This window comes from Thauera sp. 28 (assembly GCF_000310145.2).
Taxonomy (GTDB): Bacteria; Pseudomonadota; Gammaproteobacteria; order Burkholderiales; family Rhodocyclaceae; genus Thauera; species Thauera mechernichensis.
Genome location: NZ_AMXA01000002.1, coordinates 1 through 55773 on the forward strand (window position 1 = coordinate 1; position 55773 = coordinate 55773).

Consider the following 55773-nt stretch of genomic DNA (forward strand, 5'->3'; position numbering starts at 1 on the left):
TGAACAGCTCGGACAGGAACTGCTCGCTGCCGGCGTCACCGTGCAGCACGCAGTTCTCGCCGCCTTCCTCGTAGTTGAGCACGAACTGAACGGCGATGCGGGCGCGGCCCGGCCAGTCGGCATGCGGCGGGTTGCGGCCGTAGCCGACGAGGTCGCGGGGGTAGGCAGGATTCGAGGTCATGACTGACTCAGTTCTGCAGGAAACGCTTGCAGGCGCCCCAGTGATTCATCAGCAGCCAGTAGGTGAGGCCGGCCGGGATCAGGCTGGCGTACCAGGACACCGCGGAGAAGCTGAGCGCGACCGCCGCCCCCACCAGCGAGGCAACGATGCCCGCCCAGTTGACGCCGCGATAGGGGCCGTTCTCGTCATAAAGCTTGCCGAGATCGAGGTTGCGGCGGCGGATCAGGTAGTAATCGACCACCAGCACGGCAAAGATCGGGCCGAGGAAGGCGGAGTAGGTTTGCACGAAGACCTGCAAGCCGGCGGCGGACTCGTCCTTAACCAATTCCCAGGGGAAGGTGCCGAAGGCGAGCAGGCCGACGATGACGGCCGCGCTGCGGAACGAGAGCTTGAACACATCCATCAGCACGTAGGTCGGTGGTACGACGTTGTTGAGTACGTTGGTCGTAACCTGGGCGAAGGCGATGAAGAGCAGCGTGATGATGAGCAGCGGCTTGTTGTCCACCGCGCTCGAGAACACCTGGATCGGGTCGGCCACACCGGTGGCGCCCGACACCATCAGCCCGATCAGACCCATGAACAGCGTGCACGGCAGGATGGACATCGCATAGAGCGTGGTCAGCGGCCCGCGCCGGATGCCTTTCTCGAGTTCGCGCGAGTAATCACTGACGTTGAGCATCATGGTGCTGTAGATGCCCAGGAAGAGCATGGTCGCCCCCCAGAACGGCAGGCCCCAGGTGCCTTCGATGTTCACCAGGTTGGCACTGATCTCCTCGCCATACTTGTCGATGACGCTGAAGAACATGTAGGTGAGCGATACCAGGATGAAGCCGCTGCCGATGTTCTCCAGCCACTTGATACCCTGGAAGCCGAGCACCGACAGGCCGATCTGCAGGATCTGGAAGATGATGAACCAGGCCACCAGGTTGTCGAAGCCGAACAGCGAGGCCGACACCAGGTTGAGCGCACCCGCCCCGACCCAGCTCTGGAAACCGTACCAGACGATGGCCGGCACTGCCCGTACCAGCCCGGGGAAGCGCGTGCCGGCGAAACCGAAGGCCGTGCGGGCCTGGACCATGAAGGGGATGCCGTACTTGAGGCCGGCCGCGCCATTGAGGGTGAGTGCGATGCCGATCACGAAGCAGCCGATGGCGATCGCCATCGTCGCCTGCAACAGGTTGAGCGTACCGACTACGCTCGAGCCCATGGCAAAGGTGCCGATCGACACGCAGCCGCCGAACCAGGCGAGCAGATACGACCACTTGCCCATGATTCGAGTCTGCTGGGGCGCGAGCGACTCCTCGCCAAGGGCTTTTGAGTGAGTCTCGTGATGGGGCTGCGCGCCGGTACGTCCTGTACCGGCAGTGCCAGCCAGGGTGACGTCATGTGCCTTGCTTGTCATTTCGTTTGCTCCTCCAGGGGTGCTGGACCGGCGGTTCGGCGACCGCTCGATGGTTTGGGCTCCGGGCACTGCCGCCCGGCGGGGAAATGAAGCGCTTGTCCTGCTTGGGGTGGGAGGTTGGGGTTGGGGGGGGTTGGTGGCGGCCAGTAAGTCCGGGGTGGTGGACGCTCAGCTGCCGAGGTAGTCGAAGCGGCCGGTGAAGGTCTTCGCGCGCGGGAAGGCGAGATCGCCATGCTTGCTGGTCCCCAGGCGCAGGCTCACCAGCGACTCGGCCAGTTTCACGGCAGCAGTCACGCCTTCGACGATCGGCAGGCCGACGGCCTCGCGAATCTCGTCGGTGAGGTCTGCCATGCCGCCACACCCGAGCACGATCGCGCCGATGCCATCCTCGGTCTTGGCACGACGGCATTCGTCAATGATTCGGCCGAGCGCGCAGGCGCCGTCGTCCTCCAGGTCGAGCACGGGGATCTCGGCCGCACGCACCTTGCGGCAGTGGTGAGCAAAGCCGTAGTTCTGCAGCAGGTGCTCGGCGATGATGCAGGTGCGTCCGAGCGTGGTGACCACCGAGAAGCGCGTACTGATGAGCGTGGCGAGATGAAAGGCGGCCTCGGCAATGCCGATCACCGGCGCGGTGGTGAGCTCGCGTGCGGCAAGCAGGCCCGGGTCGCCGAAACAGGCGATCACATAGGCGTCTACACGCTCGCCCCCATCCGCGCCCTCCCGTTCACCGCGACGGATCTCGTCCAGCACGCCCAGCGCACTGACGGCCTCGTCGAAGTGACTCTCGATCGAGACGGGACCGGCATCCGGATTGGTGGCCGAGACCTGGGTACCCGCTGCGGCGACGCGCGCCCCAGCCACGCCGATCTTGGCGGTCATCGACGCAGTGGTGTTGGGGTTGATGAGCCTGATGTGCATGGTGTCCTCTCGATTCTTCATGCTGTGATGCGTACCGACATCCTGAACGCTGCCGTTACAAAAACATTAATCGTCTTTTGTACACAAAACAAATAGTTTTTTGTGTTCATTTAAACATTTGATGAAGCCATCGCAACGACACCGGCAGACGCCCCCCTATGGCTGCAGCCGCGCCTCAGGAAAGGTCTTGCTCGCTGCGACACGGAAACGGCGATATCGCGAGGGATTCCGCCCGCCCCTCGGCATCATTCTTGAGCGCTTATTGGGCGGATCAGCGCGCTGATATGAGGCAGAACCACTCAAAAGTCGATTCAAAATGTTTTGTATACGATTATTTTTGTCTTCGCATACAATTTTTGAGAACCTCTCTCCTCACACTCAACCAGGAGCTCCCCCATGGCCAGCCACACTCCCGGCGCCCCCGTCTTCGCCCCCCCTGCCGAGTTGCCCGACTGGGCGCTGCGCTCGGTCGACCTCGCCAACCCGCGCCTGGGCGCCAAGGCAATCGCCGCCTCCGACGACTTCTTCGCCGAGGTCGCACGCATGCTCAACCCCGAGCCCGCACAGTTCGTCCCCGGCAAGTTCGACACCAACGGCAAGTGGATGGATGGCTGGGAGTCGCGCCGCAAGCGCGTCGCCGGGCACGACTGGGCTCTCGTCAAACTCGGCGTCAAGGGCGTCATCCGCGGCTTCGACGTCGACACCTCTCACTTCACCGGCAACTACCCGCCCGCCGTCTCGATCGAGGCCTGCGTCTCCGACGCCGATGACGTGGCCGCGCTCCAGGCCGCGACCTGGACCGAGATCCTTCCGGCCACCCCGATGGGACCCAACAGCCATCACCTCCTCGAGTGCGCCAGCACCGCGGCCTGGTCCCACCTGCGCGTGAACATGTATCCGGACGGCGGCATCGCGCGCCTGCGCGTCTATGGCCGCCCGGTGGGCTCGCTCGCGGCCAAGGCCGCCGCGGGCGAACTCGTCGATCTGGTGGCGATGGAAAATGGCGGCCGCGCCGTGTCGTGGAACGACGCCAGCTTCGGCTCTTCGGCCGCCGCGCTGTTGCTGCCGGGCCGTGGCATGAACATGGGCGATGGCTGGGAGACCCGCCGCCGCCGCGAACCGGGCAACGACTGGTGCGTGCTCGAGCTCGGCGCCCCCGGCACGGTCGAGCGCATCGAGGTCGACACCGCCTTCTTCAAGGGCAACTACCCCGATCGCTGCTCGATCCAGGCCGCCTATGTCACCGGCGGCACCGACCGCTCGATCACCACCCAGTCGATGTTCTGGCACACCCTGCTGCCCGAGCAGAAACTGGAGATGGATGCGATCCATACCTTCACGGAGCAGGTTGCCAAACTCGGGCCGATCACCCACGTGCGCTTGAACATCTTCCCCGACGGCGGCGTCTCGCGACTGCGCCTGTGGGGCAAGGTCGAGGCCAAATAAGAAGACCGGCGCTGCGCGGGCGCAGCCCTGCGCCCGGGCGCCCGACCGCCGTGTCGCCCCCTTCCTCACCCGAGAGCACACCATGACCGCGCACCCCGCCCTCCCCCTCGCCGTCGAGCCCCTCACCCACGAGGCCTTCGCACCCTTCGGCCAGCTCATCGAGGCCCGCGACGCCGCACCGCACTTCACCATCAACGCCGGCAACACCGAGCGCTACCACGACCTCGCTCGCATCGAGCCCGGGCCCGAGGGCCGCGTCATCGTCTCCATCTTCCGCGGACAGCCCCGCGCCCTGCCCTTCACCGTGAACATGATGGAGCGCCACCCGCTCGCCTCACAGGCCTTCATCCCCATGTCGGGCAAGCCCTATCTGGTCGTCGTCGCCCCCGCGGGCGCACCGCCCACCGCACAAGACCTGACAGTCTTCCTCGCCCGCGGCGACCAGGGCGTCAACTACGCCCCCGGCGTCTGGCACCACCCCCTGCTCGCACTCGACGAAATCTGCGACTTCATCGTCATCGACCGCAGCGGGCCAGGGCACAACTGCGACGAGATCCAGCTCGAGACCCCGGGCAGGATCGCAGCGCCGGGCTGAAGTCACACCCCGGGGCTGCCATGCGCCAGGACAGTGCGCAAGCCCCAGACCGCACACGAATGCGGTGCATGCACGCCACAGACAGGGCCGTGAGCACACCTATCAGCAAACCATCAAACAATCCCAACAAACTGTTTTTACTGATTATTTTTTGTATTCTTAAATCGATACAGCGATTTTTACAATCTGGCACGAGAGATGCTTAGAGAAGATCACCTCACCCACAGGAGATCTTCATGAAGCCTCTCGCCGCCCTACGCGCCCCGCGCGCACTGCGCCACACGGTCCTTGGCGCAGGCCTGCTGTCTGCGCTCGCCATCGGCGCCACCCTACCTTCGACTGCACTCGCCCAGGGTACCGTGCGCATCGGCATGACCGCCTCCGACATTCCGCTCACCTCGGGCGCACCCAACTCCGGCTTCGAGGGCGTGCGCTTCACCGGCATGACGCTCTACGACGCACTGGTGAGCTGGGACCTGTCGAGCGCCGACCGCGCCGCGCCACTGGTGCCGCAGCTCGCCACCGAATGGAGCGTGTCGAAGGAGGATCCGCGCAAGTGGACCTTCAAGCTGCGCGAGGGCGTGCGCTTCCACGACGGCTCGACCTTCAACGCCGACGCGGTGGTGTTCAACTTCGCCAAGGTTTTCGACCAGACCGCACCGCAGTTCGATGCCAAGCAGGCCGCACAGGTCGTCGCTCGCCTGCCGGCCTACGAGAGCATCCGCAAGGTGGATGACTACACGGTGGAGATCACCACCAAGACGCCGAACGCGATGCTGCTCAACCAGCTGCCCTTCATGTTCTTCTCCAGCCCGGCGCAGTGGGAGAAGCTCGGCCGTGACTGGAATGCCTTCGAGACCCAGCCCTCGGGCACCGGCCCGTTCAAGCTCGAGAGCCTGACCCCGCGCGAACGTGCGGTGCTGGTCCCCAATACCGACTACTGGAACCCGGCGCGCCGCGCCAAGGCCGACCGCCTGGTGCTGATCCCCATCCCCGAGGGCAACACCCGTGCCAATGCCCTGCTGTCGCGTCAGGTGGATTGGGTGGAGAACCCGCCGGCCGACATGCTGCCGATGCTCGGCAGCCGCGGCTTCACCGTCACCAGCAACGGCTATCCGCACATCTGGCCGTGGCAGTTCAGCTTCGCCGAGGGCTCGCCCTGGCTCGACAAGCGCGTACGCCAGGCCGCCAACCTGGCGGTCGACCGCGAGGCGATTCGCCAGCTCCTCGGCGGCAACATGGTGCCGGCGCAGGGCCTGCTGCTGCCGGACGACCCGGCCTTCGGCAAGCCCACCTTCGAGATCCGCCACGACCCCGCGGCTGCCAGGGCCCTGCTCGCCGAAGCCGGCTACGGCCCGGACAAGCCGCTGCGCGCCAAGGTGCTGATCTCGGCCTCGGGCTCGGGGCAGATGCAGCCGCTGCCGATGAACGAGCTGATCCAGCAGCAGTTGAAGGCGGTAGGCATCGAGGTCGAGTTCGAGGTGCTGGTGTGGGAGACCCTGTTCAACAACTGGCGCCAGGGTGCCAAGGACCCGGCCTCGCTCGGCGCCCACGCCACCAACATCACCTTCGCCACCCACGACCCCTTCGCCGCGATCATCCGCTTCATGGACAGCCGCAACGTGGCGCCGGTGTCGCTGAACTGGGGCTACTACGCCAACCCGAAGGTCGACGCCCTGATCGGTGAGCTGCAGACCGCCTTCGACCCCGCGGAGAACCGCCGCGTCTATACCGCGCTGCACGAAACCCTGGTCGAGGATGCGCCCTTCCTGTTCGTCGGCCATGACGTCGGTCCGCGCGCGATGAGCAGCCGCGTGCAGGGCTTCGTGCAGGCCAAGAGCTGGTTCCAGGACCTCACCCCGGTCCACATGAAGCCGTGATCCGGCACCGGCGGCGGTGTGCGCTAGGCACGCCCCGCCGGCCATCCACCGGCCGCGCCTGAGCGCCCCTGCTCGAAAGGGGGGGCGTACGCCGGCCGCTTCCCGGACTGGAGGGCAAGCATGTTCGCATTCATCTTCAAGCGCATCCTGTATGCGATTCCGATTGCACTCGCGGTGGCCGCAGTGTGTTTCTCGCTGGTCCACCTCGCCCCTGGCGACCCGCTGACGGCGGTAATCCCCGCCGACGCGCCGGCCGAGGTGGTGGCCGCGATCAAGCAGGCCTACGGCATGGATCGCCCGCTGGTGGTGCAGTTCGGGGCCTGGGTGCAGCGCGCGCTGCAGGGCGACCTGGGCCTGTCGGTGGCCACCGGACGCCCGGTGATGGGTGACATCGCGCTCGCCCTCGGCAATACCCTGCTGCTGGCAGTCGCCGCGGCAGTGATCGGCTTTGGCGGCGGCATCGTGCTCGGCACGCTGGCCGCCTTCTTCAACGGGCGCTGGATCGACAAGCTCGCCACCGCAATCGCGATCACCGGCGTATCGGTGCCGCACTACTGGCTCGGCCTGGTGCTGGTGATCGTGTTCTCGGTGCAGCTCGACTGGCTGCCCTCGATGGGCGCGGGCGCGGATGGCTCGGGCGAATGGCGCTGGGACTGGGCCCACCTGCAGTACCTGGTGCTGCCGGCGGTGACGATGTGCTTCATCCCCATGGGCATCGTCACCCGCACCGTGCGCGCCACGGTGGCCGAGATCCTCAACGCCGAGTTCGTCAGCGCACTGCGCGCGCGCGGTCTGGGCGCGCTGGCCATCACCCGCCACGTGGCCAAGAACGCCGCCCCCACCGTGCTGTCGGTGATGGGCCTGCAGTTCGGCTACCTGCTGGGCGGCTCGATCCTGGTGGAGACGGTGTTCTCCTGGCCGGGCACCGGCTTTCTGCTCAACACCGCGATCTTCCAGCGCGACATCCCGCTGCTGCAGGGCATCATCCTGGTGCTGGCGATGTTCTTCGTCGCGCTCAACCTGCTGGTGGATGTCGTGCAGACCCTGCTCGACCCGCGCATCAAGAGGAGCTGAACGATGACGAACGCGTCTTCCACCACGGCCGCCGCCGCTGCGGCCCAGGCCACGGTCGTGGCGCCGCTGCGCTCGCGCGGCTACTGGGCCACGGTGTGGTTGCGCCTGCGCCGCGACAAGGTGTCGATGGGCTGCGCCGGGCTGCTGCTGGGCCTGATGCTGATGGCGCTGCTGGCACCCTGGCTGGCCCCGCACGACCCCGCGCAAGGGGTGATGAGCCAGCGCCTGGCGCCGATCGGCACCCCGGGCCACTGGCTGGGCACCGACGAGCTGGGCCGCGACATGCTGTCGCGCCTGATGCACGGCGGCCGCATGAGCCTGGTGATGGGCCTGCTGCCGGTGTTCATCGCCTTCGTCGTCGGCACCGGCCTGGGCGTGGTGGCCGGCTTCTTCGGCGGCTGGCTCAACAGCGTGATCATGCGCACGACCGACGTCTTCTTCGCCTTCCCGGCGGTGCTGCTGGCGATCGCGATCTCGGGCGCGCTCGGCGCCGGCTTCGCCAACGCGATCATCTCGCTGACCCTGGTGTTCATCCCACCGATCGCGCGCGTGGCCGAGAGCATCACCACCTCGGTGCGCAACCTCGACTTCGTCGACGCGGCACGCGCGACCGGCGCCGGCGCATTCACGCTGATCCGCGTGCATGTGCTGGGCAACGTGCTCGGCCCGGTGTTCATCTACGCCACCAGCCTGGTATCGGTATGCATGATTCTCGCCGCCGGCCTGAGCTTCCTCGGCCTGGGCGTGAAGCCACCGGTACCGGAGTGGGGCCTGATGCTCAACACCCTGCGCCAGTCCATCTACCTGCAGCCCTGGGTCTCGGTGCTGCCTGGCCTGATGATCTTCATCACCTCGCTGTGCTTCAACCTGCTCTCGGACGGGCTGCGCAGCGCCATGGACATCAAGCGGTGAACGTCATGAACACTCCAACCCCCTCCGCCCCCCTGCTCCAGGTCCTGGACCTGAAGAAGCACTTCCCCGCCGGGCGCGACTTCTTCGGCCGCCCGCGCCAGTGGGTGCGCGCCGTCGAGGGCGTCAGCTTCGACGTCCATCGCGGGCGCACGCTGGGCATCGTCGGCGAATCGGGCTGCGGCAAATCCACCACCGCGCGCCTGCTGATGCACCTCATCGAGCCCGACGAGGGCCGTATCCGCATCCGCGGCCAGGCGTTCGGCCACGGCGTCGGCCGCCACCCGCTGACGGCGCTGCGCAAGCACATGCAGATGGTGTTCCAGGACTCCTACGCCTCGCTCAATCCGCGCCTGACCATCGAGGACAGCATCGCCTTCGGGCCGCAGATCCACGGTGTCGCCGCCAATGCCGCACGGGCGCTGGCGCGCGACCTGCTCGACCGCGTCGGCCTCAAGCCGGACGTGTTCATCCGTCGCTACCCGCACGAGCTCTCGGGCGGCCAGCGCCAACGGGTGAACATCGCGCGCGCGCTGGCGATCCGGCCGGAGATCGTCATCCTCGACGAGGCCGTGTCGGCACTCGACAAATCGGTACAGGCCCAGGTGCTGAACTTGCTCGCCGAGCTCAAGCGCGAGTTCGACCTCACCTACCTGTTCATCTCGCACGACCTCAACGTGGTGCAGTACGTCAGCGACGAGGTGATGGTGATGTACCTCGGCCAGGTGGTCGAATCCGGCCCGGTGGCCGAGCTTTATTCGCGCCCGCTGCACCCCTATACGCGCGCCCTGCTCGAATCGGTGCCGGCGCAGACGCCGGGCGAGCGCCGCCAGCATGCGGTGCTCGAAGGCGATCCGCCCAACCCGATCGCGCCGCCCGCGGGCTGTCGCTTCCACCCGCGCTGTCCGCATGCCGAGCCGGTATGCGCGCAGCAGGTGCCCGCGCTGCGCCGTGTCACCGGTCAGCAGGTCGCCGCCTGCCATCGCCTGCAGCCGGACTCCGGCTACAGCCGCGTGATCACCTTCGAGGAGTTGCCCGCATGAGCCACCCCATGGTTGAAGTCCGCGACCTGCGTGTCACCTTCCGGAGCGAGGAAGGGCCGATCTACGCCGTCGACGGCGTGGATCTGGACCTGGCGCCCGGCGAGACGCTCGCCCTGCTCGGCGAGTCGGGCTGCGGCAAGAGCGTGACGATGAAGTCGCTGATGCGGCTGCACCCGGCGCACAAGACCCGCATCGAAGGCAGCATCCGCATAGCCGGCGAGGACGTGCTGGCGATGAACGCCGGCGCGCTGTCGCGCCTGCGCGGCAAGACGGTGGCGATGGTGTTCCAGGAGCCGATGCTCGCCTTCGACCCGGTGTTCACGATCGGCGAACAGATCTGCGAGGCAGTACGCCGTCACGAGGGCTGCAGCGGGGCCGATGCCCGCGCCCGCGCGCTGGAGATGCTCGAGCGCGTGCAGATCCCTTCGGCGCGCAAGCGCCTGGACGCCTATCCGCACGAGATGAGCGGGGGCATGCGCCAGCGCGCGATGATCGCGCTCGCGCTGTCGTGCCAGCCAAAGGTGCTGCTCGCCGACGAGCCGACCACCGCGCTCGACGCCACGGTACAGATCCAGGTACTCCTGCTGCTCAAGGAACTGCAGCGCGAGATGGGCATGAGCATGATCTTCGTCACCCACGACGTCGGCGTCGCCATCGAGGTCGCCGACCGCACGGCCGTGATGTACGCCGGACGCGTCATCGAGCAGGGGCCGATCGACTCCGTCATGCGCGCGCCCTGGCACCCCTACACCCAGGGCCTGCTGGCGGCGACGGTGCATCCGGGCATGGACCGCCGCCAGGCGCTGAACGCGATCCCCGGCTCACCCCCGCAGCTGACGCGGCGCATTCCCGAATGTGCATTCGCACCGCGCTGCACCCTCGCGAGTGCGAGCTGCCACGATCCGCTGCCCCCTGCACGTATGGACGGCGACCGCCTGCTGCGTTGCATACAGCCGGCAAGCGCTCGCTGAGAGGCGTGCACAAACTATTTGTGCGCAATCGGCATGAGATCCTCACCTTATCCGTTTACGTCGCGCGCAGAGCCCACGAAAATGAGGGTTGTGCGATAAACCCAGTGTTGCCACATGCCCACAACCCGCCCGGCCCGCCCCCGCAAGTCGCCCGAGACACCCGTCGTCCTTGCCGACGAGGCATCCGAACGCCGGCGCGCACCACGCGCCCGCGATGCCGGGGGCACTTCGGCTGCGCCAGCCCTCGACAACCAGCGCATCTACGACCTGATGTTCGAGGCCATCGCGCACCGCAAGCTGCCCCCCGCCACCAAGCTGTCGGAGGAGCGCCTTTGCCGGGTGTTCGGTGTCAGCCGCACGCGACTGCGCGAGATCTTCTTCCGTCTTGCGCAGGACCGCATCATCACCCTCAAGCCCAATCACGGCGCCTATGTCGCGAGTCCGAGCGCACGCGAAACCAGCGAGGTCTTCGCCGCGCGGCGCGCGATCGAGACTGCGGTGGTCGAGACCCTTGCCCAGGGAATCACGCCCGAGGCGCTCGAGCGCCTTGAGGCGCATCTCGCCCAGGAGGGTGCCGCACGCCTGGCGCATGACCACGCCGCCCTTACCCGGCTGACCGGGGATTTCCACCTGCTGCTGGCCGAGCTCACGGGCAACAGCCTGTTCATCGACATCACCCGTCGCCTGGTTGCGCTCAGCAGCCTGATCATCTCGCTGTACGACTCCCCGGACGCCAGCGCCTGCAAGGACCACGAGCACCTCGACATCGTCGAGCACATCCGCCGGGGCGACGGCGAGGGCGCGCGCGAACAGCTGCTGGTGCACCTCAAGCATGTGGAGCAGACGCTGAGACTGGACGACGATGATGAGCACTTCGATCTCGAGTCGGTATTCGAGGCCTTGCTGAAGGCCTGAACAAGGGCAGATACGCAGTCGCTGATGTGCCTTATAGGCACGCGCGCACCCTGCCCCGGGAGCTCGGGCCTAAACTTCGCGTCCAGCGTCGCCGCGCACCGGCGACAACGGCCTTCGAAACCAACGCCCAAGCCTCATGCTCCTCGGCCTCTCACTGTTCTATGTCGGCGCAGTACTGATCCTCAACGGCCTGTGGATGCTCGAACGGATCGGTGATCGCGAGATCTCGATCATCAACCTATTTACCGGCGGGCTGACGCTGCTGGTGTCCCTCAGGCTTGCCTTCGGCGCCGATGCCGACAGCGCTTCGATTCGGGCAGCTGCACTATCCCTGCTGTTTTCATTCACCTACCTGTGGGTCGCCTACAACCGCTTCACCGGTGCAGACGGGCGCGGCCTTGGATGGTTCAGCCTGTTCGTTGCGATCACAGCCGTACCGGTGGCGATCGATAGCCTGGGCCAGGCGGCGAGCGCCCGGGACTGGTGGCTCGGCCTGTCCTGGGCCGCGTGGGCGGTGTTGTGGCTGCTGTTCTTCCTGCTGCTCGCATTGCAGAAGCGGATCGTGCGCCTGACCGCCGCCGTCGCCATCGGCCAGGGGATATTCACGGGCTGGCTGCCAGGCTACCTGCTGCTGACCGGCACCCTGCACTAGGCGGCGCCCTTTCCGCTGCGCACGCCCCCTTCTGCTGCGCGCGGCGCCTCCCAGTAGCCCGGTGCGTTATAGATCGCCTTCAGGTGGTCGATGAATCGACGCACCTTCGCCGGCAAGTGGCGTTGCTGCGGATACACCGCCTGGATGTCGTAGCTGGGCACGGCAAACTCGTCGAGCACCGTGACCAGCTCACCGCGCTTGAGCTCGGCCTGGATCTCCCAGGTCGACCGCCAACCCACCCCGAGTCCCTGGCGAACCCAGTCGAACAGGAGCTCGCCGTCGTTGCAGGCCAGGTCGCCCTCGACCCGCACCGCAAACAGCTTGTCGTCGCGCTGGAAGGTCCACCCGCGCTGCTGGCCACCGGCAAGGTTGAAGGCCAGGCAGTTGTGACGGGCGAGATCCTCGGGTTGGCGCGGAATACCATGGCGTTCGAAGTAGTCCGGGGTGGCACATACCACCCGTCGGTTGGGGAACAGGCGTACCGCAACATAGTTGGGATCCGTGACCTCACCAATGCGGATCGCCATGTCGTAACCCTCCCGCACCAGGTCGACCAGGCTGTCGGTGAAGTTGAACGACATGCGCAGCTCCGGGTGCAAGGCCTTGAACGCCGTTGCATGCGGCGCCACGTGGCGACGGCCAAAGGCGGCAGGCGCTGAGACGACAAGGTGGCCCCGTACCACGTCGCGCCCCGCGCTGAGCGCACGCTCGATCTCGTCGAACTCGCGCAGCAGGCTGCGGCCCTGGTCGACGAGCTGCTCGCCGAGCTCGGTGAGCGTGAGACCCCGCGTCGATCGGTGCATGAGCTTGACGCCAAGACGGCGCTCGAGCGCATCCAGGCGGCGTCCCATGACGACCGGCGTGACGCCCTCGACCAGTGCAGCCGCTGCAAAGCTGCCCTTCTCCGCCACCAGCACGAAGCTGCGGATTTCGGTATAGCGATCCATGTCTCCTCCAGATACTCGGACGCGGGGTGCTCAAGCCCCTGGCGGAACATACATTCGAGTCATGTTCACTTCGAATACAGCCCATAAAGGCCCGTAGATAGTGCGCGCGAGAACCCGTCGAAGCCCTCGGTCGATACTTTACATATCGACAGAACCGACCGCCAGCCCAATTCAGGCAGCTGGCGAAGGCTCGTATGCTTCAGCCATCGATTTCAACGACATCCACCCCAGGAGACGAAAATGGCCCGCATGAGAGCAGTCGATGCCGCAGCCGCGGTGATGCGCAAGGAAGGCGTGAGCACGGTGTTCGGCGTGCCCGGCGCCGCGATCAACCCGCTTTACTCGGCGATGAAGAAGAATGGCGGCTTCCAGCACATCCTCGGTCGCCACGTCGAGGGCGCCTCGCACATGGCCGAAGGCTACACCCGCGCCAATCCGGGCAACATCGGCGTGTGCATCGGCACCTCGGGCCCGGCCGGCACCGACATGATCACCGGGCTGTACTCGGCCTCGGCAGACTCCATCCCCATCCTGTGCATCACCGGCCAGGCGCCGCGCGCCCGCCTGTACAAGGAAGACTTCCAGGCGGTCGATATCGAGTCGATCGCCAAGCCGGTGACCAAGTGGGCCGTGACGGTGCGCGAGCCGGCGCTGGTTCCGCGCGTGTTCCAGCAGGCCTTCCATATCATGCGCTCGGGCCGTCCCGGCCCGGTGCTGATCGATCTGCCCTTCGACGTGCAGATGGCCGAGATCGAGTTCGACATCGACACCTACGAGCCACTGCCCGCCTACAAGCCCGCCGCCACTCGCGCCCAGGCCGAGAAGGCGATGGCCATGCTCAACGCCGCCGCGCGTCCGCTGATCGTCGCCGGTGGCGGCGTGATCAACGCCAACGCCGCCGACAAGCTGCAGGCGTTCGCCGAGCTCACCGGCGTGCCGGTCATCCCGACCCTGATGGGCTGGGGCACGATCCCCGACGACCATCCGCTCATGGCCGGCATGGTGGGCCTGCAGACCGCACATCGCTACGGCAACGCCACCATGCTGGCGTCCGACTTCGTGTTTGGCATCGGCAACCGTTGGGCCAACCGCCACACCGGCTCGGTCGAGGTCTATACCGAGGGCCGCAAGTTCGTGCATGTGGACATCGAGCCGACCCAGATCGGTCGTGTCTTCGGGCCGGACTACGGCATCGTCTCGGACGCCGGCGCGGCACTCGACCGCCTGATCGAAGTGGCGCGCGAGATGAAGGCTGCTGGCCAGCTCCCCGACCGCAGCGCCTGGACCGCCGAATGTCAGCAGCGCAAGCGCACGATGCAGCGCAAGACGCATTTCGACAACACGCCGATGAAGCCGCAGCGCGTGTACGAGGAGATGAACCGCGTCTTCGGCCAGGACACCTGCTACGTCAGCACGATAGGCCTGTCGCAGATCGCCGCCGCACAGTTCCTTCATGTCTACAAGCCGCGTAATTGGATCAACTGCGGCCAGGCCGGCCCACTCGGCTGGACCATCCCGGCCGCGCTCGGGGTGTGCGCAGCCGACCCGCAGCGCAAGGTTGTGGCGATCTCCGGCGACTACGACTTTCAGTTCATGATCGAGGAGCTGGCGGTCGGCGCACAGTTCAAGCTGCCCTACATCCACGTGCTGGTGAACAATGCCTACCTCGGCCTGATCCGCCAGTCGCAGCGCGGCTTCGACATGGATTACTGTGTGCAGCTCGCGTTCGAGAACATCAACGCACCGGAGACCGAAGGCTACGGCGTCGATCACGTGGGCGTGGTCGAGGGTCTGGGCTGCAAGGCGATCCGCGTGCGCACGCCGGAGGAGATCCAGCCCGCCTTCGCCAAGGCGCAGCAGTGGATGGAGACGTACCGCGTGCCGGTGGTGGTCGAGATCATCCTCGAGCGCGTCACCAACATTTCGATGGGTACCGAGATCAACGCCATCAACGAGTTCGAGGAACTCGCCGAGAAGGGCGCGGATGCGCCGACCGCGATCTCGATGCTCGACTGACCCCCTGCCTCACCCCGCCCCGCCGCCGCGGGGCGCAAGCGAACCACGGAGAACACGACATGCCCAAGTTCAACGCCAACCTAACCATGCTCTTCAACGAGGTGCCCTTTCTCGACCGCTTCGAGGCGGCCGCGGAAGCGGGCTTCAAGGGCGTGGAGTACCTTTTCCCGTATGCGTTCGACAAGGACGCGCTTGCCGAGCGCCTGGACAAGCACCGCCTGGTGCAGGTCCTGCACAACCTGCCGGCCGGCAACTGGGAAGGCGGCGAACGTGGCATCGCCTGCCATCCGGACCGGGTCGGAGAGTTCCAGGACGGCGTCGGCCGTGCGCTCGACTACGCCACCACGCTCGGCTGCAGGCAACTGAACTGTCTCGCTGGCATTGCGCCGGCCGGCGTGGATAGCGGCAAGGTGCACGAGACCTTCGTCGCCAACCTGCGTTTTGCCGCTGGCAAGCTCGCAGAGGCCGGCATCCGCCTCCTGGTCGAGCCGATCAACACCTTCGACATCCCCGGCTTCTACCTTAACCGCACGGCGCAGGCGATCGCGCTGATCGATGAAGTCGGATCAAGCAACCTGTACCTGCAGCACGACATCTATCACATGCAGCGCATGGAGGGCGAACTCGCCAACACGATCGCCAAGCACCTGCCGCGGATCGCCCACATGCAGATCGCCGACAACCCTGGCCGCAACGAGCCCGGCAGCGGCGAGATCAACTATGCCTGGCTGTTCGGCTTCATCGACCGGCTCGGCTACGACGGCTGGATCGGCTGCGAATACAAGCCCGCCGCAGGCACCCGCGAGGGGCTGGGCTGGATCCAGGCACTCGCGGGTTGAGACAGGCTCGCGCCTTGCGGCGCTCCTGCAAAGAATGACCCAGCTTCAATCACATCCAGGAAACAAGATCATGGCAAACATTGGCTTCATCGGCCTCGGCATCATGGGCACCCCCATGGCGGGCAACCTCATCAAGGGCGGCCATACCGTCTTCACCCACACCCACGGCGACACCCCCGCCGTACTCCTCGAAGCCGGCGCCCAGCCCTGCACCAACGGCGCAGAGGTCGCACGCAAGGCCGACATCATCATCACCATGGTGCCCGACACCCCGCACGTCGAGGACGCGCTGTTCAACCCGGAAGGCGTCGCGGCCGGCTTGTCGGCGGGCAAGATCGTGGTCGACATGAGCTCGATCTCACCGGTTGCCACCAAGGACTTCGCCAAGCGCGTCAACGCCCTCGGCTGCGAATACCTCGACGCCCCGGTCTCCGGCGGCGAGGTCGGCGCCAAGGCAGCCAGCCTGACCATCATGGTCGGCGGCAGCGAGGCGGCATTCGACAAGGTCAGGCCGCTGTTCGAACTGATGGGCAAGAACATCACCCTGGTCGGCGGCAACGGCGACGGCCAGATCACCAAGGTCGCCAACCAGATCATCGTCGCACTCAACATCGAGGCGGTGGGCGAGGCCCTGCTGCTGGCCGCGAAGGCCGGTGCCGACCCGGCCAAGGTACGCCAGGCGCTGATGGGCGGCTTCGCCAATTCGCGCATCCTCGAAGTGCATGGCGAACGCATGGTCAAGCGCAGCTTCGACCCGGGCTTCCGCATCGAGCTGCACCAGAAAGACCTCAACCTGGCGCTCACCACCGCCCGCCAGCTCGGCGTGTCGCTGCCCAACACCGCCACCGCGCAGGAGCTGTTCAACGCCTGCAGCGCGCACGGCGGCGCGAAGTGGGACCACTCGGCGATGGTGCGCGCGCTCGAGAAGATGGCCAACTTCGAGATCGGGCAGTAAACGCTCGCCGGTCCGCCCCCAACCCCTTACAGCCCATAATCACAAAGCGCCGGCACGGATCGGCGTAACCCGGGTGGCACGTTCTCCCCGACGTGCCACCCACCCACCGAAGGAGATTCCGATGCGCCACCTCGCCATCGACGTCGGCTCGTTCCGCTTCGTCGCCCGCCTGGAAGAAGCTGCCGCGCCCAAGACCTGCGCCGCCTTCCTGGACCTGCTGCCGTTCTCGAACCAGGTGATCCACTCGCGCTGGAGCGGCGAGGCCGTATGGGTGCCGCTGGGCGAGTTCGATACTGGCCTGGGTTTCGAGAACCACACCAGCCATCCTTCGCGCGGCGACATCCTGCTCTATCCCGGCGGCTTCTCCGAGACCGAAATCCTGTTCGCGTACGGCAGCAGCTGCTTCGCCAGCAAGATGGGCCAGCTCGCGGGCAACCACTTCCTGACCGTGGTCGAGGGCATGGACCAGCTCTACGAGATGGGGCGGACGGTGCTGTGGAAGGGCGCGCAGTGGATCCGCTTCACCGACCTGGGAGAGCGCTGACGGAGCGCCTCGCCGGCATCCAGGCGCCGCCAAGGGCGCGGGCATGATCGCGCTCGACTGCAACGACCAAGAGACAACGACTATGAGATCAACCCACGCCCTCACCCTCGAGGATGCACGCTCCATCGCCACCGCGGCCGAGGCAGAGGCACGCGCCCACGGCTGGGCGGTGAGCATTGCCATCTGCGACGCCGGCGGGCATGCCCTTTGGCTTCAGCGCATGGATGGCGCGCCGCTGATGAGCGCAATGGTGGCACCCGAGAAGGCGCGCACCAGCGTGCTCAGCGGCAAGCCGAGCAAGGCCTTCGAAGAGATGGTCAATAACGGCCGCTACGCGGCGCTGGCAATGCCGGTGGTGCCGCTCGAAGGCGGCGAACCCATCCTGGTAGACGGCAGCGTGATCGGCGCAGTCGGTGTTTCCGGGGTCAAGGCCGGCGAGGACGCACAGGTCGCCCGTGCCGGCGTTGCTGCACTTGCAATCCGCACCGAGCCCGCCACCCTGGAGAAAACCGCATGAAACGCGAACGTAGTGCCCGCATCCTCGCCACGCTGGGCCCGGCCAGCGCCAGTCGCGAGCGCATCCGTGAACTGGCGCTGGCCGGCGCGGACGTGTTCCGCCTGAACTTCAGCCATGGCAGCCACGAGGACCATGCCGAGCGGATGAAGCAGATCCGCGAGGTCGAGCACGAGCTCGGCCGCCCGATCGGCGTGCTGATGGATCTGCAGGGGCCAAAGCTGCGTGTCGGTCGCTTCGCCGAAGGCCGGGTGACACTCGGCCCGGGCGAACGCTTCCGGCTTGACCTCGACCCGACGGCGGGCGACGCCGTACGCGTCAACCTGCCCCACCCCGAGATCTTCGCCGCGCTCGAGACGGGCACCGAACTGCTGCTGGACGACGGCAAGCTGCGCTTGCGGGTGGACGCCTTCGGTGCCGACTTCGCCGATACCACCGTGCTGGTGGGCGGCGTGTTGTCCGATCGCAAGGGCGTCAACGTGCCCGGCGTGGTGCTTCCGATCTCGCCACTCACTGCAAAGGATCGGGCCGACCTCGACTTCGGCCTGGCGCTCGGGGTGGACTGGGTGGCACTGTCCTTCGTGCAACGCCCGGAGGACATCCGCGAGGCGCGAGAAATCATCGGCGACCAGGCCTGGATCATGGCCAAGCTGGAGAAGCCGGCCGCCATCGAGCAACTCGAGCCCATCGTCGCCCTGGCCGACGGCATCATGGTCGCGCGCGGCGACCTTGGCGTCGAGATGCCACCGCAGCAGGTGCCGGTGCTGCAAAGGCGCATCGTACGTGCGGCACGTGCCGCTGGCCGCCCGGTTGTGGTCGCGACGCAGATGCTGGAGTCGATGATCGGTGCGCCGGTACCGACCCGCGCAGAAGCCTCGGACGTGGCAACGGCGATCTATGACGGCGCCGATGCGGTGATGCTGTCGGCCGAATCCGCATCCGGCCAGTATCCGGTCGAGGCGGTATCGATCATGCACCGCATCATCTGCGAGGTGGAGCACGACCCGGCCTGGCGCAGCGGGCTGGAGGCGAGCCACACGCCAGCTGCGGCCAACACCCCGGACGCGATCTGCTGCGCGCTGCGACGCGTGGCCGGACTGCTCGAGCCCGCTGCCACGGTGGCCTACACGACGACCGGCTTCAGCAGCCTGCGCGCCAGCCGCGAGCGCCCTGCCACCCCGATCCTGGCACTGACGCCGCATGTCGGTACGGCACGACGCCTGGCTCTGGTGTGGGGCGTGCACGCGGTGCCCTTCGAGGAAGTACACGACGTCGCCGAGATGGTGGACCATGCCGCCAGCGCCGCGGTGGCGCACGACTTCGCGGCCCCCGGCGACGTGGTGGTGGTGATTGCGGGTCTGCCGTTCGGGCGTAGCGGTAGCACCAACCTGCTGCATATCGCCCGCATTCCCGACTGAGCACCGCACGCAGCATGAAAAAAGCCGCGGGTCACCGCGGCTTTTTTCATCAGTACTGCGAGGTAGCTTACTTCTTGCCTGCGGCCAAGCCGTTGACGATCTCCTGCTTGGCTTCCTCGACCGTGCCCCAGCCCAGGATCTTGACCCACTTGCCGGGCTCGAGGTCCTTGTAGTGCTCGAAGAAGTGCACGGTCTGCTTCATCAGCAGCTCGGGCAGATCGTCGGTGCTCTGCACCTTGTCGTACAGCGGGGTCAGCTTGGACACCGGCACGGCGACGACCTTGGCATCGACGCCGCCATCGTCTTCCATCTTCAGCACGCCGACCGGGCGACAACGGATCACGACGCCGGGCGCGAGCGGGAACGGGGTGACGACCAGCACGTCCACCGGGTCACCGTCGCCAGCGATGGTGTGCGGCACATAGCCGTAGTTGAGCGGGTAACGCATCGAGGTACCCATGAAGCGATCGACGAAGACGGCGCCGCTGTCCTTGTCCACCTCGAACTTGATCGGATCACCCTGAGCGGAGATCTCGATGATGACGTTGATGTCGTTCGGCACGTCCTTGCCGGCGCTGACCAGATCGAAACCCATACATCCCTCCCGTGGAAAAATTGTGCGCGGATTATAGGGGGAAACCACAATGTCTTGCACTGCACCACGCCCACCGGCCACGCTCAGGCCGGCGCATCGAACCCGGCATCCTCCACCGCTGCACGCATGGCGTCGACCGAAACCTGCGCTGGATCGAAGCGCACGGTCGCACTGCCCTGTTCGAGGGACACCTGCACGTCCTCGACACCGGCAATGCCCTTGAGCACGCCGGTCACGTTCCTGACGCAGCCGCCGCAGCTCATGCCTTCGACCTTGATCGTCACTTCGCTCATGCAGCACTTCTCCTCATCATTGATTGACGGCCCGCCGCGCCAGGGCCTCAGGTAATGCACACCACGCCGCTCCACAGGTCGCCGCCGAGCGTGGGCGCGTGGTAGAGGCCGAACAGCCCGAAGCCAAGCACGAGCAGCCCCGAAGCGATGCGCACCTTGCGATTGCGGGTGAAGTCGCGGAAACGCTTGAACAGCATGCCGGCCAGCAGCAGGTTGGGGAGCGTCCCAAGACCGAAGGCGAGCATGAGCCCGGCGCCGCGCACACCCGAACCGGTGACGAGCGCAGTGGCCAGAATGGAGTATGTGAGTCCGCAGGGGATGAAGCCCCACAGCATGCCAAGCGGCAAGGCCTGCCTGGGCGACCGCGCTGGCAGGAAACGACGTGTCGCCGGCTGGATGCGCCGCCACAGCACGTGGCCGGCGCGCTCGAACGGCGCAAGCGGGCGGGTAAAACCGGTGAGGTAAAGGCCGAGTGCAACCAGCATCAGGTTGGCCAGCACATAGAGCGTCATCTGCACCGGCAGCATGCCGTCGTACAGCATGCCGACCGAACCGATAAAGCCCACAGCGGCGCCGAGCGCGGTATAGGTGCCGATCCGCCCCAGGTTATAGGCGAGGTGCAGCGGCCACTGCGGCTTCCCGCCGGGCACCTGAACCTGCATGGTGAGGGCGCCGACGATGCCGCCACACATCGACACGCAGTGAGTGCCGCCGAGCAGGCCGATCAGGAAGACGGCCAGGTAACCTGTTTCGGGCATGGGGGAAGAGCGATCCGGTGCGGCGCGAGGCAAAAGCGCATTTTACGCCTGCACGCCCGCAACCGCATGCGACAAATCGCTCCGCCCTCGCGATCGCGTGACTCAGATCACCCTGGAGTAGCGCGCGCGCTCACGGTCTGCGCGCAGATAGCGGTCGAACACCATGGCGACACCGCGCACCAACAGGCGACCAGCAGGCTCGACGCTGATCCAGTCGCCCTCGATCTTCACCAGCCCGGCCTTCTGCATCTCCTGCAGGTCGGCAAGTTCCTCGGCGAAATAGGAGCGGAAGTCGATCAGGTGGGCGATCTCGATCGACTGCATGGACAGCTCGAAGTGGCACATCAGCGCCTGGATGATCGAACGCCGCAACAGGTCGTCGGCGGTAAGTTCGATGCCACGCAGGACCGGCAGCTCGTCACGGTCGAGCGCATCGTAGTACTCGTCGAGCGTCTTGACGTTCTGCGCGTACACCGGACCGATCTTGCCGATTGCCGATACGCCGAAGGCAAGCAGATCGCACTCGGCCTGGGTGGAGTAGCCCTGGAAGTTGCGGTGCAGACGGCCCTGGCGCTGAGCAACGGTGAGTTCGTCATCCGGCTTGGCGAAGTGGTCCATGCCGATATAGACGTAGCCGGCCTCGGTAAGGCGGCGGATACCGAGCTGCAGCAACTGCAGCTTGGTGTCTGCAGTGGGCATGTCGCCGCTGTTGATGCGGCGCTGCGGCTTGAACAGGCCCGGCAGGTGGGCATAGCTGTAGAGAGAGATGCGATCGGGCGAGATCTCCAGCACCTGCTCGAGGGTACGGTTGAAGCTGATCACGTTCTGCTTGGGCAGACCGTAGATCAGGTCCATGCTCACGGACTTGAAGCCCGTGGCACGTGCCGCGTCGATGACGAGCTTGGTCTCGTCATAGCTCTGGATGCGGTTTACCGCCGCCTGCACATCTTCGGCGAAGTCCTGCACGCCAACGCTCATGCGGTTGAACCCAAGCTCGGCGAGCAGTTTCACGGTGTCGAAGTCGACCTTGCGCGGGTCGACCTCGATCGAGTATTCGCCATTGGGAACGAGCGTGAAGTGTTCGCGCACCGCGGCCATGAGCTCGCGCATCTCGTCATGCGACAGGAAGGTCGGCGTTCCCCCACCGAGGTGGAGCTGCGTGACCTGGCGGCTGCCCTCCAGGCATTCCGCCTGCATCGCGATCTCCTTGGCCAGGTATTTCAGATACTTGGCCGAGCGCCCATGATCCTTGGTGATGATCTTGTTGCAGGCGCAGTAATAGCAGATCGTGTTACAGAAGGGGATGTGGAAGTATAATGAGAGCGGTTTGCTGACGCCGCCGACCGCCCTTTTTGCGAGCCAGGCCTTGAGCGCATCGGCGTTGAAGGCCTCGACGAAGCGGTCCGCTGTCGGATAGGACGTGTAGCGCGGTCCGTTGATGTCGAATCGGCGGATGAGTTGCGGATCGAAGATGAGTTGGTTCTGGCTTGTCATGATCTTGCTGCGGCAGTGTGTGCCAAACAATGGCAGATCGCCGCGTTTTTTTGGTTGACGTGGGTCAACGGGCGTGATGTGTTGCCCGATCGAACCACTCCTGAGCCAGGTCTGGCGTCTTTTGTCGGGGAAGCAGGATTATCGTGCAGATGAGGGCGAGCGTGCCAATTACCGTGAACGGGCTCAAGTCTGCCTGTTCGCAGTGCAACCTGGTCGAGTTGTGCCTGCCCTTCGGGATGTCCGACAGCGAGTTGAACCGCCTGGACGAACTCGTTGGCGCGCGGCGCAAGGTCAAGCGCCAGCAAAGCCTGTATCGTGCGGGCGATCCGTTCGAGGCGATCTACGCCATCCGCGCCGGTTCGTTCAAGACCGACGTGCTGCTCGAAGACGGCCGCGATCAGGTGACCGGCTTCCAGATGACCGGAGAGATTCTCGGCCTCGACGGCATCAGTGCAGAGTCGCATACCTGCAATGCGATCGCCCTCGAGGACAGCGAGGTCTGCGTGATCGCCTATGACAAGCTCGAGCAGATGTCACACGAAGTGGAAGGCCTGCAACTGCAGTTCCACAAGGTGATGAGCCGCGAGATCGTGCGCGACCACGGCGTGATGATGCTCCTCGGTTCGATGCGCGCCGAGGAACGGCTGGCGGCGTTCCTTCTCAACATGTCGCAGCGCTTCAATGCGCGCGGCTTCTCGGCGCAGGAATTCCACCTGCGCATGACGCGCGAGGAGATCGGTTCCTACCTGGGGCTCAAGCTCGAGACGGTGTCTCGCGCTTTCTCCCGCTTCCAGGACGAAGGGCTGATCTCGGTACAACAGAAGCACGTGCAGTTGCTCGATCCCACCGGGCTCAAGCGCCTGATCCAGCACCAGCACGGCGCGCGCTGACGCTGGCCGCTCCGCCTCGACGGCCGCCATTGTTCAGGCAAGGAAGCCTGCGGGATTCTTGGTGAAGGCGACCGACACGATCCATACGTACACGAACAGGGCGGCCGCAAAGGCGCCCGCACGCACCGGCTTGGTCGGGCCGCGCTTGAGTGCAAGCGTGCCAAGCAGCACGTATGCAACCAGGCCACCGACCTTGGCGGTCACCCAGTCGGCGGCAAACGGGTACTGCGCGATCATGACCGCCAGCGTGATCGCTGACAGCAGCAGCAGGCTGTCGATGATGTGCGGCAACACACGGGTGAGCCGGTGCGAGAGCATCGGATTGCCCGTCAGCATCCACATGCCGCGCAGCAGGAAACCCGCTGCGCTGAGCACGACACAGACGACGTGAAGGTGTTTGATCGCGTAGTACATCCTTTCTCCTTGCAAGGGCTGGCAAGCTGCCGGTCTCGGGCAACGGGTATTGTCGCCCGTCTCGGGTAAGATTACGAATCGTTCCGGAGTCAAAGCAATGTCCCAGCACCCCCATGTCGACATCCCTGCCCTGCTGCATCGCATCCCGCTGTTCAGTGAGTTGTCGGAGTCGGATATCCAGCGTGTGTCGCGCTACACCCGCGATCGGCATGTCGGCAGGGGCGAAGTGCTGTTCCAGCGCGGCGACCAGCCCCACGGCTTCTATTTCGTCGTATCGGGCCAGATCAAGCTGGCCTTCTCGTCGCCACAGGGCACCGAGAAGGTGGTCGAGATCGTGGGTGCGATGCAGAGCTTCGGCGAGGCGGTGATGTTCATGAACCACCCCTACCCGGTCTTTGCGGAGGCCTTGTGCGACACGGTGCTGATCCATGTCGGCCAGGCGGTCGTGACCGAACTCATCGACCAGGATTCGACCTTCGCTCACAAACTGCTGGCCGGCATGGCGATTCGTCTGCACAGCCTGATCCAGGACGTCGAAACCTACTCGCTGCGCTCGAGCATGCAGCGCGTCATCGGCTACCTGCTGCAGGTGGCGGACAGCGACACGCCATGCGAGATTGCGCTTCCCACCAGCAAGCAGGTGATCGCCTCGCGCCTCAACCTGACCCCCGAGACGCTGTCGCGAATCTTCCATGACCTCAGCGAAGCAGGCCTGATCAGCGTGCAGGGCAAGCGCATCACCCTGCACGACCCTGCACGCCTGGCACGGCACAACGCCTGAGGCCGTTGCAGCACGGTAGCCGTTCAGGGCTCGAGCACGTACTGCCCTGGCGCATCGGCAAGCGCGGGAAAAGCCTCGGTCGACACCGGGCGCGCCGCCACGAGCGCGCCGCAGCGTGGCTTGAGCCAGCGCATCCAATCTTCCCACCAGCTCCCCTCGCAACGCTTGGCGCGCTGACGCCAGGTTTCCGGCGTATCGTCGCGTGTGCTGGCTTCGACCCAGTAGTGGCGCTTGGGCGGATCGACGACGGGATTGACGATGCCCAGGATATGCCCGGAACTCGACAATACCTGCCGCACCGGTCCGCCAACGTGATGCACCACTTTGAAGGTTTGCAGCCACGGCGCGATGTGATCGTCCTCGGCCGCAACCGCATAGAGCGGCTGCGAAACGGCCGCGAGGTCGAGCGCCTCACCGGCGACCTGCAAGGCCCCTGGCTGGATCAACTTGTTGTGCAGGTAGAGTTCGCGCAAATACCAGGCATGCATGCGGTACGGCATGCGGGTGGTATCCATGTTCCAGAACAGCACGTCGAATGGCGGCGGTGACTCTCCGTACAGCCAGCCATGCACGACGTAATGCCAGATCAGGCTGTTGGAGCGCAGCAGCCTGAACGAGGCGGCCATCTCCTTGCCGTCCAGGTAGCCCTTGCGAGCCATCTGCTCGGTCAGGTAGCGGATGCTGCTCTCATCGATGAAGACCTCGATGTCGCCTGGTTTGTGGAAGTCGACCAGCGTCGTAAACAAGGTCCAGTCGGCGACCGGCATCTCGGCCTCACCATAGCGCCGGTTCGCCCACGCCATGTACATCGCCAGTGCGGTGCCGCCAATGCAATAGCCGGCGGCATGCACTTTTGCGGCGCCCGTGAAGGCGCGCGCCTGACGGACGATCTCGTCGATGCCCTCGATCAGGTAGTCATCGAAGCCCACCTCGCTCATGCTGGCATCAGGGTTCTTCCAGCTGGTGATGAACACGTCGAGCCCCTGATCGAGCAGGAAGCGGATCATGCTCTTTCGCGGCACCAGATCGAGCACGTAGAACTTGTTGATCCAGGGCGTGATGATCACCACGGGCTCGGCACGCACGCGCTTCTGGGTCGGGGCATAGTGGATCACCTCGAGCAACCTGTTGCGGTAGATCACGGCACCAGGCGTGGTGGCGAGATTCTCGCCCACACGGAAGTCATCCGGGCTCGTCATGCGAACGTTGCCGGCCTGCAGGTCGGCGAGCCAGTTCTCGAAGCCACGCCTCAGGCTGTCGCCATTGGTCTCGATCGCGCGCCTGAGCGCAACAGGGTTGGTCCAGAAGAAGTTGGTCGGCGCAACCGCATTGAGCCATTTCCGCCACCAGAAGGCTGCGCGCCTGCGCTCCTTGTTCGACAGCCCCGGCGTCTCGTAGAGCATGTCCTGCGTATGGCGGGTGAAGGCGAGGTACCACTCCTTGATCAGGTCCCAGGTCGGGCGCTCGGTCCAGGCAGGATCTGAGAAGCGCGCATCATCGGCATTCGGGCTGATCGGATCCTCGCTCGGAATGCCGCGCATGCGATCCCACGTGTGCATCTGCAGCCGGAAAAGGTCGCGCGAGAGACTCAGCAGGTGCTCGCTCAGCTCCTGTGGATGCGCCATCCAGGCAAGCTGCGCGTGGACTATGGGCGCGGTCATGCCGAGCGGATCGACCGACCCCTCCACCTTGTCGTGCAGTCGACGCAGCAATTCATTGGCACGCCCGCGCGTCGCCCTCGGGTGCGACGATGGACGACTCCTGCGGTCCGGTGTAGTCATGTGCTTCGCTCTCCTCGCAACGATTCATCGGAGCTGGTACGGATGTCGGGCGACAGCCACCTCGACACCGCTCCAGCCTAGCTCACCCTCCACTGCCGAAGCCAGGCCGGCAGCGGCAAGCACCTCGCCATGGACGACGAAAGTCCTCGTTGGCGGCGGCGTGAAGCCGCGCAGCCAGTCGAGCAAGGCCGGGCGGTCGGCATGCGCGGACAGGCCACCGATGGTGTGCACGCGCGCGCGAACGGGTACTCGCTCCCCGAACAGCGTGACTTGCCTGGCACCATCGACCAACCGGCGACCGAGCGTGCCGGCAGCCTGGAAACCGACGATCACGATCGCACATTCCGTACGCGCCAGGTTATGACGTAGATGGTGCTTGATTCGCCCGGCGTCGCACATGCCGCTCGCCGAGATGATCACGCGCCCGCCACGCACGGCGTTCAACGCGATCGATTCCTCGACATCCTGGACGAAGCGCAAGCGAAAACGTTCGCCATTGGCCTGCACCCAGTCGTACAGCTCCCGCGTCTCGTCATCCCAGAGCTCGCGGTGGCGAACGGTGAGCTCGGTCGCCGCTGTGGCCATCGGCGAATCAACCGCAACGTCGAGCCGGCTCACCCGCCCGGAACGGACAAGATCGGCGAGCACGAACAGCATCTCCTGGGTTCGCCCCACTGCGAAGGCCGGAATGATCACGTTGCCCGTATCATGTGCGAGCGTGGTGTTGAGCACATCGGCAAGCTCCTCGTAGGTGTCACCCACCGAGCGATGAGCGCGATCACCGTAGGTCGACTCCACGCAAACGATGTCGGCGCGCGTAACCCGCACGGGATCCTGCAGGACAGGCCGCAAGGGCTGTCCCAGATCGCCCGAGACGACCATGCGGCGCCCGCTCCCGACGAACTCGATCTCGATGATCGCCGAGCCCAGGATATGACCGGCATTGCGAAACCGGCAGCGTACACTAGGCGCGGGCGCAAACCAGACATCATATGCGATCGCACGCAGGCGCCCCAGGCTCGCCCGCGCCTGCTCGACCGTATACAACGGCGCAAGCTCCCTGTACCGCTGCGCCTTCCTCGAGCGCGCATTGCGCAAGGCCCACTCGGACTCCTTCTCCTGTATGAAGGCCGAGTCCATCAGCATGACGCCCAGGAGGTCGACAGTGGCAGCGGTAGCGTAGATCGGCCCCCGGTAACCCAAGGCAACGAGCCGTGGGACGAGGCCGCTATGATCTAGATGCGCATGGGTAAGGAGCGCAAACTGGATCTCGCGCAGATCGAATTCGAGCGCCTCCCGGTTCTTGCGATCGGCCTGCCTGCCACCCTGAAACAAGCCACAATCGACGATGAATGCACCGTCAGGATGATCCACCTTGAGGCAGGACCCCGTCACCTCTCCAGCGGCGCCGTAGAAAGTCAGTTGCATCGTCAACAAGCCTCCCTATGCGTACTGCTTGCAACGCCCCGCATGCACCTTACACGCACGCCACAAGAATCACGGAGCAATCCGCAGGCTGTTTGATCGCGATCAAGCGCCCTCAGCACGTGGCGCTGGCTATAATCGGATCGTGACACACAACAGGGAGTCTCCGTCATGTTCAAGCACATCCTGGTCCCGACCGATGGGTCGGCCTTGTCCGAAAGCACGGTGGCCCGCGCCGTCTCCTTCGCCAAGGACGCCGGAGCGCGCATCACCTTCTTCTACGCCCAGCCCGACTTTCCCATGCCCATTTATGGCGAAGGCGCACTGATCGACCCCACAACGCCGGAACAGTTCGCAAAATCGGCCGCGTCCGAGGCAAGCGCCATCCTGGCCAAGGCCAAGGCCAGCGCAGATGAGGCTGGCGTGGCGTCGGACACGGACACTGCCGTCAACGAAGTCCCCTACGAGGCAATCATCGATGCAGCCGATCGCCATGGCTGCGACTTGATCTTCATGGCCTCCCATGGCCGGCGTGGCATCGCAGGTCTGCTTCTGGGCAGCGAAACACAGAAGGTGCTCACCCACAGCAAGACGCCCGTCCTGGTCTATCGCTGAAAGGGACAGGAACCCGCGCTTATGCAAAACGGCCCTCACGGGCCGTTTTTTTGTTTACCGGTGTGCTGATCAGCGCCCGGCGCTCGCCCTGCGTTCGTCTTCGGCCATGTGCCGACGCGCGAAGCGATACAGATAGATCGCCATCACGACCACGAACAGGATGGTGAACAGACTCAGCAAGCCGATATCACTGGTGAACAACAACTCCCAGGCCATGACATACCTCCTTAGCAGAAAAATCAGGCATTCGGATCAATGGTGATCTCCATCTCTGCAGGGAGGAACGCGGCCCCGTTCATGCGCCAGCTGCGGGACTCATCTTCTATCAGGAACAACCAGCGCCCGGTACCAAGGGGCGCAATTGCACTTTCATACAACCCTTCGCCCTTGCGGGTGAGAACCAACTCCTGGTCCAGACCACCCCGTGTGGGGTGCGAGATCGTGAGCCGGATCCGCTCTGGCACATCGACCGCGTTGGTCGCGCCCAGCTCGATCCTGATCTCCTGACTACGAATCCGGAGGTCGGCCTTCAGACCAAGGTCGCGGGCGTGCTCGGCCCTGCCCATGGTCTGAACGATCGCCCGGCCTTCCTTGTAGTAGTCGTCAACAACCATGCCATCGAAAGTCTTCACGGCAATGACGAAGGTTGCGATGCCGGCAATCACTGCAATTGCCGGAAACGTGATCAGAAACCAGGGCCAGCCCTGCCGATACCACGGCGGAGGGGGGGACTTGTCGGACGCAGCAGTACTCATGTCACCTCGGGATCAGGAAAGTGGTTTCTTCATTCACGCTCAGCGCCGGGTTGTCCTCGGCCGTGATGCGGAAAGCAATCGTGTTGGCACCGGGAGCACCCGCGTCGTAGGGCACCAGGACCTGAAGCGTCACCGCCTGGGTAGACGCCGCCGGCACCTCGACGCGCTCGACACCACCGATACGCACCCCGGGCATGCCGGACACCGCGAGCTGGAACGCGCGCGGCGCCTCGGTCATGTTCATGACCTGAAGCTGGTAGACGTTCTCGATGAAGCCGCCTTCGATCTCACGACCAAGCGACGAGCGGTCACGAATGATGTCGACACGCAGAGGATCGCGCGCCGCGAGCCCCCAGACGAAGGCAAGAGAGACCAGTACCAGCACGGCGCCATAGATCAATGTCCGCGGCCGCAGTACATGCAGCAGGATCTCCTTGCGCCCCCAATGCTTCTTGAGCGCGTTCTCCGTGGAGTAGCGGATCAGGCCACGGGGATAGTTCATCTTGTCCATGACCTGGTCGCAGGCATCGATACAGGCTGCGCAGCCGATGCATTCGTACTGGAGGCCATCGCGGATGTCGATACCGGTCGGACAAACCTGAACGCATATGCCGCAATCGATACAGTCCCCTTTGCCGACGCTGCGCGGGTCGATGTTCTTCTTGCGCGTCCCGCGCGGCTCGCCACGCTCCTCGTCATAGGTAATGACGAGCGTATCCGGGTCGAACATGACGGCCTGGAAACGCGCGTAAGGGCACATGTACTTGCAGACCTGCTCACGCAACACCCCGGCGAAGAGGTAGGTGAAGCCTGAGTAGAAGAGGATCCAGAACAGCTCCCAAGGGCCGAAGCCAAGCGTAAGCAGGGAGGCGAGGAGCTCGTCGAGCGGCGAGAAGTAGGCGACGAAGGTAAAGCCGGTCCACAGCGCGACGAGCCCCCAGGCCGCAAACTTGCTGCCACGACGCGCGGCCTTGCCGACGCTCATGGGAGCCTGGTCGAGCTTCTGCCGCCTGACATGATCACCCTCGATCTTCTGCTCGATCCACATGAAGATCTCGGTGTAGACCGTCTGCGGACAGGCGTAGCCGCACCAGAGTCGTCCGGCCACCGCAGTGAAGAAGAACAGCGCGTATGCGGAGATGATCAGCAGGATGGCGAGGAAGAAGACATCCTGCGGCCAGAACACCCAGCCGAAGATGTAGAACTTGCGCTCGGTGAGGTGAAACAGCACGGCCTGCCGATCGTTCCAGCTGAGCCAGGGCAGTCCGTAGAAAACGAGTTGGGTGAACCACACCAGGGCCCAGCGCCAATTGGCGAACAGGCCGGTGACTGCGCGCACGTAGAGCTTCTTGCGTGCGGCGTAAAGCGTATCGAAACTGGCGTCGGAGTTGGCTTGCGCCGGCTTGCGGGGTTCTGGGGTCGTGCTGCTCATGGCCTAGTGTACCGATGAAGTGTTGTTATTGTTGTTATGGTAACCCCGGGGGAACCCCCATTCCCCCGGAGATGGAACTGCAGACTGCGGTGCGACTGTTACTTCTTGCTCAGGCTCAGTACGTAAGCGGTCAGGATGTGGACCTTGTCCTCGCCGAGGAACTCACCGAAGCCCGGCATACGGTTGTTACGGCCGTGCGTGATGGTCTCGATGATGACGGCCTCGGACGAACCGTAGAGCCAGATGTTGTCGGTCAGATTGGGCGCGCCAAGCATCGGGTTGCCCTTTGCATCGGCACCGTGGCAGGCCACGCAGTTGGTCTCGAAACCTTCCTTGCCGCGCTGCGCCCGCAGGGAGTCATGCGCCAGGCCGTTCAGCGAACGAACATAGTTGGCGACATCCTTCGCACCCTCTGCACCAAGCGCCGGCCCGAACGGGGGCATGATGCCGTTGCGGCCGTTGGTGATCGTCTCGCGGATGTTGTCCGGCTCGCCGCCCCACAGCCAGGCGCTGTCGGTAAGGTTCGGGAAGCTCTTCGCACCCTGGGCAGCCGAACCGTGACACTGCGCGCAGTAGGTCAGGAACATGCGTTGCCCCATGGCGCGGGCGTCGGGATCCGCGGCCACGGCCATGACGTCCATGTCGCGATACTTGGCAAAGACGGGGCCGAAGCGCTCTTCCGCGGCCTGCATCTCGGCGTCGTATTGCGCCCACTGCCCACGGTGCTGGTTGACGTTGCCGAAGCCCGGGTAGATCGCCAGATAAACCACACCGAACACGATCGTGATCCAGAACAGGTACATCCACCAGCGCGGCAGCGGGTTGTTGTACTCGGCGAGCGTCTCGTCCCACACGTGGCCGTGAAGCTCGACCGGCCCCTTTTCGCGCTTGGTCATGTTCGACACCAGCACGAACACACAGAACAGGATGGAGAGGGCCACGAGGACCATCACATACATGTTCCAGAAACCGCTGATAAAGTCAGCCATTTGCTTTTCCCTCTTGGTCTTGCCGCCCCCCCTGGGCCGGCAGGTCGTCGTCGCTCAGGGGCAGGCGCGCCGCCTCGTCGAAGCCGGCCTTGGCGTGCTTGCTGTACGCCCAGGCGCAGATGCCGAGGAAGCACAGGAACCCAAGCACCGTGATCAGGCTTCTGAAGTCATTTATATCCATGGCGCGCCCAGCTCCTTACCTGAAGTTCGAAATCGCGGTGCCGAGCCCTTGCAGGTAGGCCACGATCGCATCGAGTTCGGTCTTGCCCTCGAGCGCTGCAGGCGCCGCGGCGATTTCCTCCTCGCTGTACTTGTGCAGGCCGACCTTGTTGAGCGCACGCATCTTCGCCTGGATGTCGTCCGCCTTGACAGGACGATCCAGCCACGGGAAGGCCGGCATGTTCGACTCAGGCACGACATCACGCGGGTTGATCAGGTGGACACGCTGCCACTCATCGGAGTAACGACCACCAACTCGGGCCAGGTCCGGACCGGTGCGCTTGGAACCCCACTGGAACGGGTGGTCGTAGATGAACTCACCCGCCACCGAGTAGTGGCCATAACGCTCGGTTTCGGCGCGGAACGGACGAATCATCTGCGAATGGCAGTTGTAGCAGCCCTCGCGCACATAGATGTCACGGCCGACCAGGCGCACCGGATCATAGGGTTTGACGTCGAGCGCATTGCCCTTGTGGTCGATTGCAGTGGTGGTCGAGTGCTGGAAGAACAGCGGCACGATCTCGACCAGACCACCCACGCTGACAGTGAGCAGCGTGAGGACGATCATCAGGAATACGTTGCGTTCGACTTTTTCGTGTTTCGATTGAGCCATGTTGTTGTTCTCCGATCAGGCGTGGGCAGCCGCAGGCGCAAGCACCGGGGCGTCATAGGCCTTCTGGCCGGCGATGGTCTTCACCATGTTGTAGAACATGATGAACATGCCGCCGAGGAAGAGCGCGCCGCCGATGAAACGGATGGTCCAGAACGGGTAGCTGGCCTTGACGCTCTCGACGAAGGAGTAGGTCAGGGTGCCATCCGGGTTGGTCGCACGCCACATGAGGCCCTGCATCACACCGGAAATCCACATCGAGGCGATGTAGAGCACGATGCCGATGGTCGCGATCCAGAAGTGAGCGTTGATCAGCTTGACGCTGTACATCTCGCTCCGGCCATACAGGCGGGGCAGCAGGAAGTACACCGCGCCGATCGAGATCATCGCCACCCAGCCGAGCGCACCGGAGTGCACGTGACCAACCGTCCAGTCGGTGTAGTGCGACAGCGCATTGACCGTCTTGATCGACATCATCGGGCCTTCGAAGGTCGACATGCCGTAGAACGAGAGCGAGGTGATCAGGAACTTGAGAATCGGGTCGGTGCGCAGCTTGTGCCAGGCGCCGGACAGGGTCAGAACCCCGTTGATCATGCCACCCCAGGACGGCGCAAGCAGGATCAGCGAGAAGACCATGCCCACCGACTGGGTCCAGTCAGGCAGCGCGGTGTAGTGCAGGTGGTGCGGGCCAGCCCACATGTAGGTGAAGATGAGCGCCCAGAAGTGCACCACCGACAGACGATAGGAATACACCGGACGATCGGCCTGCTTCGGCACGAAGTAGTACATCATGCCCAGGAAGCCCGCGGTCAGGAAGAAACCCACCGCGTTGTGGCCATACCACCACTGGATCATTGCGTCCTGCACGCCGGCGTAGGCGGAGTAGGACTTCATGCTGAACAGCGACACCGGGATGGCGGCACTATTGACGATGTGCAGCAGCGCCACGGTGAGGATGAAAGCACCAAAGAACCAGTTGGCGACGTAGATGTGCGAAATCTTGCGCTTGACGATGGTACCGAAGAACACCACCGCGTAAGAGACCCACACGACAGCGATCAGGATGTCGATCGGCCACTCCAGCTCGGCGTATTCCTTGGAGGTCGTGTAGCCCAGCGGCAGCGTGATCGCCGCGAGCACGATGACCAGTTGCCAGCCCCAGAAGGTGAAGGCCGCCAGCTTGGGCGCGAACAACGTAGCGTGGCAGGTACGCTGGACCACGTAGTAGGAGGTGGCGAAAAGTGCACAGCCGCCAAACGCGAAAATCACGGCGTTGGTGTGCAGCGGGCGCAACCTGCCGAAGTGCAGGAATTCGTGAACGTTCAGTTCGGGCCACACGAGCTGTGCTGCGGCGATGACACCGACCAGCATGCCCACGATGCCCCACACCACCGTCATGATGGCGAACTGACGCACGACTTTATAGTTATAAGTCGCTTGCGATTGCATGTGAGTCACCTCTTTGTTTTGAAAGCTTTGCGAGCACGACGCGCGACGACTGCGGCGCACTTCCTGAAGACCGGCCGAGAATACGCGTTGGCGTAAATCCCAATTTGACACAGATCAACATTGTATTGCAGCCGAGGGGGGCGAGGAAGCAAAAATTGGACGAAATCCAGATCCATGTGCCCGATCAGGCAAGACCCTCGTCACAAGGCTGAAAGCGCAGTCAGACGGGCGTTTGCGGGCAAGCGCCGCACGCAACAGGAGCGCCTTCGCCCCCATATCGGACCGACCGCAGCAACCACGGGCCGCATACCCAAAACGCCGAAATCGAGAATGACAGACGAAAAAAAAGGGTGCGTATCAACGCACCCCCAACCCCAACAGAGAGACATAAAAACACTCGTTGCCCACCGTCTTCCAAGCCCGATCGACAACCACGGCACAATTATCGCCACGCCGCCAAAGCGCGTGTTGACCTAGGTCAACCTGTCCGCATCTGCACCACCCCTGGAGCAAGCGCCGAAGCGACATGTCAGCGCTCACCCTCGTCACGCCCTGCGGTCCGCTTCGCGTCACCCCCCTCCCGCTCCCGGGCGTCCGGAGCCGGCTCGTCACGGTCGTCCATCAGCAGCCGATAGGCTGGCCCCTCCATGTCGTCGTACTGACCACTGCGCAGCGACCACCAGAAGATCACACCGATCACGAACACCAGCAGCACCGATAGCGGGATCAACAGGTACAGGCTCTCCATGCCAGCTCTCCTATGCAAGCCTCAGGCTCGGCCCCGCGGCACGCGCTGCAGGCGCAGCGCATTGAGAACGACGAGCAGCGAACTCGCCGCCATGCCGACCCCTGCCATCCAGGGCGTCACCAGCCCGGCCATTGCGAGCGGGACGGAGGTGAAGTTGTATGTAAACGACCACCAGAGGTTCTGGCGAATGATCTTCAAGGTCTTGCGCGACAGGTCGATACCCCGTCCGAGGCTGGCAAGATTCTCGTTGAGAAGCACGATGTCAGCCTGGTTGCGGGCCAGATCCGTCCCCCCACCCATGGCGACCGACACGTGGGCCTGCGCAAGCACGGGGGCGTCATTCACGCCGTCGCCCACCATCGCGACGACGGCCCGAGCATCTTCCTGCAAGACGGCGATTACCTGCTGCTTGCCCTGCGGGCTCATGCCACCGCGGGCATCCTGCACACCCAGCGCCCCAGCCACGGATTCCACCACTGGCTGGGCATCACCCGACAGCACACTCGTCGGGATCTGCTCGCCGGCGAGACGGCGCATCAGCATCCCCGCCTCCTCACGGACGCTGTCTGCCAGCCTGAACAAGCCCAGCCAGCCCGACCGCGATGCCAGCGCAATCACGGTTCCACCCTCGGACGCAAAACCCTCGAGTGCCGATGGCATTGCAAGCCCCGTCGCGCCGGAAACATACTCGGGACGACCGATAAACACGGTCTGGCCGTCGATGAGCCCGTGCATGCCTTGCCCGGTCTCGGCTTCGACTTCGCTTGCCAGCGGCAACTCGAGCCCGGCGGCAGCCTCACGCAGACCGGTCGCCACCGGATGCTCGGAACCCTGCTCGATCGCCGCAGCCATCGCCAGCACGGCAGCCTCGTCCGCGGCACCGAGAGGCAACACACGCTCCAGGCTCATGCGCCCATGGGTCAGCGTTCCGGTCTTGTCGAACACGAACCGATTGGCATTAGCCAGGGTCTCGATCGCATGCCCGCGCGTCACCAGCACCCCCATTCGAGCGAGGGCATCGGTGGCCACGGTGAGCGCGGTCGGTGTCGCCAGCGACAAGGCGCACGGACATGCCACCACCAGAACGGAAACGAACACCCACAACGCGCGCTCGGAATCGATGAAGTACCAGCCAACACCGGTGATGCCCGCCAGCACGAGCAAGGTGACGATGAAATAGCCGGCCACCTTGTCGGACTGCGTGGCAAGCTTGGGCTTCTCGCTCGCGGCCCGCTCCATCAACTGACGGATGGCCGCCAGGCGCGTCGCGTCACCCACTTGCTCGACCCGCAGCAACAAGGGTGAGGACACATTGATGCTGCCACCCGTGAGCCGCGCGCCAACGCGCTTGGCAACGGGCAAGCTCTCGCCGGTGAGCAAGGCCTCGTTGACCTCGCCAACCCCCTCCACCACGACACCGTCGGCGGGCACGACTTCGCCCGGCCGCACGCGCACGATGTCACCCGGCGCGAGCTGCGCCGTCGGCACGCGCTCGCTGGCTGCGGACTGCGGCCAACCGGCCAGCCGCTCGGCAAAGGATGGCAGCACCTTACCGAGCTCCTCCACACCGCGCACCGCCTTCTGCCTTGCCAACATCTCCAGGTAACGCCCACCCAGAAGGAAGAAGACGAACATGGTGACCGAGTCGTAATACACCTCGGGACCATCAGTGAGCGTGGCCCACAGGCTGGCAAGAAATGCACTGCCCACACCCAGCGCGACCGGCACGTCCATGCCCAGGCGGCGCAGACGTATGTCACGCCAGGCGCGCTGGAAGAATGGCGCGGCCGAATAGAGCACGACCGGCAGGGTGAGCAGGAGGCTGGCCCAGCGCAACAGCAGCTCGATGTCCCAGGTCATCTCGCCCTCGCCCGCCACATAGACGGGGAAGGCGTACATCATGACCTGCATCATGCCGAAGCCGGCCACGAAGACCCGCCACAGCATCGACCGCCGCTCCTTGTTGGCGATCTGCTCCGAACGTTCGGCGTCGTAAGGGTAGGCGCGATAACCGATGGCCTGGATTGCGGCAAGGATGTCGGACAGCCTGATGCGCTGCTCGTCCCAGCGCACGCGCGCGCGCCGCGTGGCATAGTTGATCTCGATGGCTGACACCCCGGGCAGGCGGGCGACATGGTTTTCGTTCAGCCATACACAGGCCGCACATGTGATGCCCTCGAGGATCAGGGCTGCCTCACGCTCGTGCTCACCCACCGGGCGTACGAAACTCTTCTGGAAATCCGGGTGGTCGAACAGGCCGAGCTCCTGCAGTTCGACCGGCATCGCCTCGCGTCGCGACTCGGGCATCGCATCGCGGTGGCGGTAGTAATCTACAAGACCGTTATCGACGATCGACTGCGCCACCGCCTCGCAGCCAACGCAACACATGCGCCGCGATCGCCCCTCGATCCTGACGTAATGCTGCGTCTCGGCCGGAATCGGCAGGCCACAGTGATAGCAATCGACATCGGGTGCGGCGGCGTCCGCGGCGGGCAGTTCTGCAGAGGTCATCGGCGGCGATACAAAGCCGCCCCGGCGGGAAGCGCCAGCCGGGGCGGTCGGGGAAGGAGAGGCTTTTTTATCACAATCCCGCTGCTCGGGCCATTGCGCTGCACCATCGAGGCCCGCCTGCGCGCCCTGAGCGCGCCCCCATCGCCGCCTGCCCGAAGCCGACAGCGCTTACTTTGCCGCCATGCGGATGGCCCCATCGAGACGGATGACTTCGCCGTTGAGATAGGCATTCTCGATGATATGGCGGACCAGGCCCGCGAACTCGGCAGGCCGGCCAAGCCGCGACGGGAACGGCACCATCTTGCCGAGCGCGTCCTGGACTTCCTGCGGCATGCCCATCAGCATCGGCGTCTCCATGATGCCGGGTGCAATCGCCATTACACGGATGCCAAACCGAGACAACTCACGCGCCACGGGCAGCGTCAAGCCGACGACACCAGCCTTGGACGAGGCATAGCCGGCTTGTCCGATCTGGCCATCGAAAGCCGCAACCGAGGCGGTATTGATGATCACGCCACGCTCGCCACCCGCATCGGGCTCGGACTTGCTCATCACCTCTGCGGCCAGGCGCAGCATGTTGAAGGTCCCCACCAGATTGATGTTCACCGTGCGTGCAAAGCTGTCGAGCGCGTGAGCACCTTCACGGCCAACCACCTTTTCTGCAGGCGCAACGCCTGCGCAGTTGACCAGGCCCGTGAGCCGGCCAAAACGCGCGCCGGCGGCATCGATCGCGGCGCGAGCACTATCGGCGTCGGTGACGTCGGTGGCCACGAACACTGCCCCAGCGCCCAACTCGGTCGCCAGAGCTTCGCCCGCCTCGCGGTTGACATCGGCCAGCACTACCCTGGCGCCCGCCTCCACCAACATGCGAGCGGTCGCAGCCCCCAGCCCCGACCCACCTCCGGTCACCACGAAAACGCCATTCTCGATCTGCATCGCACTTCTCCTGTTCAGTGGGTTCTTGGAACTCGGCCCGGCCTGCGCAAGACTCGGCTGCCGACATCAGCGCGAACCATAGTTATCGTTAACGTAAACGTCAACATCAGAGCGTGGCGCGGGAAGCCACTCGCCCACCCGCGCGCGCTATGCGTCGGCGAAGTCGAGATCGACCATCAACTCGTTGGCGAGCGCCTCAAGATCCAAGCGCACCGGTCCAAGCTCCAGCGTCGCCGGCACAGCCAGCTCCGCACGCGCGCGAAACAGCGGCTCACCACTCATCGACGCACTTTCGCAGGCCGTCTCGAGCGACTCGATACTGACCCCATGCCGGGCCAGCACCGCCGAGATATCGCGCACGATACCCGGCCGGTCATGGCCGACGAGATCCAGGCCGACCTTGCGGACACTCGCAACTGGGCCGGCAGCACCACGGGCAACCGCGATGCGCAGCCCCTGCCCTTCGAGCGCTTGCAATGCGGTCTCGAGCTTATCCACCTGCCCTGCGTCAACCTCGAGTCGCACCACGCCGGCGAACTGCCCGGCCAGGTGGGCCATTCGACTCTCCAGCCAGTTCGCACCACACTCGCTGGCACACCGCGAAACCGCATTAACCAGACCGGGACGGTCTGGGCCGATAAGGGTCAGAACCAGGGACGTCTTCATTCCATTTCTCCGTCGGCGCATTGCTGCAAAAGCCCGTGGCCCACAAGCACTTGATGGTGATCTGCGCTATATCAATACTCGGGCCAGGGGAACTGCAATAATTATGAACGCAAGCGGCGCACCAGATATAGATGCCGCTGCGCAAGGAGGCGTCGCCGCACAGGCGACGGATGCATAGGAGACCCCCGAATGAAGGTGCCGCAGTTCCATGCCCGCAAGGGTGATGGACTTTACCAACCAATCGCATTCCTGTTCGTGACCGAACGGATGTGCGCAGAGATTCTTGCCGAGCGCGAGCATATCCTCGACACCCTGCCGCCGGACATGCGCAAGCGCCAGCAGGCGCTTTTCGCACGCTACGACCCGAGCGTGAGCGCACAGGCCTTCAACAGCCTGCTTCGCCTGTTCCACGGCCAGACTGCCTGAAAACAAGGGACCACAGACGCATGAAGGCAAAAGGCCAGCCCCATGGGGCTGGCCTTTTGCCTGAATCACTGGTGCCGGTGAGAGGAGTCGAACCCCCGACCTTCGCATTACGAATGGGATTTTCTATCAATTCTAGCGAATCCAGATCAACAGGCGATTCCGCATTTCTACATACAAATCAACACTTTCTAGTTATTAGATTGTTGATCTGTGTTCGCTTGCGTGCCATGATTCCCGTACACCAACGGTACACGGGCGCCGACTCATGGCAAAAGCGAAGATCACGGCAGGGCGAATCAGGGACCTCACTTTGCCCCCTGGGAAGTCTCAAGCGTTCCTACGCGACACCGACGCCCCCGGCCTCGCAGTGCGCGCGACGGCTGGTTCGAAGAGCTTTATCTTTCAGGCGCAGCTACTCGACGGCCGCACGATCCGCACCACGATAGGCGACGTGCGCGCCTGGGACATCGACAAGGCGCGCGAGGAAGCCCGCCGCCTGCAACTGCAGGTCGACCGGGGCGCCGACCCGCGGGAAGAGAAGGCCGCACGCCTCGCCGCACAGGAAGCCGAGAAGGTCCGCGCCGAGGCCGAGCGCACCGCCGCCGCCGAACGGCAGAAGTACACCCTGCGCGCGCTGTGCGACACCTATGTCGACCACCTCGCCACGAGGGACCGCCGCCGCGGTGCCGCCTCTGCCCGCTCGGCCTTCAAGCGGCACGTCATCGAGGCCAAGCCCGATATCGCCGCCCTGCCCGCATCGGAGATCACCCCGCACCACGTCGCGCAGATCGTCCGCCGCGTGATCGAGGCCGGCAAGGACGCGACCGCCGCAACCGTCCGCAGCTACCTGAGCGCGGCATTCAACGCTGCCCGCCGCGCCCCCTTCGATGCAAAGCTTCCCGCCGCGCTGATCGCCTTCAACGTGACCACTAACCCGGTAGAGCCAATCGCCACCATCCCCGGCAACGTCCGAAACCGCACCCTGAGCGCGGAAGAACTCCGCACCTACATCAAGGCCCTGGGGGACGATCCCGTCGACATGGCGCTGAAGGTGGCGCTGTTCTCTGGTGGGCAACGCATGGCGCAACTGTTGCGCGCTACCGCCGCCGACTACGACCCAGCGACCCGGACTTTGCGCCTGTTCGACCCCAAAGGCCGGCGCACGAGCGCGCGGGAACACCTATTGCCCCTTGGCCCCAAGTGCGCCGCGCTGGTCGCGCCCCTGGCAGAGAAGGCCAAGTCCACCCCGGCCGGCCTGCTGTTTTCGTCTTTCGGAACCCGGCCGATGGCAGAGACGACCCCCGGGAAGCGCGTGGTGGAGATCGTCCGCGATGAAAAGATGGTGCCGTTCAACCTGCTCGACGTGCGCCGTACCGCGGAAACCATGCTGGCCGGAATGGGCATCAGTCGGGACACCCGCGCACAACTGCTGAGTCATGGCATAGGTGGCGTGCAGGATCAGCACTACGACAGGCACGGCTACGCGGACGAGAAGCGCGCTGCGCTGATCGCCTGGGAACGCCGCCTGGACGAGATCGAGAAGGGCATCAAACCTGCAGGCAACGTGCGGCAGCTGCGCCGCAGGAGCAAAACCGCGGCCTGACGGATTCAGGCAAGAGAGGGAGAACCGGCCGTTGCAGCGACCGGCCTCCCTGACCACCACCCGATCGACAGGAGATCGAATCATGGCTGACCATCACCTTAACACCCCAGCACCGTGCGCACTGACTGACGCGCTGAAGAGCGCTGTCGCCTGCATTCTGGGCGCCGAGGCGCTGTCCACCTTCAGGCCCGATGCCGCCGAAGTGCTCGCGCTACTGGATGGTGTTGAGCGCTACCTCACACAGGCCCGCGCCGCGCTGGCCGCCACTGAAGGAGCATAGTCATGGATGCAGAGAGCACAGTAACGGTGCCGCGTGACGACCTCGATAGCCTGGCGTCGGCATTCGCCGCGATGCGGTGCATCATCGAGCACTGCGACGCCACCGCCGCGCGGCACGCTGCCGAGATTTTCGAGCGGCACGCCTGCGGGATCATTGACGAAGCCGACCGGGCAGCAAGTGTGAATACTGAGGTACCTTGACCGGGCCATGCCGCCCCTACTCCAACGGGAGGAAAAGCCGGATGCCTGGCCGGCTTGGGGCGGCACCTTCAACCAGGGCGCTGCATAGGTGGGCGATGACCGCTTTTGAAGACGATGTTCAAGACGCATTTGAGCGCTTCGAGGAGACAGGGAACGGCCTTGATTTGCTGCGCACGCTGATGCGCGCTGCGCAGTACGGCATTCCCGCCCCCTATGAGGCGTACTGGGCACTACGGGAAGCGCTGGAGCGATACGAATCCGCCGAATCCCGCACCCTCGACGATGCGCTGAAAGTCTCACGCCCTGCTCGCTGGAACCAGTCCGCAGAGAAAGAGCGAATCGGGCGAGGCAAGTGTCATGGCATCCCGGGTATGAGCAGAATTTCCTGCTTGTGGTACCGAGCGCGTGCGCTTCATGCTGAAGGGATGAAAAAAGACGATGCCTTATGGGAGACCCTGGCGGACGAGTTCCATGTTTCAGCAGGTAGAGCGAAACAGTGGTTCTACGAAATCGAGGCCATTACAAAAGCGTCTGACAAGTGATTTCTAAACCATTCGTCTAACGTTTGGAAATACAACCGCACCCAGGATGTATTGAATACGCATCACCTTCAACGCATATCAAGGTGATGCGATGCAACCGAATAACAGCACGGAAGAAACCGAGTTCCGCCTTTCCTGTGAGGAATTCGCCCGCCTCAACCAGATCAAGCCGCAATCAGTCCGCGCTCGCCTCTGCCGCTTCGGTAGCTACTACGGCATCAAGCCGAAGAAGTTGCTGAACGGCCGACTCGCCTTCCCTGCCGTTCAAGTCGCGCAGTGAGGGAGGCGCCGACCATGACCGGAAAAGAAAAGGGCACGCAATGAATGCCGCGCTGCCCGCATACGCTGGCGCCATGGTGAAGGCGCTTCGCCGTGGCCATCGGCCGGCAGGTAACACCGTTATTGCTCGCCTGGACCGCTGGCCGCCGAAGGATCGCCCCGCGCTGGTCCTGTGGCCTCAGATCGTCATCGCCAAGGATCAAGATCCGGCCGCGCTCGATTTCCACTTCCTGGCCGATCTGGACGCCGTGGTGATGTTCTGGCGCTCGCTGTCACCGCCTGCCCGTCTGCGCGCGGCGCTGGTGGCGATCCTCGCTGCACAGCCGGCGCGACTGATCGTGCTGGACGCCGAGCGCGGCGGGCGCGCGTGGTGGGTGAAGTCGGTCGCGCGAGGCGTGGAAGTATCGCTATGAACGCCCCCGCCTTTCCGACCGTCGCGGACAACACCGCAACGGTGCGCCGACTCCAGAAGCGGGCACCGGAGCTAGCCGACGATGCCACGCAGCACGAGATCGCCGCGCACACCATCAATACCGTGACCGACGAGACTGGCCGGCCTCCCATTCACTACCAGGGCACCGCATACCGCGTCGACCCTGTCGACCAGTTGTGGAAGCCCTGGCCGAAGGATCGCATCGAGGTGGACGTGGCGAGCCGCTACGGCACGCAGAAGCTGTGCCGGCGCGCGACCGATTACCGGCAGATCGTCGGGCACCTGTGCCAGTTGTGCGAGGACTCCGAATTCTTCTCGAGCGCCCCGGCTGGTATCGCCGCAGATGGGCAGTTCTGGCGCGTGACGGCATCAGGCGAGATCAGAAGCGAGCAGATCACCCCCGAGCACCGCCAACGCATGCAAGTCATGCAGACGCCTGCATTCGAGGCAGAGGCCCCGCATTTCTTCGGCATCCTGCGTAACGCTTTCGGGCCTGGCGCCGATGGTGACGGCCAGCGCGAGCTGCTGCAAATGGGACTCGGCGCCGCACTCACACGGCAACTGTGGCGCCACCGTATCGCCCTGCTGCTCTACGGCAAGACCTCAACCGGCAAGTCGACCATCCTCGAAATCTTCCGCGCGCTCTTTCCGCTCGACGTGATCGGCGCGACCAGTCCGCAGAATTGGGCGAGCGAATACTACGTGGCCGCCCTCGCCGGCAAGACCCTGAACATTGTGGGCGAACTCGACCCCCACACGCCGATCCCTGGCGGCCCCTTCAAGGCGGTGACGGGTGGCGACGTGGTGGAAGGCCGGCACCCGACACACCGCCCATTTTCGTTCGTGTGCGAGGCCGCGCACATCTTCAACTGTAACCGCCTGCCGCCGACGCGCGACAAGTCGGACGCCTTCTTTCGCCGCTGGCGCATCGTGGAGTTCTCCAATCCGATCCCCGTAGGGAGCGAGATCACCGGCCTTGCCGAACGCATCACCGCCGAGGAATCCGGCGCGGTCCTGGGCTGGCTGCTCGACGGTGCGGCAAAGCTGGCGCAGCGCGGGAGCCTGCCAGAGACGCCCCAGCATTCCCGCCTGATCGAGACCTGGCGCAGCGCGAACAACAGCGCATTGCAGTTCCTGATGGATGTCGAGTACTGCACGACGGGCAACAGCCACGAGCAAGCTGCAGCGCTGGTGTTCGAAAGCTACCGCAAGTGGGCGAGCACCGAGGGCGTGAAGCCGCTGGGGCGCACTGGCTTCTATGAGGCCGTTGCTGATGGTGCCGGCCGCCTGGGCGTGACCATCTTCAAGTCTCGCGAGAACTATCAAGTCATCAAGGGGGTGAGTCTGAAGGCGTGATGTTCAAGGCGCCTGCATAGATTGCGAGTGTTTTGCACCCCCCCCTAGCTTATAGGGAGGACCAAAAAGGGCATCACGTACGCGCCACCCGCACACACACATGGACTCACCCCCTACTGAAAACACTCGCAATACCTGCGCTGTCCCTTCGATCAGCGCCAAGCAAGGACCGCAGCAACCATCTGATAAGGAGATTTGCATATGACACCATCCGACGTACTCGGCGTTCGCTGCACGACGCCCGAACTATTGGTCCAGATCGAGGGGCAAACCTTCGCCGAGATCGTGGCACATCTCGGGATTGCTGCAGGGCTGGTTTATCGGATTCAGGAGCATGTGCGAACCGTGAATTTCGACCAGGCCGATGAAGAGCTGTGCGAGGCCGGTATAGCGCTCGTGGCGCTAGAGCGGATAACGCGAACGCTATTTCTTGAGCATCGCCGGTGGGCCACCGAGCAAGGGCTTCAGTTCGAGTTCGACGGACAAAAGCCTGCGGGTCCTTCCTGGCCGAATTGAACGCGGGTAATCGCGACCGCACTTTTCAATCAGTTACGATAACTATCAAACTGGAAACAGGAAATAGGAAATGCCTATAACACAAACAGAACTCGCCCAGGCTCTCGGGCTCAGCAAGGGACAAGTTTCGAAGCTAGTTGCTCGCGGCATGCCGGCGGAAGACGTTGAGGCTGCTGCAGCATGGCGCATGGAGCATCTGAACCCGGCGTGGATGAAGCAGAAGTCCTTGGTGGCGCACCATGCTGGACAGCCGCTTATCGACCCGCTGGAGGCGGTGCATAACGTCTTGTGCGCCTTCCTGTGCCGTTCGGCGTTCTGGCCCATCTTCGACCCGCTAGCCCTGTCCGCAGTGCTGCACGAGGCAGGGATTCAGGCCAGCGACGACCAGGCGCGGCGCTTCGCTGGACTGTTGCTTGTAACGTGGGCGAGCTACGCAGACGAGTTGGTCGACGGCGATGAGCTGCTATTCGAGGTGCCGGCCTGGGCGGATGATGATGCGCTCCCTTGACGACCGCCGTGCTCCGGAGCGTCGGCGGAACTTTCTTGCCTAGTTTTGCCACGCCCGCCCCGCTACCGTATGCACACGTTTGAGCTTCCGTCGATGCTCAGCGGCATAGAGTTCAACGGCTTCGCGCTTGCTCTTGTGCTGCTGGGTGATCCGGAAAGCGGGAGTTACCGCAAGGCGCGGGAACTGGTCAAAGCGTGGAATGCTGCCCAAAGGGGCAGTGTATTCATGTGGCCGGTCCTGCGCTTTTTCTATGCGTGGCCGGCATGACAAAGGACTGATCATGCAGCAATACCGCGTGATAACGCTCGAACGCAGAGACGATGCCGCGCGCACCGTTGAAGCGAGTCTGTCGAGCGAAACGCCAGTGACAAGGCCGGGCCTGGGAAACGAGATCCTCGTGCACACACCTTCGGCCGTCGACCTGTCGCGCTGTCCGCTACCACTCCTCACGTCGCACGACTCAAGCAGCACGCCCGTAGGGATCATCGAGAACGTTCACCTATCCGGTGGGAAGCTTCGCGGTGTCCTGCGTTTTGGTGGCGGGTCGCGCGCCCTTGATGCCTGGGAAGACGTGAAAGCAGGCGTACTGCGCAGCATCAGCATCGGCTATCAAATCCTCGAAGGCAAACAGGATGGTGATGACTACCGCGTCACCCGTTGGATGCCATATGAGGCCTCTCTCGTTAGCGTGCCCGCTGACCCGACCGTTGGCATTGGCCGCAGCTTCAAAGGAACTCCCATCATGAACGATTATGAAGTCCAAGAATCGCGCGACCAGGTGTCGCGCTCTCAGCGCCGTGCGGCGAACCGATCGAGCGCCGAGACCATGGAGGCGATGATCGAGATCAACGCCATCGCCCAGCAGTTCAACATCCCCCACCACGATGTCAGTGACTTCTGTCAAAGCCAAGGCGCCAACCTCGACGCCTTCCGTCAGTTCGCCCTCTCGCGCATTCGTGACAATGGACGTATCCGAGTGGCAGAGTCGAGTGAGATCGGCCTGAGCCCGCGCGAGGTGGAGAAGTACAGCTTCCGCCGTGCGATCCTCGCCCAAGCGGATGCGAAGTATCGCAACGAAGCCGGCCTCGAGCTCGAAGCCTCACGCGCTGTTGCACAGAAACTCGGCCGTGAGCCGAGCGGGCTCTTCATCCCGCAGGAGCTTCTGACCGCTCAACGCACGATGGCGGTCGGGTACGCCTCCCAAGGGCAAGCACTGCGCCCGGTCGAACACATGGGGGGCAGCTTCATTGACGTGCTGCGCGAGAACAGCGTCGTCATCGCTGCAGGAGCGACGGAACTGAAGGGGCTTCACGGCGACGTTGCCATTCCGAGGAAGAGCGGCAGCACCGCTCCGTTCTGGGTGGATGAACAAGAGTTCATCACCCAGAGTGCCATGACGCTCTCGCAAGTGGAGATGAGCCCACACACGTGCGCTGCCCACGCCCGCTACACACGCCGGCTGCTGCTTCAGTCGTCACCCGATATCGAGCTGCTGCTCAAGCGCGACATTGCGGAAGAGATCGCCGAGGCGGTGGACAAAGCAGCGATCAACGGCACCGGGGGTAGCAAGCAGCCCACGGGGATTCTGAACACGGTAGGCGTGTCGTCAGTCGCCGTCGGGACGAACGGCGGCCTGATCACCTGGGATCACCTCCTGCAATTGGAAGAGGCCTTGTGGCTGGGTAATGCCGTTACCGAGACCTGCGTCTATGTCACGTCTCACGCCCTGCGTCGGAAGATGAAGGGCACGCTGAAGGTGCCGGGTGATGCGGGCGCCGGCTTCCTTTGGGAGAACGGTCGCAAACCTGGAGAAGGCATCGTCAACGGCTATCTTGGCCTCGCCTCGAACAACGCGCCCAGCACGCTGACGAAGGGTAGTGGGACCGGGCTTTCCGCGATGATCTTCGGCCGCTGGTCTGACCTCATCCTGGGGCAGTGGGGTGGCCTGGACATCATTGTCGACCCCTACACCAACGCACAAAACGGCGTGATTGCGGTAACTGCCGCGCTCGATGTCGACATGGCGATCCGACGTACCGCCAGCTTCGCTGTGACCAAGGACGCCCAAACCACACCCTGACCTTCGCTCCGGCGCGCGTGAGGAGCGGATCATAGCGCGCGTTCGTTCCCCGGCTTGTGTCCGGGAAGAGGTGTCCCTATGATCCGCACCCCGCCGAAAGGCACGACACCAGAGGGGGCGCTCGATAGGCCGAGTGGATAAGGTGTCACCCCATCGAATGGGCAACATCTGAGGATTCAACAGTGGCAGCCCCTCTTCTTCTTGGCGGCATTATCCGTGCAGCGGCATCGACCGTGATCCGCGCAGGCGTTCAGATGGCGGCCCGCGCTGCTGTCCGCAGTGTCTTGGACAGAGGCGGGAAGCTGAACCTGCGCATTCTGTTCGAACACAACGAGGCTGAGGTTCTTAAGGACCTACGGGACATATCAGCCCGACATATGGCATATGCACTACCTCAAACCCTGAACGAGATCGGCAAAGACGTAAAGCACGAGCTCAAAGACAGGCTACCAGGCGTGTTTGACGGCGTCTCACCGTTCATTCAGAACTCACCGTTCAGCACGTTCGCGCCCCTGAATACGTTCGCAAGCCCGCACATCTGGGCGGGAATCCGGGATCTCAATCGAGGGCGCGTCGCGCCGGCCGCCTATGTGCGAGAACACTTTGCGGGAGGAGCACGCGGTTACAAGCCGATGGAGCGCGTGATGCAGGCCATGGGAGTTCTTCCGGCCGGCTGGCATGCTGTACCAGGCACAGGGATGAAACTGGACCGCCTTGGCAACCCCAGCAGACGCCAAGTAGCAGAGGTGCTTGGCGCACTCAAGAGCGGTATGCAAGTCGCGAGCGGAAGAGGCGCGAGAGCTACACAGACACGCTACTTCTTCAAAGCGCCTGGCAACTCCGATGGCCGGGCAGCGCACCTTGCCCCCGGCATCTGGAAATCCGAGAAGGGCATGCGTGGTTCAACGCTCGAACCGATGTTTCTTTTCGTTGACTCAGCAGAGTACAAAAAGGTGATCGACCTGCCGGCGATGGCGGGCCGCATCGTAGACCAGCGATTCCCCGTACTCTTGGCCGCGGCCGTGGAAAGGGCAAAGACGAAATATCCGCCGCGGTCCGGTTCGCGGTAGGCCCTCGCCAGCGCAGAGTGGCAAGTTGCCCACTTTGGGGCGTCTAGCAAACCAGCAGAATTGGTACACCTGAAGTACACAGGCACCTAAAAGCAAAAAGGCCAACCCCAAAGAATTGACCTAAGTGCTTGAATTTACTGGTGCCGGTGAGAGGAGTCGAACCCCCGACCTTCGCATTACGAATGCGCTGCTCTACCAACTGAGCTACACCGGCTAAGGGCGCGCATCATACAACAGGCCCCACACAACGGCAACCATGCGCTAGCGATCGCGTCGCACCGAACGGTCCGGCATGGGATGCCCCGCCGGAAGACGCGCGTCAATACAAAAAACTTTTGGCCGCATCTTCTGTTTATATCGGGAGTCGACTAAACTTCGCGGCAATTCGGGGCGGAGGAGACAGCCCGAACCAGAACGCGGCGCCGCGGGGCATCTGACTCCGCGGCAGCTCGCGCAACACCACGGGCCCACCCCACGCTGTCGCAGCGCCACCGCCGCACTGCACCTCGCAGCCTGCCCTCCAAGACGCCCCTCATGCTCGGCCTCGACTTCCTTGACATCGTCCTCATCGGCGTTGCCGCGTTTGCAGCCGGCGCAGTCAACTCCGTTGCAGGCGGCGGTACATTCTTCTCCTTTCCTGCACTGCTTGCCGTCGGCGTGCCACCCGTAATGGCCAACGCCAGCAACTCGGTCTCGCTATGGCCGGGCAGCCTGGCCGGCGCCTGGGCCTTCCGTCGCGAACTCAAGCGCTTCTCCAGGAGCCTGCCGGCACTGTCCGTGGTTGCCTTCTTGGGTGGTATCGGCGGCGGGCTGCTGCTGTTGCAGACCTCGAATGCGGCCTTCTCCGCGCTCATCCCCTGGCTGTTGCTGCTGGCGACGGTGCTGTTCGCCTTCAGCAGCCAGATCTCAACGCTGGTGCAGAGATGGAAACCTGCGCCGGCCGGACGAGATGAACGCCACATCGGCCCAGGCGGCTATGTGTTCCAGCTCCTGGTGTCGATCTACGGCGGCTTCTTCGGTGCCGGCATGGGCATCCTCATGATCGCCGCGCTCGCCATCCAGGGCTTCAAGGACGTACACGAGATCAACGCGCTGAAGAACTGGCTGTCGGCAATCATCTACAGCGTCGCGGTCGCAACCTTCGTGCTCGCCAATGCCGTCTCCTGGCCGCACACGGTGATCATGCTGCTCACCGCCACGCTGGGTGGATACTGGGGCGCCACCATGGCACGCCGGTTGCCGGCAATCTGGCTGCGGCGCTTCATCATCGCCGTCGGTGGCCTGCTCACGCTCTACTACTTCGGCAAGTCGGCCTGAGCGCGATGCATTCCCTCCTCGCACCCCTGACCGACAGCGGCCGCAGCATATGGACCTGCTGACCCAGATCATCCTCCAGGCCGGTCGTTCGGCCGTGGAGCTCGCGCTCTTCGTGCTGCTGCCGATCATGGTGGTGATGCTGTCGCTGATGCGCATGCTGGAGGCGCGCGGCGCAATCGACTGGGTGGTCGCACGCCTGGCTCCCCTGCTGCGCCCGGCGGGCTTGACCGGGCTAGGCGTGTTCGCAGCCCTGCAGATCAACTTCGTCAGCTTCGCCGCGCCGGTCGCCACGCTGGCCATGATGGAGGGCCGTGGGGCCTCCGACCGCCACCTTGCAGCCACACTGGCGATGGTGATGGCCATGGCGCAAGCCAATGTCACCTTCCCGATGGCGGCGATGGGGCTCTCCTTCGGACCAGCACTGCTGCTGTCCTGCGTCGGCGGCCTGGCGGCCGCGGCGGCGACCTACCATGTCTTCGGGCGCGGTCTTTCGAGCATCGAAGGCCCCCTAGACGAGACACTGCGCCACCCCGTCGCCGACGACACCAAGGGCGTGCTAGACGTCATCAACCGCGCTGGCGCCGAGGCCTTCAAGATTTCGATCGGCGCCATTCCGATGCTGGTCCTCGCCCTCGTGGCCGTGATGGCGCTGCGCGCCAGCGGTGGCATCGATCTGCTGACCAGCCTGCTCACACCGCTGCTGCGCCTGTTCGATCTCGACCCGGCGCTCATACTGCTCACGCTCACGAAATACATCGCTGGGGGCACGGCGATGATGGGCGTCATGGATGAGATGCTCAAGAGCGGCGGCACCTCCGTCGCGACCCTGAACGCGAGTGCTGGCTTCCTGATCCACCCCTTCGATGTGGCCGGCGTGGCCGTCCTGATCTCGGCAGGACGCCGGGTGGCGGCGGTATGGAAGCCTGCCGCGCTCGGCGCAGTCGTCGGCATTGCAGTGCGTACGATCGGCCACGGGCTACTGTAGTAGGCTTGGGCGTTACACCGACGCCCGCCCCCTCGCAGCCCACTCGACAGTCACCACGATGATCGCCGCCCTGACCCTGCTTCTCGTCTTCCAGCTCGCCGGCGAAGTCATCGCCCGCGGCTTTGCGCTGCCGATTCCCGGACCGGTGATCGGCATGGCGCTGCTCTTTCTCGTGCTCATGCTGCGCGGCGGCCCGGGCGACGACCTGCGCCAGACCGCCGGCACCCTGCTGCAGCACCTGTCGCTGCTGTTCGTGCCCGCGGGCACAGGCATCGTGCTCTACGGCGATCGCATCGCCGCCGAATGGCTGCCCCTGCTGGTCGCACTCTTCCTCAGCACCTTCCTCGCCATCGCGGTGACCGCGCTCGTGCTCAAGGCGCTCACTCGCAACCGCGCACGCACGGCCGCGGAGCGCGAACAATGAGTCCGGACCTCGAGGAAATCTGGGTCTACCTGTCGGCGACACCGCTGCTTGGTCTCACGCTGACCCTGCTCGCCTACCAGGCCGCCTTCTGGATCTACAAACGCGCGGGCTTTCATCCGGTCGCCAACCCTGTGCTGATCAGCGTGGCCATCCTTGCCACCCTGCTGCTCGCCACCGGCACGCCCTACCAAACCTATTTCGATGGTGCCCAGTTCGTGCACTTCCTGCTCGGGCCGGCGACGGTCGCGCTTGCGATTCCGCTCTACGCACAATGGCCGCGGCTCAAGGCCATGGCGGGCCCACTCCTGATCGCGCTGGTCGCGGGCTCGCTCACCGCAGCACTGTCGGCTTGGGGCATCGGCGCCCTGCTCGGCGCCAGCCGCGAGTCACTGATGTCGCTCGCGCCCAAGAGCGTCACCACGCCGATCGCGATGGGCGTGGCCGAGCGTATTGGCGGCCTGCCCTCGCTCACGGCGGTGCTGGTCATCAGCGCCGGCATCATCGGCGCAGTGTTCGGGCGCGCCATCCTGCGCCGACTGCATGTCGGCGACCATGCCGTGCATGGCTTCGCGATCGGCATTGCCTCGCATGGCATCGGCACCGCGCGCGCCTTCCAGGTCAGTGAGCAGGCGGGCGCCTTCGCCGCACTCGCGATGGGACTGAACGGTCTCATCACCGCGCTGTCCCTGCCATGGATCATGCCCTGGGTGGAGCGCCTGTTCGCAGGTTGACGGCCCCCTCGGCAAAGCTTCGCCGCCACCTCCATGAACCGACCCGACGACAAGGCCGACAGAGTGCTGCACGCCATCTACCGCTGGATCGACCGTAACCTGCTCGAACTCGGCCGCGAAATGCGGCTGTCCTACCTGCCGCCGCTGATGGTGTATTGTGCGGCCGGCATCTCGGGACTCACCGGCATCGTCGGCACCTTCTTCGTCAAGGACTACCTCGGCCTGTCGGCCGCCTTCCTTGCCGCGCTGGGGTTCTGGGCCGGCATTCCGTGGGCGCTCAAGATGCCGATCGGCCATCTGGTCGACCTGCTGTGGCGCTACAAGGCCGGCCTCGTCTATCTCGGCGCCAGCCTGATCGCCGCCAGCCTTTTCATCATGATCGGACTGATCGGCAACCCCGACACGATGCGCGCGATCATGCCCGCCGAAGCCTGGTTCGTGCTGTCGGTGCTGCTCGCTCCTGTCGGTTACGTGATGCAGGACGCCGTTGCCGACGCGATGACGGTGGAGGCCGTTCCCCAGGTGGACGCCCACGGCCAGCCGCTCGACGAGGCGACCGTACGCCTGATGCACACCACCATGCAAACCCTGGGCCGGGTGGCCATCATCGGCGGCAGCGTGATGGTGTCGCTCGCCAACGTGGTGCTGTTCAAGGGCGCAGACGCACTGCCCGAGGCCGAGAAGGTCGCGATCTACCTGCACATCTACGAACTGGCGCTACTTATTCCGCTGCTGTCGGTCAGCGGCGTGCTGCTCGCCGGCTGGCTCAAGCGCCGCGAGGCGCGCCGCCTGGCTGCGCTCGGCCGTGACCGCGCCGAGATCGACCGCCTGCTGCACGAGCCCCAGGAACGCACAACCCCCAACTGGTGGATCCTGGGCGGCAGCGCGGTGTTCGTCGCGCTCACGCTCAGCGTCGGCCTGTCGGGCATGCCTTACGGCCAGGAGATCATCTTCGCAGGCTCGTTCACCGTCATCGCAGTGATGATGGGCCGGCTGCTGCGCGAACTCACGCCCACTGCGCGCAACACCCTGCTCGGCACCGCCATCATCATCTTCGTGTTCCGCGCCATCCCCACTCCCGGCGCGGGGTCGACGTGGTGGATGATCGACGAACTCGGCTTCGACCAGTCCTTCCTCGCCAAACTGGCGCTGATCGCCAGCAGCCTGACCCTGCTCGGCCTGTTCCTGTTCCGGCGTTTCATGGCCGAGCGCTCGATCGTCTACATCGTCGTCTTCCTGACGCTCGCCACCACAGTGCTGTCACTGCCGATCATCGGCATGTACCACGGCCTGCACGAATGAACCGCGGCACGCACGGGCGGTATCGTCGATGCGCGCTTCATCGCCGTCATCGACACGGCGCTCGAATCGCCGCTCGGCCAGATCTCGATGGTGCCGATGCTGGCGTGGATCGCCAACTCCGCTCCGGCGCACCTGAAGGCCACCTTCTTCGCGGTGATGAGCTCCTTCGCCAACCTTGCGCTGTCGGCCTCGCAACTTGGCACCAAATACCTCAATCAGCTCTACACGGTAACCCGCGAGGTGCGCGACGACTCGACTGGTGCAATCACGATACCCGCCGACTACAGCGAACTCGGCATGCTGCTGGTCACGGTCACGGCGCTCGGTCTGCTGCTGCCGCTGGTCGCGATCGGCCTCACGCGGAGCGCCGGCCTGCGCAGCGCGTGAGGCCGCAGCGGCAGGCCGGGCGCCTGCATGCATGTTGACCTTGCGCATTGCCTTCCAGCGCCCGCGGGCGGACACTTGAGGCCATTCAACCCCAAGGGAGGCGAAACATGACACCCAGCTCGGTACACGACATTCGCAACCTCGCCCTGCTCGGCCACGCGGGCAGCGGCAAGACCACGCTGGTCGAGGCGCTGCTTCTGGCCTCGGGCGCGATCGGCGCCGCTGGCAGCGTCGAGCGCGGCGACACGGTGTCCGATTTCGACCCCCAGGAAAAAGCCATGGGCCACTCGCTGCACGCCGCACTGGTGCATCTGGAGTGGGCCGGCCACTGGATCAACCTGCTCGACACCCCGGGCCTGCCCGATCTCGCCGGCCGCGCTCTGCTGACCCTGCCAGCGGTGGACACCGCTGCAGTGGTTATCAATGCCGCCGCCGGCGTCGAAAGCGGCACCCGCCGCATGATGGCAGCCGGCCGTGACAAGTGCCGCATGATCATCGTAAACCGGATCGATGCACCTGGCATCGACTTCGGCGCCCTCATGGACGACATCGTCGCAAGTTTCGGCCGCGAATGCCTGCCGCTCAACCTTCCCGCATCGGACGGCAGCCAGGTGATCGACTGCTTCTTCGCGCCCGACGAATCCGCCGCGACCGCGTTCTCCGGCGTGAGAGCCGCACACGATGCCATCGTCGATCAGGTCGTCGAACTCGATGAAGCGCTGATGGCGCAGTATCTCGAACAAGGCGAGTCGCTCGCGCCCGAGCAGCTGCATGCCCCCTTCGAGCAGGCCCTGCGCGAAGGTCACCTCATCCCCGTCTGCTTCGTCTCCGCGCGCAGCGGCGCGGGCGTGCGCGAACTGCTCGACATCCTTGGCAAGCTCGCGCCCGACCCCACCGAAGCCAACCCGCCCCAGTTCCTCAAGGGCGAAGGCAGCGCCGCCGAAGCGGTCGATGTCATGCTCGACGCCGAGCGCCACGCCGTCGCGCACGTATTCCAGATCGCCAACGACCCCTACCGCGGCAAGCTCGGTCTGTTCCGCGTCCATCAGGGGCAGGTGACGCCCAACTCGCAACTCTTCATCGGCGACGGCCGCAAGCCCTTCAAGGTTGCCCACCTGCTGCGCATGCATGGGCGCAACGCGATCGAAACCACACTCGCCGTGCCCGGCGACCTGTGCGCCGTTGCCCGCGTGGATGAACTGCAGCGCGACGCCGTGTTGCATGACTCGCACGACGAGGACTACTACCACCTCGCCCCCGCCACCTACCCGCAGCCGGTGTTCGGCCTCGCACTGATGACGCGCAAGCCCGCCGACGAACAGAAGCTCTCCGAGGCGCTCACGCGCCTGCTCGAGGAGGACCCCTGCCTCGAGGTGAGCTTCGACCCGCGCAACCGGCGCACCGTGGTGCGGGGCCTCGGCGAGCAGCACCTCAAGATCGTGCTCGACGAGTTGTCGGCGCGCTGGAACCTGCAGCTCGACACGGCCACGCCGAGCATCCCCTATCGCGAGACCATCGCCATCACGGCCGAGGCACGCTACCGACACAAGAAACAAAGCGGCGGCGCAGGCCAGTTCGGCGAGGTGGCGCTCCGCGTCGAACCGCTCGCGCGCGGCAGCGGCATCGAACTCGCCGACGAGGTGAAAGGCGGCACCATCCCGACCAACTTCATGCCCGCGGTCGAGAAAGGCGTCCGCCAGGCGCTGGAGGAAGGCGCCCTGGCCGGGTTTCCGATCCAGGATATCCGCGTCGTTATCACCGATGGCAAGCATCACGCGGTCGATTCGAACGAAGTCTCCTTCGTCACCGCCGGCCGCCACGCGCTCATCGAAGCCGTGCTTGCCGCGCGTCCGCTGGTGCTCGAACCCCTGCTCGACATCCAGGTGAAGGTGGCCGATGCCCTGTTCGGCGAAGTCAGTGCCGAACTCGCCAGCCGCCGCGGCCGCCTGACCGCCACCGACAGCCCCGCCGCAGGCTGGACGCTGATCTCAGCGCGCGTTCCGATGGCAGGCCTGGACGGCTTCGAGGGCAGGCTCAAGGCAATCTGCGCAGGAGAAAGCGAATTCGTCCTCGAAGCCGGCGGCCACGAGCCTGCGCCGCAGGACGTACAATCCGAACTGGCCCGCCAGCACACCGGCGGCGGCAACGGCAACGGCGCGCACTAAGCGCGCCCAGGCCCGGCGTGCAGGCGCCGGGCCGCAACACTGACATGAAGCTGAGCGAACGCCAACGCGCCTACTGGCGCAGCAACCTGTTGCTGACGTTTTGCCTGCTGTTGATCTGGTTCGGCGTGACCTTTGTCGCGGGTTACTACGCTAACGAGCTCAACAGCTTACAGTTCATGGGCTTTCCGCTGGGCTTCTACATCTTCGCCCAGGGCTCGATGATCACCTATCTGGTGATCATCGCCATCTACGTCACGGTGATGAACCGTCTCGACCGCCGCTACCGAGTGAAATAACGCCCGGCGTAGCACTGGCGGCAACCACTGCCCGCAGCCCTGCTCCTTACTTGCCGGAACCCGAGGCAGACTCGTCCGCTGCCTTCTTCTTGCGCCCCCAGGCGATCGGGTGCGCGTGGCGGCTGAGCATGAAGTCGAGCAGGAACTTGCTCCAGATGGTCACGCCGGCGGTCGAACTCCAGGTCTCATACTCGAGCTGAAGCACCAGCACGCCGTAGATCACCATCAGGATGATGATGCCGCACACGAAGTTGATCACCGCGGAGAAGGGCGCAAACTTCGCCGGGTTCGCC

General features: G+C 64.6%; 59 protein-coding genes, 1 tRNA gene and 2 pseudogenes (1 of these 62 only partly in view). 38 read left to right on the top strand and 24 right to left on the bottom strand.

What is annotated here, in order from left to right; all coding sequences use genetic code 11:
- From C662_RS01955 to C662_RS01965, 3 genes and pseudogenes are all read right to left on the bottom strand, one after another.
- Positions 1 to 181 (bottom strand): annotated as a pseudogene (locus C662_RS01955) (allantoinase); the annotation flags it as partial.
- Positions 182 to 188: 7 nt separating this feature from the next.
- Positions 189 to 1583, bottom strand: a complete 1395-nt coding sequence (locus C662_RS01960) for an NCS1 family transporter (protein ID WP_232433198.1) — start codon at positions 1581 to 1583, stop codon at positions 189 to 191.
- A gap of 168 nt (positions 1584 to 1751) precedes the next feature.
- Positions 1752 to 2522 carry an aspartate/glutamate racemase family protein gene (locus C662_RS01965; RefSeq protein ID WP_269745238.1) on the bottom strand — a complete coding sequence of 257 codons (771 nt, stop codon included), beginning with the start codon at positions 2520 to 2522 and terminating at the stop codon, positions 1752 to 1754.
- Between the two features lie 375 nt (positions 2523 to 2897).
- Here C662_RS01965 and alc point away from each other — a divergent pair, with 375 nt between their 5' ends.
- The 9 genes from alc (at position 2898) to C662_RS02010 (ending at position 11986) form a co-directional block, all read left to right on the top strand.
- The gene (gene alc, locus C662_RS01970) at positions 2898 to 3947 is read left to right on the top strand and encodes an allantoicase (RefSeq protein WP_002924343.1); all 1050 of its coding nucleotides are present in this window, start codon (positions 2898 to 2900) and stop codon (positions 3945 to 3947) included.
- An 82-nt stretch (positions 3948 to 4029) separates the two neighbouring features.
- Positions 4030 to 4542: an ureidoglycolate lyase gene (locus C662_RS01975; RefSeq protein ID WP_002924345.1), complete on the top strand. Its 513-nt coding sequence runs from the start codon at positions 4030 to 4032 to the stop codon at positions 4540 to 4542.
- Between the two features lie 236 nt (positions 4543 to 4778).
- A complete protein-coding gene (locus tag C662_RS01980; protein WP_002924348.1) occupies positions 4779 to 6422 on the top strand; it encodes an ABC transporter substrate-binding protein in 1644 nt (547 codons plus the stop codon).
- Between the two features lie 120 nt (positions 6423 to 6542).
- Positions 6543 to 7496 (top strand): ABC transporter permease, encoded by a 954-nt coding sequence (locus C662_RS01985; protein ID WP_002924350.1) that lies wholly within the window; start codon positions 6543 to 6545, stop codon positions 7494 to 7496.
- 3 nt (positions 7497 to 7499) lie between these two features.
- On the top strand, positions 7500 to 8408 hold the full coding sequence (locus C662_RS01990) for an ABC transporter permease (protein WP_002924353.1): 909 nt from the start codon (positions 7500 to 7502) through the stop codon (positions 8406 to 8408).
- A 5-nt stretch (positions 8409 to 8413) separates the two neighbouring features.
- On the top strand, positions 8414 to 9448 hold the full coding sequence (locus tag C662_RS01995) for an ABC transporter ATP-binding protein (protein WP_051018543.1): 1035 nt from the start codon (positions 8414 to 8416) through the stop codon (positions 9446 to 9448).
- On the top strand, positions 9445 to 10419 hold the full coding sequence (locus C662_RS02000; RefSeq protein WP_002924357.1) for an ABC transporter ATP-binding protein: 975 nt from the start codon (positions 9445 to 9447) through the stop codon (positions 10417 to 10419). Before C662_RS01995 ends, C662_RS02000 begins: the two co-directional genes overlap by 4 nt.
- 114 nt (positions 10420 to 10533) lie before the next feature.
- Positions 10534 to 11334 (top strand): GntR family transcriptional regulator, encoded by an 801-nt coding sequence (locus C662_RS02005; RefSeq protein WP_002924358.1) that lies wholly within the window; start codon positions 10534 to 10536, stop codon positions 11332 to 11334.
- A gap of 136 nt (positions 11335 to 11470) precedes the next feature.
- Positions 11471 to 11986, top strand: coding sequence for an AmiS/UreI family transporter (locus tag C662_RS02010; RefSeq protein ID WP_002924361.1), 516 nt, complete (start codon positions 11471 to 11473; stop codon positions 11984 to 11986).
- Here the strand turns inward: C662_RS02010 and C662_RS02015 are convergent.
- Positions 11983 to 12933 (bottom strand): LysR family transcriptional regulator, encoded by a 951-nt coding sequence (locus tag C662_RS02015; RefSeq protein WP_002924362.1) that lies wholly within the window; start codon positions 12931 to 12933, stop codon positions 11983 to 11985. The genes C662_RS02010 and C662_RS02015 overlap by 4 nt on opposite strands.
- A 240-nt stretch (positions 12934 to 13173) precedes the next feature.
- Here C662_RS02015 and gcl point away from each other — a divergent pair, with 240 nt between their 5' ends.
- From gcl to pyk, 6 genes are all read left to right on the top strand, one after another.
- A complete protein-coding gene (gene gcl, locus C662_RS02020) occupies positions 13174 to 14949 on the top strand; it encodes a glyoxylate carboligase (protein WP_002924363.1) in 1776 nt (591 codons plus the stop codon).
- 59 nt (positions 14950 to 15008) lie between these two features.
- Entirely contained in the window at positions 15009 to 15788 is a 780-nt protein-coding gene (gene hyi, locus C662_RS02025) for a hydroxypyruvate isomerase (RefSeq protein ID WP_002924366.1), read from the top strand.
- A 70-nt stretch (positions 15789 to 15858) separates the two neighbouring features.
- Positions 15859 to 16743, top strand: a complete 885-nt coding sequence (locus C662_RS02030; protein WP_002924369.1) for a 2-hydroxy-3-oxopropionate reductase — start codon at positions 15859 to 15861, stop codon at positions 16741 to 16743.
- Between the two features lie 121 nt (positions 16744 to 16864).
- A complete protein-coding gene (locus tag C662_RS02035; protein ID WP_002924371.1) occupies positions 16865 to 17287 on the top strand; it encodes a DUF3830 family protein in 423 nt (140 codons plus the stop codon).
- An 82-nt stretch (positions 17288 to 17369) separates the two neighbouring features.
- Positions 17370 to 17804, top strand: coding sequence for a GlcG/HbpS family heme-binding protein (locus tag C662_RS02040; protein ID WP_002924373.1), 435 nt, complete (start codon positions 17370 to 17372; stop codon positions 17802 to 17804).
- Complete coding sequence (gene pyk, locus C662_RS02045; RefSeq protein ID WP_002924375.1) at positions 17801 to 19219, top strand: pyruvate kinase; 1419 nt, start codon at positions 17801 to 17803, stop codon at positions 19217 to 19219. Before C662_RS02040 ends, pyk begins: the two co-directional genes overlap by 4 nt.
- A 67-nt stretch (positions 19220 to 19286) precedes the next feature.
- On the opposite strand, the gene ppa is transcribed toward pyk, so the two are convergent.
- The 4 genes from ppa to hemN all read right to left on the bottom strand — a co-directional run bounded on the left by ppa (position 19287) and on the right by hemN (position 22359).
- The gene (gene ppa / locus C662_RS02050; RefSeq protein ID WP_002924376.1) at positions 19287 to 19814 is read right to left on the bottom strand and encodes an inorganic diphosphatase; all 528 of its coding nucleotides are present in this window, start codon (positions 19812 to 19814) and stop codon (positions 19287 to 19289) included.
- A gap of 83 nt (positions 19815 to 19897) precedes the next feature.
- A complete protein-coding gene (locus C662_RS02055; protein WP_002924377.1) occupies positions 19898 to 20107 on the bottom strand; it encodes a heavy-metal-associated domain-containing protein in 210 nt (69 codons plus the stop codon).
- A 47-nt stretch (positions 20108 to 20154) separates the two neighbouring features.
- Positions 20155 to 20865: a sulfite exporter TauE/SafE family protein gene (locus C662_RS02060; RefSeq protein WP_002924378.1), complete on the bottom strand. Its 711-nt coding sequence runs from the start codon at positions 20863 to 20865 to the stop codon at positions 20155 to 20157.
- Positions 20866 to 20967: 102 nt separating this feature from the next.
- Positions 20968 to 22359, bottom strand: a complete 1392-nt coding sequence (hemN, locus tag C662_RS02065; protein WP_002938169.1) for an oxygen-independent coproporphyrinogen III oxidase — start codon at positions 22357 to 22359, stop codon at positions 20968 to 20970.
- A gap of 149 nt (positions 22360 to 22508) precedes the next feature.
- Here hemN and fnr point away from each other — a divergent pair, with 149 nt between their 5' ends.
- Positions 22509 to 23249, top strand: coding sequence for a fumarate/nitrate reduction transcriptional regulator Fnr (gene fnr, locus C662_RS02070; protein ID WP_002924380.1), 741 nt, complete (start codon positions 22509 to 22511; stop codon positions 23247 to 23249).
- Positions 23250 to 23282: 33 nt separating this feature from the next.
- Here the strand turns inward: fnr and C662_RS02075 are convergent, their stop codons facing one another.
- Positions 23283 to 23663: a SirB2 family protein gene (locus C662_RS02075; RefSeq protein ID WP_002924382.1), complete on the bottom strand. Its 381-nt coding sequence runs from the start codon at positions 23661 to 23663 to the stop codon at positions 23283 to 23285.
- Between the two features lie 97 nt (positions 23664 to 23760).
- Here C662_RS02075 and C662_RS02080 point away from each other — a divergent pair, with 97 nt between their 5' ends.
- On the top strand, positions 23761 to 24444 hold the full coding sequence (locus C662_RS02080; protein ID WP_002924384.1) for a Crp/Fnr family transcriptional regulator: 684 nt from the start codon (positions 23761 to 23763) through the stop codon (positions 24442 to 24444).
- A gap of 23 nt (positions 24445 to 24467) precedes the next feature.
- Here C662_RS02080 and C662_RS02085 read toward each other — a convergent pair whose 3' ends face one another.
- Both C662_RS02085 and C662_RS02090 read right to left on the bottom strand, forming a co-directional pair.
- The gene (locus C662_RS02085; protein ID WP_232431577.1) at positions 24468 to 26105 is read right to left on the bottom strand and encodes a PHA/PHB synthase family protein; all 1638 of its coding nucleotides are present in this window, start codon (positions 26103 to 26105) and stop codon (positions 24468 to 24470) included.
- A gap of 144 nt (positions 26106 to 26249) precedes the next feature.
- Entirely contained in the window at positions 26250 to 27653 is a 1404-nt protein-coding gene (locus C662_RS02090) for an MBL fold metallo-hydrolase RNA specificity domain-containing protein (protein WP_002924387.1), read from the bottom strand.
- Positions 27654 to 27821: 168 nt separating this feature from the next.
- Between C662_RS02090 and C662_RS02095 the strand changes: the two genes are divergently transcribed.
- Positions 27822 to 28265: a universal stress protein gene (locus C662_RS02095; RefSeq protein WP_002924389.1), complete on the top strand. Its 444-nt coding sequence runs from the start codon at positions 27822 to 27824 to the stop codon at positions 28263 to 28265.
- A 69-nt stretch (positions 28266 to 28334) separates the two neighbouring features.
- Here the strand turns inward: C662_RS02095 and C662_RS19870 are convergent, their stop codons facing one another.
- The 11 genes from C662_RS19870 to C662_RS02145 form a co-directional block, all read right to left on the bottom strand.
- Complete coding sequence (locus C662_RS19870; protein WP_002924391.1) at positions 28335 to 28481, bottom strand: DUF3149 domain-containing protein; 147 nt, start codon at positions 28479 to 28481, stop codon at positions 28335 to 28337.
- A gap of 23 nt (positions 28482 to 28504) precedes the next feature.
- A complete protein-coding gene (locus C662_RS02100) occupies positions 28505 to 29020 on the bottom strand; it encodes a FixH family protein (RefSeq protein WP_002924395.1) in 516 nt (171 codons plus the stop codon).
- A 1-nt stretch (position 29021) separates the two neighbouring features.
- Positions 29022 to 30452: a cytochrome c oxidase accessory protein CcoG gene (ccoG, locus tag C662_RS02105; RefSeq protein WP_002924396.1), complete on the bottom strand. Its 1431-nt coding sequence runs from the start codon at positions 30450 to 30452 to the stop codon at positions 29022 to 29024.
- Between the two features lie 98 nt (positions 30453 to 30550).
- Positions 30551 to 31441, bottom strand: coding sequence for a cytochrome-c oxidase, cbb3-type subunit III (gene ccoP, locus C662_RS02110; protein WP_002924397.1), 891 nt, complete (start codon positions 31439 to 31441; stop codon positions 30551 to 30553).
- Positions 31434 to 31622 carry a CcoQ/FixQ family Cbb3-type cytochrome c oxidase assembly chaperone gene (locus C662_RS02115; protein ID WP_002924399.1) on the bottom strand — a complete coding sequence of 63 codons (189 nt, stop codon included), beginning with the start codon at positions 31620 to 31622 and terminating at the stop codon, positions 31434 to 31436. The genes ccoP and C662_RS02115 overlap by 8 nt, the downstream gene beginning before the upstream one ends.
- Before the next feature lie 15 nt (positions 31623 to 31637).
- A complete protein-coding gene (gene ccoO / locus C662_RS02120) occupies positions 31638 to 32273 on the bottom strand; it encodes a cytochrome-c oxidase, cbb3-type subunit II (protein ID WP_002924405.1) in 636 nt (211 codons plus the stop codon).
- Between the two features lie 15 nt (positions 32274 to 32288).
- A complete protein-coding gene (gene ccoN / locus C662_RS02125; RefSeq protein ID WP_002924407.1) occupies positions 32289 to 33719 on the bottom strand; it encodes a cytochrome-c oxidase, cbb3-type subunit I in 1431 nt (476 codons plus the stop codon).
- Between the two features lie 529 nt (positions 33720 to 34248).
- On the bottom strand, positions 34249 to 34467 hold the full coding sequence (gene ccoS / locus C662_RS02130) for a cbb3-type cytochrome oxidase assembly protein CcoS (RefSeq protein ID WP_002924408.1): 219 nt from the start codon (positions 34465 to 34467) through the stop codon (positions 34249 to 34251).
- Between the two features lie 21 nt (positions 34468 to 34488).
- The gene (locus tag C662_RS02135) at positions 34489 to 36978 is read right to left on the bottom strand and encodes a heavy metal translocating P-type ATPase (protein WP_002924410.1); all 2490 of its coding nucleotides are present in this window, start codon (positions 36976 to 36978) and stop codon (positions 34489 to 34491) included.
- A 168-nt stretch (positions 36979 to 37146) separates the two neighbouring features.
- On the bottom strand, positions 37147 to 37914 hold the full coding sequence (locus tag C662_RS02140) for a 3-hydroxyacyl-CoA dehydrogenase (protein WP_002924411.1): 768 nt from the start codon (positions 37912 to 37914) through the stop codon (positions 37147 to 37149).
- A 147-nt stretch (positions 37915 to 38061) separates the two neighbouring features.
- Positions 38062 to 38601: a glycine cleavage system protein R gene (locus C662_RS02145; protein WP_332307092.1), complete on the bottom strand. Its 540-nt coding sequence runs from the start codon at positions 38599 to 38601 to the stop codon at positions 38062 to 38064.
- Between the two features lie 168 nt (positions 38602 to 38769).
- Between C662_RS02145 and C662_RS02150 the strand changes: the two genes are divergently transcribed.
- From C662_RS02150 to C662_RS19740, 13 genes are all read left to right on the top strand, one after another.
- A complete protein-coding gene (locus C662_RS02150; protein WP_002924413.1) occupies positions 38770 to 39006 on the top strand; it encodes a hypothetical protein in 237 nt (78 codons plus the stop codon).
- Positions 39007 to 39271: 265 nt separating this feature from the next.
- Positions 39272 to 40609: a tyrosine-type recombinase/integrase gene (locus C662_RS02155; RefSeq protein ID WP_037984013.1), complete on the top strand. Its 1338-nt coding sequence runs from the start codon at positions 39272 to 39274 to the stop codon at positions 40607 to 40609.
- An 82-nt stretch (positions 40610 to 40691) separates the two neighbouring features.
- Positions 40692 to 40889, top strand: coding sequence for a hypothetical protein (locus C662_RS02160; RefSeq protein ID WP_002924416.1), 198 nt, complete (start codon positions 40692 to 40694; stop codon positions 40887 to 40889).
- A 2-nt stretch (positions 40890 to 40891) separates the two neighbouring features.
- On the top strand, positions 40892 to 41089 hold the full coding sequence (locus C662_RS02165; protein ID WP_002924417.1) for a hypothetical protein: 198 nt from the start codon (positions 40892 to 40894) through the stop codon (positions 41087 to 41089).
- 95 nt (positions 41090 to 41184) lie between these two features.
- Entirely contained in the window at positions 41185 to 41631 is a 447-nt protein-coding gene (locus tag C662_RS02170) for a hypothetical protein (protein ID WP_037984016.1), read from the top strand.
- A gap of 91 nt (positions 41632 to 41722) precedes the next feature.
- Positions 41723 to 41911, top strand: coding sequence for a hypothetical protein (locus C662_RS02175; RefSeq protein WP_002924426.1), 189 nt, complete (start codon positions 41723 to 41725; stop codon positions 41909 to 41911).
- Between the two features lie 40 nt (positions 41912 to 41951).
- A complete protein-coding gene (locus C662_RS02180; protein ID WP_002924427.1) occupies positions 41952 to 42323 on the top strand; it encodes a hypothetical protein in 372 nt (123 codons plus the stop codon).
- Positions 42320 to 43699 carry a DNA primase family protein gene (locus C662_RS02185; protein WP_002924428.1) on the top strand — a complete coding sequence of 460 codons (1380 nt, stop codon included), beginning with the start codon at positions 42320 to 42322 and terminating at the stop codon, positions 43697 to 43699. Before C662_RS02180 ends, C662_RS02185 begins: the two co-directional genes overlap by 4 nt.
- Before the next feature lie 201 nt (positions 43700 to 43900).
- The gene (locus C662_RS02190; protein WP_002924429.1) at positions 43901 to 44215 is read left to right on the top strand and encodes a hypothetical protein; all 315 of its coding nucleotides are present in this window, start codon (positions 43901 to 43903) and stop codon (positions 44213 to 44215) included.
- Between the two features lie 187 nt (positions 44216 to 44402).
- Positions 44403 to 44723, top strand: coding sequence for a hypothetical protein (locus C662_RS02195; RefSeq protein ID WP_157354437.1), 321 nt, complete (start codon positions 44403 to 44405; stop codon positions 44721 to 44723).
- Positions 44724 to 44816: 93 nt separating this feature from the next.
- Complete coding sequence (locus C662_RS20230) at positions 44817 to 44990, top strand: hypothetical protein (RefSeq protein WP_157354439.1); 174 nt, start codon at positions 44817 to 44819, stop codon at positions 44988 to 44990.
- Between the two features lie 13 nt (positions 44991 to 45003).
- Complete coding sequence (locus C662_RS02200) at positions 45004 to 46803, top strand: phage major capsid protein (RefSeq protein ID WP_157354441.1); 1800 nt, start codon at positions 45004 to 45006, stop codon at positions 46801 to 46803.
- A 182-nt stretch (positions 46804 to 46985) separates the two neighbouring features.
- The gene (locus C662_RS19740) at positions 46986 to 47873 is read left to right on the top strand and encodes a hypothetical protein (RefSeq protein WP_157354443.1); all 888 of its coding nucleotides are present in this window, start codon (positions 46986 to 46988) and stop codon (positions 47871 to 47873) included.
- A gap of 138 nt (positions 47874 to 48011) precedes the next feature.
- Here C662_RS19740 and C662_RS02210 read toward each other — a convergent pair.
- Positions 48012 to 48087: transfer RNA gene (locus C662_RS02210), tRNA-Thr, on the bottom strand.
- 320 nt (positions 48088 to 48407) lie between these two features.
- Here C662_RS02210 and C662_RS02215 point away from each other — a divergent pair.
- The 7 genes and pseudogenes from C662_RS02215 (at position 48408) to C662_RS02245 (ending at position 55480) form a co-directional block, all read left to right on the top strand.
- Entirely contained in the window at positions 48408 to 49190 is a 783-nt protein-coding gene (locus C662_RS02215; protein ID WP_002924434.1) for a sulfite exporter TauE/SafE family protein, read from the top strand.
- A gap of 49 nt (positions 49191 to 49239) precedes the next feature.
- On the top strand, positions 49240 to 50175 hold the full coding sequence (locus C662_RS02220; RefSeq protein ID WP_002924435.1) for a hypothetical protein: 936 nt from the start codon (positions 49240 to 49242) through the stop codon (positions 50173 to 50175).
- Between the two features lie 58 nt (positions 50176 to 50233).
- Entirely contained in the window at positions 50234 to 50599 is a 366-nt protein-coding gene (locus C662_RS02225; RefSeq protein ID WP_002924442.1) for a CidA/LrgA family protein, read from the top strand.
- Positions 50596 to 51330, top strand: a complete 735-nt coding sequence (locus tag C662_RS02230) for an LrgB family protein (protein ID WP_002924443.1) — start codon at positions 50596 to 50598, stop codon at positions 51328 to 51330. Before C662_RS02225 ends, C662_RS02230 begins: the two co-directional genes overlap by 4 nt.
- A gap of 63 nt (positions 51331 to 51393) precedes the next feature.
- Positions 51394 to 53019 (top strand): annotated as a pseudogene (locus C662_RS02235) (hypothetical protein).
- A 107-nt stretch (positions 53020 to 53126) separates the two neighbouring features.
- A complete protein-coding gene (gene fusA / locus C662_RS02240) occupies positions 53127 to 55184 on the top strand; it encodes an elongation factor G (RefSeq protein WP_002924444.1) in 2058 nt (685 codons plus the stop codon).
- A gap of 44 nt (positions 55185 to 55228) precedes the next feature.
- Positions 55229 to 55480 (top strand): DUF4212 domain-containing protein, encoded by a 252-nt coding sequence (locus tag C662_RS02245; protein WP_002924445.1) that lies wholly within the window; start codon positions 55229 to 55231, stop codon positions 55478 to 55480.
- A 46-nt stretch (positions 55481 to 55526) separates the two neighbouring features.
- Here C662_RS02245 and C662_RS02250 read toward each other — a convergent pair whose 3' ends face one another.
- A protein-coding gene (locus C662_RS02250) for a hypothetical protein (protein ID WP_002924449.1) crosses the window boundary here: on the bottom strand, positions 55527 to 55773 show its 3' portion. 143 nt of this gene lie beyond the right edge of the window; 247 of the gene's 390 nt are visible here — the last part of the coding sequence; the start codon falls outside the window, past its right edge — the gene reads right to left on this strand; it ends in the stop codon at positions 55527 to 55529.

Coding starts and splice junctions, on each gene's coding strand:
- C662_RS02040 (WP_002924373.1), top strand. CDS start 17,370: ATGAGATCAACCCACGCCCTCACCCTCGAGGATGCACGCTCCATCGCC.
- hemN (WP_002938169.1), bottom strand. CDS start 22,359: ATGACAAGCCAGAACCAACTCATCTTCGATCCGCAACTCATCCGCCGA.
- ccoS (WP_002924408.1), bottom strand. CDS start 34,467: ATGGAGAGCCTGTACCTGTTGATCCCGCTATCGGTGCTGCTGGTGTTC.
- fnr (WP_002924380.1), top strand. CDS start 22,509: ATGAGGGCGAGCGTGCCAATTACCGTGAACGGGCTCAAGTCTGCCTGT.
- C662_RS19870 (WP_002924391.1), bottom strand. CDS start 28,481: ATGGCCTGGGAGTTGTTGTTCACCAGTGATATCGGCTTGCTGAGTCTG.
- hyi (WP_002924366.1), top strand. CDS start 15,009: ATGCCCAAGTTCAACGCCAACCTAACCATGCTCTTCAACGAGGTGCCC.
- C662_RS02080 (WP_002924384.1), top strand. CDS start 23,761: ATGTCCCAGCACCCCCATGTCGACATCCCTGCCCTGCTGCATCGCATC.
- C662_RS02075 (WP_002924382.1), bottom strand. CDS start 23,663: ATGTACTACGCGATCAAACACCTTCACGTCGTCTGTGTCGTGCTCAGC.
- C662_RS02090 (WP_002924387.1), bottom strand. CDS start 27,653: ATGCAACTGACTTTCTACGGCGCCGCTGGAGAGGTGACGGGGTCCTGC.
- C662_RS02095 (WP_002924389.1), top strand. CDS start 27,822: ATGTTCAAGCACATCCTGGTCCCGACCGATGGGTCGGCCTTGTCCGAA.
- ppa (WP_002924376.1), bottom strand. CDS start 19,814: ATGGGTTTCGATCTGGTCAGCGCCGGCAAGGACGTGCCGAACGACATC.
- alc (WP_002924343.1), top strand. CDS start 2,898: ATGGCCAGCCACACTCCCGGCGCCCCCGTCTTCGCCCCCCCTGCCGAG.
- C662_RS02230 (WP_002924443.1), top strand. CDS start 50,596: ATGAGTCCGGACCTCGAGGAAATCTGGGTCTACCTGTCGGCGACACCG.
- C662_RS01980 (WP_002924348.1), top strand. CDS start 4,779: ATGAAGCCTCTCGCCGCCCTACGCGCCCCGCGCGCACTGCGCCACACG.
- C662_RS02000 (WP_002924357.1), top strand. CDS start 9,445: ATGAGCCACCCCATGGTTGAAGTCCGCGACCTGCGTGTCACCTTCCGG.
- C662_RS02155 (WP_037984013.1), top strand. CDS start 39,272: ATGGCAAAAGCGAAGATCACGGCAGGGCGAATCAGGGACCTCACTTTG.
- C662_RS02160 (WP_002924416.1), top strand. CDS start 40,692: ATGGCTGACCATCACCTTAACACCCCAGCACCGTGCGCACTGACTGAC.
- C662_RS02190 (WP_002924429.1), top strand. CDS start 43,901: ATGACACCATCCGACGTACTCGGCGTTCGCTGCACGACGCCCGAACTA.
- C662_RS02175 (WP_002924426.1), top strand. CDS start 41,723: ATGCAACCGAATAACAGCACGGAAGAAACCGAGTTCCGCCTTTCCTGT.
- C662_RS02145 (WP_332307092.1), bottom strand. CDS start 38,601: ATGCGCCGACGGAGAAATGGAATGAAGACGTCCCTGGTTCTGACCCTT.
- C662_RS01975 (WP_002924345.1), top strand. CDS start 4,030: ATGACCGCGCACCCCGCCCTCCCCCTCGCCGTCGAGCCCCTCACCCAC.
- fusA (WP_002924444.1), top strand. CDS start 53,127: ATGACACCCAGCTCGGTACACGACATTCGCAACCTCGCCCTGCTCGGC.
- C662_RS02015 (WP_002924362.1), bottom strand. CDS start 12,933: ATGGATCGCTATACCGAAATCCGCAGCTTCGTGCTGGTGGCGGAGAAG.
- C662_RS02195 (WP_157354437.1), top strand. CDS start 44,403: ATGGAGCATCTGAACCCGGCGTGGATGAAGCAGAAGTCCTTGGTGGCG.
- C662_RS02220 (WP_002924435.1), top strand. CDS start 49,240: ATGGACCTGCTGACCCAGATCATCCTCCAGGCCGGTCGTTCGGCCGTG.
- C662_RS02035 (WP_002924371.1), top strand. CDS start 16,865: ATGCGCCACCTCGCCATCGACGTCGGCTCGTTCCGCTTCGTCGCCCGC.
- C662_RS02100 (WP_002924395.1), bottom strand. CDS start 29,020: ATGAGTACTGCTGCGTCCGACAAGTCCCCCCCTCCGCCGTGGTATCGG.
- gcl (WP_002924363.1), top strand. CDS start 13,174: ATGGCCCGCATGAGAGCAGTCGATGCCGCAGCCGCGGTGATGCGCAAG.
- C662_RS02200 (WP_157354441.1), top strand. CDS start 45,004: ATGCAGCAATACCGCGTGATAACGCTCGAACGCAGAGACGATGCCGCG.
- C662_RS02185 (WP_002924428.1), top strand. CDS start 42,320: ATGAACGCCCCCGCCTTTCCGACCGTCGCGGACAACACCGCAACGGTG.
- C662_RS20230 (WP_157354439.1), top strand. CDS start 44,817: ATGCTCAGCGGCATAGAGTTCAACGGCTTCGCGCTTGCTCTTGTGCTG.
- C662_RS02085 (WP_232431577.1), bottom strand. CDS start 26,105: ATGACCGCGCCCATAGTCCACGCGCAGCTTGCCTGGATGGCGCATCCA.
- C662_RS02010 (WP_002924361.1), top strand. CDS start 11,471: ATGCTCCTCGGCCTCTCACTGTTCTATGTCGGCGCAGTACTGATCCTC.
- pyk (WP_002924375.1), top strand. CDS start 17,801: ATGAAACGCGAACGTAGTGCCCGCATCCTCGCCACGCTGGGCCCGGCC.
- C662_RS02005 (WP_002924358.1), top strand. CDS start 10,534: ATGCCCACAACCCGCCCGGCCCGCCCCCGCAAGTCGCCCGAGACACCC.
- C662_RS01960 (WP_232433198.1), bottom strand. CDS start 1,583: ATGACAAGCAAGGCACATGACGTCACCCTGGCTGGCACTGCCGGTACA.
- C662_RS02060 (WP_002924378.1), bottom strand. CDS start 20,865: ATGCCCGAAACAGGTTACCTGGCCGTCTTCCTGATCGGCCTGCTCGGC.
- C662_RS02135 (WP_002924410.1), bottom strand. CDS start 36,978: ATGACCTCTGCAGAACTGCCCGCCGCGGACGCCGCCGCACCCGATGTC.
- C662_RS01995 (WP_051018543.1), top strand. CDS start 8,414: ATGAACACTCCAACCCCCTCCGCCCCCCTGCTCCAGGTCCTGGACCTG.
- C662_RS01985 (WP_002924350.1), top strand. CDS start 6,543: ATGTTCGCATTCATCTTCAAGCGCATCCTGTATGCGATTCCGATTGCA.
- ccoN (WP_002924407.1), bottom strand. CDS start 33,719: ATGCAATCGCAAGCGACTTATAACTATAAAGTCGTGCGTCAGTTCGCC.
- C662_RS02245 (WP_002924445.1), top strand. CDS start 55,229: ATGAAGCTGAGCGAACGCCAACGCGCCTACTGGCGCAGCAACCTGTTG.
- ccoP (WP_002924397.1), bottom strand. CDS start 31,441: ATGGCTGACTTTATCAGCGGTTTCTGGAACATGTATGTGATGGTCCTC.
- C662_RS02215 (WP_002924434.1), top strand. CDS start 48,408: ATGCTCGGCCTCGACTTCCTTGACATCGTCCTCATCGGCGTTGCCGCG.
- C662_RS02170 (WP_037984016.1), top strand. CDS start 41,185: ATGACCGCTTTTGAAGACGATGTTCAAGACGCATTTGAGCGCTTCGAG.
- C662_RS02150 (WP_002924413.1), top strand. CDS start 38,770: ATGAAGGTGCCGCAGTTCCATGCCCGCAAGGGTGATGGACTTTACCAA.
- C662_RS01990 (WP_002924353.1), top strand. CDS start 7,500: ATGACGAACGCGTCTTCCACCACGGCCGCCGCCGCTGCGGCCCAGGCC.
- C662_RS02225 (WP_002924442.1), top strand. CDS start 50,234: ATGATCGCCGCCCTGACCCTGCTTCTCGTCTTCCAGCTCGCCGGCGAA.
- C662_RS02115 (WP_002924399.1), bottom strand. CDS start 31,622: ATGGATATAAATGACTTCAGAAGCCTGATCACGGTGCTTGGGTTCCTG.
- C662_RS01965 (WP_269745238.1), bottom strand. CDS start 2,522: ATGAAGAATCGAGAGGACACCATGCACATCAGGCTCATCAACCCCAAC.
- C662_RS02030 (WP_002924369.1), top strand. CDS start 15,859: ATGGCAAACATTGGCTTCATCGGCCTCGGCATCATGGGCACCCCCATG.
- C662_RS02140 (WP_002924411.1), bottom strand. CDS start 37,914: ATGCAGATCGAGAATGGCGTTTTCGTGGTGACCGGAGGTGGGTCGGGG.
- C662_RS02165 (WP_002924417.1), top strand. CDS start 40,892: ATGGATGCAGAGAGCACAGTAACGGTGCCGCGTGACGACCTCGATAGC.
- C662_RS02180 (WP_002924427.1), top strand. CDS start 41,952: ATGAATGCCGCGCTGCCCGCATACGCTGGCGCCATGGTGAAGGCGCTT.
- ccoG (WP_002924396.1), bottom strand. CDS start 30,452: ATGAGCAGCACGACCCCAGAACCCCGCAAGCCGGCGCAAGCCAACTCC.
- ccoO (WP_002924405.1), bottom strand. CDS start 32,273: ATGGCTCAATCGAAACACGAAAAAGTCGAACGCAACGTATTCCTGATG.
- C662_RS02055 (WP_002924377.1), bottom strand. CDS start 20,107: ATGAGCGAAGTGACGATCAAGGTCGAAGGCATGAGCTGCGGCGGCTGC.